This is a genomic window from Virgibacillus proomii (genome assembly GCF_900162615.1).
Lineage (GTDB): Bacteria > Bacillota > Bacilli > Bacillales > Amphibacillaceae > Virgibacillus > Virgibacillus proomii.
Map to the genome: position 1 here is coordinate 2,467,233 of NZ_FUFN01000010.1, position 57,671 is coordinate 2,524,903.

Sequence of the window (57,671 nt, forward strand, 5' to 3'; positions counted from 1 at the left end):
AACCTATATTTTTTCGCCAAAAATATCAATGAAAATTAAATTAATTAGATTTTATAACAAAATCTTCACAAAAATATCATTGTAATTTCTTCTATTTTCTGTATACTTAAAAGCGAAATATTACCAACTTTATACAATAAGTTAATCATTTTCCAAAGTATATGTTGGTAATTATATGAATAGAAGGGAGAGATCAATTTTGGCGTTTAGAGTTTCACTTTCAAAATCGTTGTTTCTTTTGAGTAGTATTTTTATCGCAATTATTATTATGTTGGCATTTTCAAATGAGGTATCTGCTCATGGCTATGTCGATTCCCCTAAAAGTAGAGCATTACTCTGTAAAGAAGGGGTTAATAAAGGTTGTGGAGCTGTGACTTATGAACCGCAAAGTGTGGAGGGACTAGGTAATTTCCCTAGTGAAGGGGTGCCTGATGGGAAAATCGCAAGTGCCGGTGGCAAATTTCCTGAACTTGATGAACAATCATCTATTCGTTGGGCAAAAAACCCGATAAAAAGTGGGATGAATACATTTACTTGGACTTTAACCGCCCCTCATGCTACAGAAAAATGGGAATATTATATTACAAAAGAGGGTTGGGATCCTAATCAGCCATTAAAGCGTTCCGATCTAGAATTATTCTGTACAGTGAATGATGGCGGAAAAGTTCCAGGATCTAAAGTAAGTCATAACTGTTCTGTACCAAAACGTACTGGGTATCATGTAATCCTTGCTTATTGGGAAGTCTATGATACTGCTAATGCTTTTTATAGTATAATTGATGTTGATTTCGGCGGTGGTTCGAATACCCCTACTGAACCCCCATCTGATTCAGATGAAATTGCTGCTTGGGAACCGACCAAAGTATATGTAAATGGAGATAAAGTTTCTTATAATGGTGCCATTTACCAAGCTAAATGGTGGGTACAAAATGAAAAACCTGATCAATCTCTAGCTTGGAAATTAATAAGCAGAAGTGATTCTGATAATTCCGCTGAGGATAGCCGCATCCTTCCGTGGGATCCGGACAAAGTATATCTTTCCGGTGATAAAGTAATCTATAATAACGTTGTTTATCGAGCTAAATGGTGGACGCTAGGTGATACTCCTGATTCCAACATCGTTTGGGAAGTTTCAGATTAATATGTTCTGAATATAATCAGCACATTATTGATGAAGAGACTCAGAATAATGTGCTGATTTGTTTATCTAAGTAAAATTTATTAGAGGCAGGATTTTTACAAATTCATTTATTCCGTAGAGGCTTATTCATCACTTCACTGTTAAAGTTGTTATTGGAACGAATTAAAAGGTAGAAGAAAACCATTCTAGCTATTGATATAAATACTCTTTACTTTAGACATCTAACTTAAGTTGTAAACTCCTAAAGTAGGATACTGGATGCAAACTTTTTAATAAAAAAACGTTGAATAAAGAAATCACTTTGCTCAACGTTTTTTAGAAATAAAGTATATAACCTTGTATTATTTATATCATGCCATTTATCAACTCTCGTATTGATTTCGTATACAAATAGTAATGATAAATCATTCATCCATAAGAAATTCTAAGTTATCTAGATCTAAGTCCAAACGTTGTAATTGTTTCAGTAAGATTTCTTTTTTTACATTTCCGTTTTCTTGAAATTTTTTTGGATAATATTCTGGATGAGCAACGATTGCTCCATTTTCAATCCATTTTTTTCGATATAATTGAAAAGCAGCATCTAACATCTCTTTAGGTGTTACAATGTAGCCTAAGCCCACTTCATGATCTTCACTAAAACCATATTCAAACCCACAGCAATCGCAAGAATCATATGAGCCTACACCATTTTCATCAAACGCTTCTTCTTCTAACCCATCATGACCACACACGGGGCAAAGGTATTTTTCATTCATTTTTTCATCTCCTTGAGCATTATTGATTATCAAAATATTATTTGCAGCTTTTTTATTAGCATATTTAGGTTTGAAAAATGTAATAATTTTATCATCTTTAGTTAAAATTAACTATTTACTTGACAGGGGGCTATTTGACACTTACGGAGATTGACTTACAGCTTGCCAAAAATATTACACTTAGACAAACTGTCTTTACAATAAACTGTTTGAATAGAATAGCTCCCTTACTGACAAGGGAACTATTCATTATAAAAAATAAAACTTTTCTATTGGTAGGTTAAGACGTTTTAGCTGCTTTATAATTATTTCTCGCTTTACCTGTCCGTTATCTTGATATTCTTTAGGGTACTCCTCTGTATTCGCTACAAAAGCGCCTTCTCCAATCCATTGTTTACGATATAACTGAAAAGCAGCTTCCCTCATTTCTTTTGGAATAACAGTATAACCTAAATCCACATCATTATCTTCACTCACTCCAAACTCAAAACCACAACAACTACAATCTACAAAACTGCCATAATCGTGCTCATTATAAGGTGCTTTTTCTAAACCGTCACACCCACATACTGGACAAATGTATGATTTGCTCATTATATCAAATCCTTCCTATTGATCTTTATAGTATTTAATTCCTCGTTTAGGTTTAAAAAATGTTTGTATAACATCATTCTTATCTATAAATAATATTTCGTTTGTTTTCTTGTTATATTTTATTGTCATTCCATAAACAAGAAAGTTTAAGTGGTACTTCTTTTGCAGCTACGCATGCCACAGGTGTCATTGCTAAACTATTAAAAGCTAAAAAAATTAACAAAAACGATTATTACGAAAAATTAATAGAGTTTGCTGACTTACCAGGAGGAAAAAGGGACTCTTCTTATAGGTATGGACAACTTAAAGATAGCAATTAAGTAAGATTATGGTTTATTTGATTTTATGTAAAAATGGGTTATTATATAGCAAAGCAAAGGGGCATAATAATGAAAAAGATATTTATAAAAATATTACTATTTACATTTATATTTAGCAACATAGTACCGCATATTACAGAAGCGCAATCATTAGAAAATAATATTAAAGATAAATTTAATCACGGGAGATAAAAAAGTAACTCTTACAGAAGAATTGGAAGATAAAGTAGAAATCAAAAGCTATATTTCCAGTAAAGATGAAATAGTGGTCAACAATAATGTAGATACTAGCGATGTGAAAGTTGATAGTAAAATTAATTTAGGGATAGGGGAAAATTCAACTGTTTTAACAACCATTGAAGAAACAGATACGGGAGAAATAATAGATTATAACTTTTGATGTGGAAATAACAAGTATTAATAGAGATGATTTTACTGCTGATTTTACTGCTGATTTTACTGCTATTATTACTGATCTTGATACTGGCGAGAAGTATGATGTTAAACTGCGGAAGTACAAGCTTCATGGTATCCTTTAGTAGTCATAGCAATTCATGTAGCTAGGCATGGTATTAAATGAGCTATAAAAAAGTATGAGAAGAAGGCTAGCGGTAAACATTATCTAAGTTAAAGTTTCCTAATTTTAAATGTTAAATAGAATAAACATAAACGGGAATTTACAAAAGGTCTAACAAAAGATGGTTACAAACGAAGAGCTTAAAGTTTAGCTGGATCAAGAGTAAAAATGTATTGTCTAAAAAAAGAAAAAATATGAAAACGTGTTATCAATATCGGCAGTAGATCAAAATATGACAATCTTTAAATATGCAGCTTCTTTTTTCCCATTCCACTGTAACAGCCGATGTTTTCAGTCATTCAAAAAAAAGAGCTAACTCATGGAAAACTACGAGTACATAAAGAACAAGAACGGAAAAAAGAAATGGGGGAAAATATAAAAAGTGTTGTGAGAACGTTAAGTAAAACATATTCATATGAATGTCCATATTGAATCATTATATTTATTGAAAGCTTGTTCAGTAAACGATTCATTACTTTTGAACCATGTACACATTCCGATTGAAAATTAATTGATTTACGTCGATTCTCGGCTACACTTTTTTAAGAATATAAGTAGCAATTAGGTTACTCATTTTAAACATTTCTAGGGAGATTCCTGTTACTCTTGACAAATGTACGCACCGTTTATTTGCTTCATCATAAGCTATTATTGACTAAATAATTTCCCTTCATTATGCAGCTCTATTGACAGCAAGGAGGGGTTACCATTTGAAGGACAACGAGTATAAACCGAAGCAATTACTAACTAAACGGGAAAAAGAAGTATTCGAACTATTAGTACAAGATAAGACAACTAAAGAAATTGCCCAGGAATTATTCATATCAGAAAAAACAGTTCGAAATCATATTTCAAATGCTATGCAGAAGTTAGGAGTTAAGGGGCGTTCACAGGCTGTTGTAGAGCTCCTTCGCATGGGGGAATTAAAGCTCTAAATCAACACGGCTTTCCGCTATGGAAAGCCGTGTCTGCTATAGTCATAAATACACCACTAATATATATTTAAAGAAGTTATTCGTTAAATCTTTACATCAAACATACACTAAAATGTAGTTTTGCGTTCTGCATAATTTTTTATCTTTATTTTTTCAAAAAATTTAATGGGCATTCATCTTATCTGTGCTTTGCGCTTGCATTCTAAGAAGCAACTTTCTCCCAATTCAATAAAACCCCTATCTTATGCAATCACTCCATTCACTTATTCAATTATTGTCTATTACAAAAGACATAAACGAATCGATACAATTCTAGTTTTTACTGTTCCAAACAAAGCTAGTATCATTGCTTTACTAGCTTGCCTATTTTTGCATGAATATCGACAAGTCTTCCTCGTCCTGTTAAAGCTATTTCTTGTTTGTCGCCCAAAACCATATATTGAATGTCAACAGATGATCTGCCGACATAATACGCTTTTACATATACATGGATAGTTTGATCAAAGCACAATTGCTTTAATAAATCACATTGTAGATCTTTTTAAGTCACCTTTAAAAGTGCTTATTAAGCAGTCTTCGGTAACTTCTGTAATTTTGACTGTAATTTCAATTGAATTAGATTTATCGAAACATTATAATCATACTTTCAAGTAACTCTAAATTTTTTTTGCTTAGACTCCTATCAAACAGAATTCTTAACGCGTAAATTAAATTGGTTTTACCAACATCATTAGACCTATAATTAACGTTTGATTAGCAAATTTTATTGTTTCATCTTAGAAGTTTCTAAATCCTCTTATTATAATCTATTCAATTTTGATAAAATACCTCTCCTTTATTTTTACGTACTATTTCTTTTGTAATAAGAAACTTATCCTTATATCTTTTATACTAATATGTCATTAATCACAAAAATAAAAATCGTCTAATGCAAATTTTATCCAAATAGACAAAATATCACGATATATAACTTAAAATATTAGATATACAACAGAACTGAACTGTACCTAATTGGTGAAATAAAAAACATTCATTCAAAAACAATAATTCTTATTAAATTGATTTTTTAGCTGTGCTAACTCTTCAACGATCTGAACCGATTGTTCTGATTAAAAAAACTTATCATATAATCTTCCATTTGAATTCTATCAAATCAGAATTAGCACCATGAGACTCAGAATCAATATTAATAAAGGCTAGTAGCGCAAATTTCCCCATTCTATTTACTATAACCGCTAAATCACTTGTCTCGTATCTCCTTAACCTATCTGTGAAATCCAATTTTTCAAAAGCTATTTCTTGGTATCTATCAAATAAATAGCCTTTATTTTTAATTCGAGATACTTGTATGCCGTAATCATTATATACTCTTGCAACTCCATTATTTGCTACATCAAATTTGATTTTAAATTCAAACAACCCTTCTCCTATCGTAAATTTCCCATTATTGTTAGAGGGATCTATTTTTTCTTTTCCTTCACTATCCTTATTTTTATATATTACTTCTGACTTTAAAGCATTTTTATCTAAGATATTCTGATATATTTCATTAACGTTCGATTTTTTAATGAATTTTTTTAATATTAACTTCTCTCTTGTTTCATTGTTTAAGGAAATGTTTATACTTCCTTTCCTTATAAATGAAGTTCCCCTACAATACTTTTCATTATCTTTAGCTATGGTATACGGTCTTTTAGCGTTAATCTTATCTATAAAAATATACCCTATGGTTTTGTTTTCTATAAATACTTGTCCCGTCTCAATTTTGGGTCTAGGTTCTATAAATTCAAATAAGTGCTGATATTCATTATCGTCTCGCATATTTCGTTCTAATCCTTTAACATAAAATTCTTTCTCAGCTATTCCTAATATTATAAACTTATGTTCACCAAAAGCTTCTTCACTATTTAACATTGCTATAATGTCTTTGATCATTTCCCATTTACTTTTTGTACCAAGATCATACTCTTTTACTTTATAATCAAGAATACATTTTTCATTAGTTTTATCGCTTACAATTTTTTTAATTTTATCTTCTATACTATATGACATTAATATCACCTGTATATTTATTTTAAATATTGATTCCTCAACAGTCTGGCTGTTTTTGCCGCAATTATATTACCTTTTAAGTTTACTTCATTTGCTTCTTTATCTTCGTTCCATTCAATTGGGTTATCTTTAATCATAATTTCTATACTCGTTTTGCGTTACCAGAGCAACTTTCACTAACAAATTATTAAATAGTAACTACAGAATAAATCATTTTACAACTAAATGTTGAAGAACCTATTTACCCCCATTTCTAGAACAAATAAAGGCTGATCACTTAATTATATGGTCATCCGATTCATGAGAGCATGCTTCAAAACATTAAATACCCTTTACTAAAGAATGAACTTTAAAAACTTCAATATTTCTTGCAATGGTTTTATAATATTCTTTTTTTGAAAGACGTTTATAATCTCCTACCATGTAAAATTCTCTTTTCGCTCTTGTCACAGCCACGTTAATTAGATTAGGCTTAGAGCATGACCAGTCGGCAGCACTATCGCTATCTTCATCTGTTCCAGCTACAAAATAAACAATATCTGCCTCCCTGCCCTGGAATGTATGAACAGTTCCGATTGATTTAATGATCCAGCTACTTATATCTCGATTCGGAATACCTTCTTGCTTTAAGCGTGCTCTTACAATGTTCTTTATACCGTCTTTTACAGCAGTAAAAGGGGTGATTACATATATATCAGGAGGCTCTATACCATTTTTCCATTGTAAAGCGATCTTTTCCGCAACAAAGTATGCTTGTTCTTCTACAAATTGCCGATTAGTTGCACTACCTATACAATGGAACCATGCACTTTCCCCAACCTTTTCCTTTTTAGCTAAAACCATTTTATTATCATAAGCAATTTCATTAGAAATGGTAAACATTGGACTTGAACACCTTCTATGAACCCATAAAGGAATTCCAATCCACTGCCCATACTTATTATATACTCCAAATCTATTTGCATTATCTGCAATAGATTGTACTGAGGAGCCTTTATCAATATAAATAGAATCCACATCATAGTATTTTTTTATGTCTCCTAAAACCGTTTGATCAATAGTTACGACTGGTTCTATTTGAAGTGGATCTCCAACTACAATAGCATTTTTGGAACGCCACAATGCTCCTGCTGCCTGCTGTGGACTAGCTTGTCCGGCTTCGTCGATAAACAAATAATCAATAAAATCTTTGCTTACTCCTTTGTACATTGAACTAAAACTTGCAAAAGTTGTACTTATTAATGGAGTTATCAAATGAACAGCTTGCCAAGCATATTCCAAGTATCTTCTATGTTCACTCTGGTTTAAATCTAACTGAGTTCGAAAATTTAATAAACGGAGGTTAGATCTTATCGCTTTGTAGTTGAATATTAAAACCAACTTATGAATTTTCATTGCTTTTAAAAATAACAATCCTCTTTCATAGTTTAATTCATCAGTGACCCAAATTGCTTTTTCTTGCCTATAATCATATGCAGAATCACTCCAATATTCTTCATCAGGTAGCACTAAATTTTGATCTGCATATTTTTCCATTACACGATAATAGTAATCTATTTTATTTTTTTCATCCTGAATATTTTCTTGTGCTACATACTTTTTTAAGTTCAATTGACGTAAACTATCTACTTCTTTCTCGATTTTTGAATTAATCTCTATTAAGTCAGCTTCTAACTGTAATATTTGCGCATTCTTTTTACGAAGCACTTTACTAATTACTCTCTTTAAAAGCCCTTGTCCTGAAGCTGTTTCAAACTCTTCTTCTAATAATGTTTTTCTTTCTTGATAATGTTCTAGTTTTTCTTCTACTTTCTTCTCTTCCTCTTCTATATTTAATAAAGTTTTCTTCATTCTATCTAATTCGCTTGTTAAATTATTAATAAATTTACTCTGATCACATATAAATTGAAGTTCTTTTTTCTTTGCTTTAATAGACCTTAGTGTTACTTGAAATTCATTAACAGCTTTTTTCCAATCAGACTTGCTAATGTTTTTACTATCTTGTTCTAATTGATTTATGAAACTATTCTCATCTTTATTATAAAGTTTATTATAATAGCTCGATATATTCTCCTTTTTTCCCATTGCAGCAGAAAACAGCCCCCACACATTTTCGCCATTTCCCATTAACTCTTTTGCAGCAATTGGATACATATTTAACTGTTTTGCTTCATCAGCATAGAGTTCTTCAAATGCTTTAAACTTATCCTTTTCGTCAACTTTACGAATAACTTCCCCTTCTTTTGGAAGGTCTTTAGAAATATTTTCTACTGCACCATTATTACTTGAAGCTACAACCATTGAATAATTTCTAATTGATTTTTCCATCTCATAGATTGGATAATTGAAGCCATCTAAATGAAGGGTTTTCAACTTTTGAAACGCTTTTGTTGGATCTTCTAAATTAATCATGGCTTCCGCTCTTTCAACCATGATATGAGCAAAAATATCTTTTAATAGAGTTGTTTTTCCTGTTCCTGGAGGCCCATTGACTGAATGCACCTTTTCATTCATATTTATAATTTGGTTAACTGCAACCTGTTGCATCAAAGACAACCTATGTTCAACTTTTGAAGGCCACCTACCATTCGGTAAATATTTAGGCTGTAATATTTCTTCTATAACCTCCCTATTTTCATCGATGATAATTCTATTATTAGAATCTACCCCTTCGATGAACTTATATAAAGTCTCATTAGTTCCTTTTCGAATAATATTTTCTAAATCATTTAAAAAGAAGCTGTTGAAACTAATTTGACCACTACTGCCTTCTTTTATAATCTCTTTCTCCACATAATGTAGCGATTGGTTTTCTAGTAGAAAAAAATACTGCCGATATGTATCTAAAGCTTTATTGAGCGAATATTCATCTACTCCTCCTTTAAAAATAGCATCTACTTTGTCTTCAAACAATTGTAATTTATCATCAAATGTTGTCTTAATCTCATCGTATACTATATGAGCTTTTTTACTCATTATCTTAGTTGCATACATTAAAATTGGAACAAAAATTGAGCCCTTTATGTACTCGCCATTTTGATCAACCAAAAAGGAAAAGCTAAAAAGAATTGTTTTGTCTTTGTTGATAAGTTCTTCATTATTTTGCAGTAAATTACGTAAATACTCAACTAGTTTATATTGTTGAAAGCATCCCAAATAATATCGAAATTGTAGTTTTTCTTTACTAGCCTCTTTTAATTTCACCTGCTCCCACGGTTTATCTGACAAACTAATTTGTTCAGTTTTACGATGCTTTTTCTCGTCTGCAAAATGATTTTTGCTGATCACTTTTCCAATACTATTCACCTTACTTGGAGACAAAGATTCAACTAGTTTCCAAGCCTCTAAAACAGATTTCACATCTTCTTTCCGCATTGTTTCACTCCTAAATATTCTTCCTTCCCAATTGAAAGAATTGTCTACTTAATAACTTAAATGCATTATATCAAATTTCCAGTTGCAGGAATATAGCTAGGTATATTTATCTATTGAAAAACCTTTACCTTAGAAAAGAATATGTCATCCTCTTATCTTGATGATGTCACTTTTTTAATCATAAATGAACTTCTGTTTACTTACTTGTAAATCTTAATGATGGCATGAGAAATAGTGGTATCAAGCCTTTATTTTAAAAAACTGTCGCTATGTCGATGTATTAAAAAAGGTTTAACTATAATGGAGGGTGGATCGGTTGAGTTGGATAAAGCAGATAGTAAATCAATTAATTTTCAATCGGAATGTGTACATGGTTTAAAAGTAATGAATCGTTTATTGAACAAGCTCTCAATAAATATAATGATTCAATATGGACATTCATATGAATATGTTTTATTTAACGTTCTCGCAAGGGGTGGGTAATTAAAAACTCACTCCTATTTATGTTACTCCTGTATTAATATATTTGCATGGATGATGTAGTAACACTACTTTCATTCGAAGCGATCGAAGCGTTGAATCCAAATATATTACGGATTTAATCACTTTGGTCTGATTGTTAAACCCTTCAACATAACTGTTGTTTAGTTCAAATACTAAGCTATTGAGGATTTCTTTATGCAGTTATCACTAGCATTACATAAATAAATAATAATATTCAGTTAATTTATTTCTATAATTTGGATCCAAAATTCAAACCCTGAATAATGACGCACTTTCCATTTTAAAAATATACAATTAACATAAGATAACAAACGGCAACATCTTCAAACTGCCTAATCCAGACGTCTAGGATGGTTTCCACGCTAATTTTTAACCAGTGAGTGATTCGCAGTAGTGATTTTTTGCTTTTCATCTCCAGTTGGATAAGAACACGTAAGCAGTAGTATGTAATGAGCGCTAAAAATACTTGATTCAGTACAGCATTTAGTATATGCTATAAAAATGCTTTATTTCTAAATGTTGCTTCATCATTTAAAAAAGAGTTGTCGGGTAAAGGACTGTCGCAGCTTCCATTATGGATCATTCTCCAGCCCTTCCCCATAAAAACTGCTAGCGAGGTTTTCCCTCAAGCTATTAACTTAAGAAGGCCTCATCATTATATACACCCCGGATTTGTGCTATTTCCAATCGCCAGAAAACTCCATACCTTTGTAAACTACACACCAGATAATCAAGCCGGCAAAAATAGTAAATGTAAGCGTTAGGAGTAAGCTAGTAACACAACAAAGCGATGCGATTTTCTTGCATTGATTGCCCTAAATAGATTTGGAAAAACAACACTTTCATATAAATAAATGATTAAAGATGGTGATTAAAATGACACTAAAGCCAATTAAAAATCTAGTACATGTTGTATAGCACTTTTTTTCGCAAAATATTAAATTTCGGTATATTGAAAAATCCACTCATTATAACTTTAATATGAGCTGCTTCTTCTTATTGATGTAGAAGAGCTTCCTTCATTGATTCTTCTAGCGGCACTGGCTTACCTGTCTGGACATGAATGTATACTAGTCTGCCGCGTCCAGTAAGTGCGATTTCCTGTTTGTCATCTAAAACCATGTAGTGAATATCTGCTGATGTATTTCCTACATGCTGAGCTTTTACATAAACATGAAGTGTTTGATCAAAATATACCTGTTTTAAATAGTTACATTGTAAATCAGAAACTACCGGAATAGCTTCTATTTCACCTGAACTATTAAATAAGCCTAGTGACTTTAAATATTCGATTCGTGCTTGTTCAAAGTAGATAAATGAAGCAGTATTATTCATATGACCAAATAAATCTGTTTCTGAAAAACGAACCTTTATTGGAATGAAAAACGTAAATGTTGAACGCCATTTATCTACATCCTCTATGTATGAAATTCTCATGAGTACCTCCCTCTCCTATTTGACTACTTTGGTAACCTGAACATCTAAACAATTTACTTACCCAAAACTAACTGAACATTCAATCTTCATTATTTATATATTACTTGTTAATAAACAACAAGTCTAACACATACCTAAAGCTAAGCAATTTCCCACCTACATATAATAAACTTTGAAACATGGACTTACTTATAAAACTTTCACCATGTGTAAAAAAACGGCCCCGGCCGCTTTTGGCAGGGGCTCGTTGTATAATGATATTAAAGTGCGCTGTCACTTCCAAAAAAGTTTTTAAACGCTTGAATATTTGTTGCCCGGTTCATGGCTGCAATGGAAGTAGTTAAAGGAATACCTTTCGGACATACTTGCACACAGTTTTGTGAATTACCGCAACCGTCTATACCGCCATCTTCCATTAGACCATTTAACCGTTCGCTGGCATTCATGGTACCGGTTGGATGTGCATTAAATAAACGAGCTTGGGATATAGCAGCCGGACCAATAAAATTAGACTTATCATTGACGTTTGGACAAGCTTCTAAACAAACCCCACACGTCATACATTTGGATAATTCATAAGCCCATTGACGTTTCTTTTCCGGCATACGTGGACCAGGCCCCAAATCATGTGTACCGTCAATCGGAATCCAAGCTTTAACTTGTTTTAATGCATCAAACATGCGCTCCCTGTCAACAATTAAGTCCCGGACTACCGGAAATGTTGACATGGGCTCTAAGCGAACTGGTTGGTCTAGTTTATCTACAAGTGCCGCACACGACTGTCGAGCCACGCCATTGATAACCATAGAACAAGCACCGCAAACTTCTTCTAAACAGTTCATATCCCATTGAACTGGTGTTGTTTTCTCCCCATTTGCATTAACTGGATTTTTACGAATTTCCATTAATGCAGAAATAACATTCATATTTGGCCGATATGGAACTTGAAATGTTTCTTGATAGGGGGCAGAATCTGGACTGTCTTGTCGAGTAATGATAAACGTAACTGTCTTATTCTCAGCCATTTTTACTTACTCCCCCTTCACTTTTCTTCGTATAATCACGCTTACGTGGCTTAATCAGAGAAACATCAACGTCCTCATAGGAAAATTTAGGTGAATTTTTTTCGAGATCAAATTCAGCGATCGTTGTTTTCAACCAGTCTTCGTCATTACGATCTGGAAACTCTGGTTTGTAATGAGCTCCACGACTTTCATCTCGGTGGTAGGCACCTAGTGTTACAACACGGGCTAGCTGAAGCATATTCTTCAGTTGACGGGTAAACATTACTCCTTGGTTGCTCCACCGTGATGTGTCATTAATATTAATATTCTCAAAGCGCTCCATCAATTCTTGGATTTTCTCATCTGTTTCTAATAGTTTTTTGTTTTCACGAACAACGGTTACATTATCAGTCATCCATTCTCCAAGCTCTTTATGAATTTGATAAGCGTTTTCGTCGCCATCCATCTTCATTAATTTTTCAAAGTTATCCTGTTCAACCTTCACATTTTCTTCGAATAAGCTGGATGACAGATCATCTACATGTTTATCTAATCCTTCAATATACTTGATTGCACTTGGTCCGGCAACTGCTCCTCCATATATAGCAGATAATAAAGAGTTAGCACCTAATCGGTTAGCGCCATGCATAGAATAGTCACATTCACCTGCTGCAAATATTCCTGGAACATTTGTCATCTGATTGATGTCTACCCATAGTCCGCCCATGGAATAATGCACTGCAGGGAATATCTTCATCGGTACTTTTCGCGGATCTTCACCAACAAATTTTTCATAAATCTCAATAATTCCGCCGAGCTTAATATCAAGCTCTTTAGGGTCCTTATGTGATAGATCAAGATAAACCATATTCTCTCCATTAATACCTAGCTTTTGGTTTACACAAACATCAAATATTTCTCGTGTAGCAATATCACGTGGTACCAGATTACCGTAAGCTGGGTATTTTTCTTCTAGGAAATACCATGGTTCTCCATCTTTATATGTCCATATTCTGCCGCCTTCTCCACGGGCAGACTCACTCATTAATCGTAACTTATCATCACCTGGTATAGCGGTAGGATGAATTTGAATAAATTCACCATTCGCATATTTTACACCTTGTTGATACAGTTTACTTGCTGCTGAACCAGTATTAATCATGGAGTTCGTAGATTTACCAAAAATTATTCCCGGTCCGCCAGTAGCAAAAATAGTAGCGTCAGAAGGAAATGCTTTTATTTCATGTGTTTTTACATCTTGCGCAACAATTCCTCTTCCAACACCCTCTTCATCAATAATCGCCCGTACGAATTCCCAGTTTTCATATTTTGTAACAAGTCCTTCTACTTCAAAACGACGAACTTGTTCATCAACTGCATAAAGTAATTGCTGCCCTGTAGTCGCTCCTGCATATGCTGTTCGGTGCATTTGGGTTCCACCAAAACGGCGGAAATCAAGTAGACCCTCCGGTGTACGGTTAAACATAACACCCATGCGATCAAACATGTGAATGATCCCAGGTGCTGCATCACACATCGCTTTTACCGGTTGCTGATTCGCTAAGAAGTCACCACCATAAACAGTATCGTCAAAGTGAAGCCAAGGAGAATCACCTTCCCCTTTCGTATTGACTGCACCGTTAATTCCACCTTGAGCACATACTGAGTGAGAGCGCTTTACGGGAACAATAGAAAAAAGATCGACACTAACGCCTGCTTCTGCTGCTTTTATCGTTGCCATTAAGCCAGCCAAACCTCCGCCGACTACAGCAACTTTTCGATTACTCATCACTGTCACTCACTCCCTGTTCCTTTAAATTAAACACCGTATGCAAATGTGATTAATGTCCTTACACCGACATAGCTTAAGGCTAAAAAGACGATCAATGTTGCGTATGTAACAACTTTTTGCGACTTTGGTGTTTGCGTAATCCCCCAAGTAACGCAGAAGCTCCATAGCCCATTTGCAAAATGAAAAATAGTAGATAAAACACCAACAATATAAAACCAAAACATAAACGGATTGGAAAGAATTCCTTCCATGAGACTATAGTCTGCACCCTCAGACCACAATTGTATTCTAGTCTCCCATACATGCCATACAATAAAGACAAACGTAATAATACCCGTTACGCGTTGTAATAAGAACATCCAATTACGGAAAAAACCATAATTTCTCGTATTGTTTCGTGCTACAAAAACAATATAAACTCCTAAAATAGCATGAAACAAGATAGGCAAGAAAATAACTACTATTTCTAAGAGTGTGCGAAATGGTAGATTATGCATAAAATCCGCTGCTTTGTTGAAGTTTTCTTCGCCGTAAACAGCAAAATGATTCACCACTAAGTGTTGAATCAAAAATACCCCAATTGGAAGTACGCCTAACAACGAGTGAAGTCTTCTAGTTAAAAACTCACGATGTTCTGTCAATGTGTTCCCCCCTTTAGTTTGATCTGTAATAAGCATCAAATTGTTGTACGTATTTAGTAGTCAACCCTACGCCTCTCAAAAAAGGAAAGTACAGCGAGTTGACATTAGTACAATTGCGACATGTTTATTGTACTTCTTACAGATGGAAGCGTCAAGAAAACGGTACCTATAGACGTTTATTTCTAAATTTAGTACAAAATTCCCATTAGAGAGTACTTTTCAAATCATTTATACTGTATAAAAATCTTCGGCTAATTACAAGATAAATAGGTGTTAAATAAAGTGAAACTTCATTTCTTGGAATACCTTTCCCAAGAAATGTTAGTTGAACGAATCGGGCATTTAGGTGCCGTTTTCTCCCACTTAGACCTTTTGTACAACTCAAGATTTTGATGGGGGAGGTTTACGGCACCTTACATGCGGGATAAAGCATAACTTTTATTCTATTAGATGCTCTATTTCAATTATTTATTTTCATTTAGTTGGTGAAAGTATGACAACGAATAAAAACATAACTTTTATGTTGGATGATGAGATATATTAAGCAATAGTTTTTAGGAGTGACTAAAAATGTGGGTAAAATCATACTCTTCAGATACGAGAACATACTAGTCCTCAGGTTCAAAAACATAGTTTAGCAGCTTTATTCATATATGGTAAACTAATATGTAGTAAATTAGTTGTTTACTTGCACGTAAAGAAAGGATAAAATTTTGCGTAGAAGTTCTTTGGTATTATAAAAAAATATTGCTTGGCATAGAAGTATAACTAGCAGGTCATCACCTGCGAGGGGCTTGTGCTCGCCCATTTTTCTTTGCAAGAGTATGCGTAATGATAGATAATGTAAGATGAGTTTTTGCCTAACTGAAATGATTTTTTAGAGAATTAGAGAGGATGACATTCATGACTTATAAACAGGATACATCAATATCCGTTAAAGAATTAGAAAATTTACATACAGCAGGTGCTGGCTATGATATTTTACGCTATGTAGGCCTACCAGAGTTACTGGGAAAGGAATCTCATACTCTCTTATATTTTATGGGAAGAAAACTGGCAAGAAAGTTTCACAAAGAAACAACGGAGGATATTGTACATATCTTTGCACATTTAGGATGGGGAAATCTTGAATTAGTGAAACTAAAAAAGAAAGAGATGACGTTCCAATTAATGGCTGATTCTGTTGTACAGCGGTTGAAAGCCCCTTTCCCTGCCGATTTTCGTTTGGAGGCTGGGTTTTTAGCTGAATCTTTACAGCAAATTCAAAAGAGGGAATGTGAATGCATAGAATCCATTCACTCACGAATTCATCAAGTAGAATTTAAAGTAATATTTTCTTAATAGATGCAGCTATATTTCCTACTAACTTATTTTCTTAACGAATAGATGAAGCAGTAGTTTACTAATTGGATTAGAGAACTACTGCTTTTCTAATGGAGTTTGATTTAAATAAGCTTTAATACCTGTTGCTATGTTTTTTGGAATACCAAGTCGAGTAAAATCATCCAAATCGGCTTCTTTGATCTCGTTGATCGTTTTAAAGTGGGTTAATAATAGCTTTCTTCGTTTCGGACCAACACCTGGTATTTTATCCAATTCAGACTGAACTATATTTTTTCCACGTAATTGCCGGTGAAAAGATACTGCAAACCGATGTACTTCATCCTGAATTCTCTGAACTAAATAGAATTCATTCGATTTACGATCTAAATCAACCACTTTAGGTGGAGAGCCATATAATAATTCACTTGTCCTATGCTTATCATCTTTAGCTAGACCGCATAATGGAATATCAAGTCCTAATTCATTTTCCAAAACATCCAAGGCAACACTCATCTGACCCTTACCTCCATCGACAATAATTAAGTCAGGTAAAGGAAGCTTATCTTGCAGCACTCTTGTATACCTTCGTCGAATTACTTCACGCATTGTTTCATAGTCATCGGGACCATCAACATTACGAATCTTATATTTTCGGTATTCTTTTTTATCCGGCTTACCATCAATAAACACCACCATGGCAGAAACTGGGTCAGTCCCTTGAATATTCGAATTATCAAAAGCCTCGATTCGATGGGGGGTTTCAATATTTAATATTTCACCTAACTTCTCGACAGCAACAATTGTTCTTTCTTCATCCCTCTCAATGATAGAAAACTTTTCATGTAATGAGATCCGAGCATTTTCTTTTGCTAGTTCAACCAACTCTTTCTTCCTGCCCCGAAATGGAGTATGAACATCAACTTCTAATAAATCTTTTAATAAATCAACGTTCGTCCCAACCGGAACAAGAATTTGTTTTGGTTTTAGATGATTTTGATGCAGGTAAAATCTCCCAATGTAACTGATAAACGTTTCTTCAGCTTCATCGAAAAAAGGAAAGATAGAAACATCTCTTTCAATCAGCTTTCCTTGTCTAATGAAAAATACTTGAATGCACATCCAGCCCTTATCATAACTATAAGCAAAAATATCGCGATCAGTCCGATCATTTAACGACACTTTTTGCTGTTCCATCACTGATTCAATATGCTGTATTTGATCTCGCAGTTCCTTTGCTCGTTCAAAATTTAATTCTTCACTTGCTTGATGCATTTTCTTTATTAATGCTTTTTTTATAGTTTTGTAGCCACCCTGCAAGAAAGAAGTGACATTCTGTACAATCGCTGCATACTCTTCTTTCGTTGGCGGATGCTCACTGCAAGCATAACATTGTTTCATATGATAATAAAGACACGGTCTACCTGGGGGATTATTACATTTTCTCAATGGATAAAGGCGATCCAGAAGTTTTTTCGTTTCTCTGGCAGCAATAACATTGGGATAAGGTCCAAAATATTTTCCTTTATCCTTTTTCACCCTTCTTGTAATTAATAATCTCGGATGCCGTTCAGATGTAATTTTTAAATATGGATATGATTTATCATCTTTCAGCATGACATTATATTTAGGGTCATATTTTTTAATTAAATTCATTTCTAAAATAAGCGCCTCAATTTCAGAAGACGTTACAATATACTCAAAACTGTCAATTTCTTGTACTAAACGTTGTGTTTTACGATCATGGGCACCGGTAAAATAAGAACGAACACGATTTTTTAAAACCTTCGACTTCCCTACATAGATTACTGTTTCATGTTTGTCTTTCATAATATAACATCCAGGCTTAGCAGGAAGTACTGCTAGCTTATCTTTTATTTTCTGATTCATTACTTCCCCATTCCTTTAGCATGTACTTCGATTCTACACCTTTAGAAAATCCCTTGTTACATGAAGCAACAAGGGATTTTAAATCATACTTCTAGTATAGCATTTTTTTAAGCATGTTTGTTAATTAGATCAACTAGTGCTTCTTTTGGCTGAAAACCAATAACTTGATCAACTACTTGACCGTCTTTAAATAATAGCAGTGTTGGAATACTCATAACTCCAAACTTTCCGGCTGTTTCTTGATTTTCATCAACATCCAACTTCACAATTTGCACTTTATCTGACATTTCACCATCAATTTCTTCTAAAACAGGTGCAATCATTTTACAAGGTCCACACCAGGGTGCCCAAAAATCTACTAATACCAAGCCTTCTGCTGTTTCTTTAGCAAAAGTTTGATCCGTTGCATTTATAATTGCCATTGATTATTCCTCCTCTTAAAAGCTATCATGCTTATTGATGAGTATATCATCGTTTTCCTATGCTTCCTAATATTTTGCTCTACTATATCATCTCACAAATAAAAAAATCAATTCATTAGCATTTGCTCCCATAATAACACCCTTATATGTAATAAACGGAGAGGGAATGTGACCGCTCTCCATCATTTAAAACAGGACGCTTTTTTACACCGTTACCTTTTTAAACTCTTCGATTAATAATGGAATTATTTCGAATAAATCGCCTACAATACCATAGTCGGCAATATTAAAAATCGTTGCCTCCGGATCTTTATTGATCGCTACAATAATTTTTGAGTTCGACATACCGGCAAGATGCTGAATAGCTCCAGATATACCTACTGCTATATATAAGTCAGGTGTAACCACTTTTCCAGTCTGACCAATTTGTAAAGAATAATCACAATATTCAGCGTCACATGCCCCACGAGATGCGCCGACAGCTCCGCCTAACACTTCTGCCAACTCATACAATGGTTTAAAACCATCTGCGCTTTTTACTCCTCTTCCACCAGCAACAATCACATTAGCTTCTGAAAGATCAACGCCCTCGGAAGCTTTCCGTACGACATCTTTAATAATGGTACGGATATCGGTAATATCTACACTTTTAGCTGTTACATCACCAGATCTTGATTCATCTTTTTCTAAAGCCGGTATATTATTTGGACGAATCGTAAAAAAGGTTAGACCTTCAGTAATAACCTTGCGTTCAAACGCTTTCCCTGAATAAATCGGCCGAATAAACCGAGGACGATCCTCATTTGCTTCTATGTCTACTGCATCTGAGATTAAACCTGTTTCGAGCTTAGCAGCCAGCTTTGGTGTAAGGTCTTTACCAATTGCAGTGTGACCCATGACAATACCATTCGGCGATTCTTCCTTAATAACTGCCATAACTGCTTGCCCATAGCCTTCGGAGGTATAATTTTTTAAATTTTCATGTGCTACCGTAATCACACGATCTGCACCGTAGTGAACCATTTCCTCTCCTAAAGAACTAAGTTCACCGTCCCCGCAAATAACTCCTACTATCTCAGCATCCGGATTAACCTTTTTCGCAGCTGCAATCGCTTCAAAAGATACATTCCGTAATGCTCCGTCTTTCATTTCCCCAATTACTAAATATTTATCGTTCACGTCGATTACTCCTCCCTGTCAAAAATATTACAGTACCTTTGCTTCATTTTTTAATAAAGAAACAAGTTCTTGCACCTGTTGTTGTGGATCCCCCTCAAGCATTTTACCCGCTTCTTTTTCAGGCGGTAAAAAGACGTCAACCGTTTTTGTCTTTGCTTCCACATCATCTTCATCTAAATCAAGATCATCTATTTCCAATTCCTCTAATGGTTTCTTTTTCGCTTTCATAATCCCCGGTAATGAAGGATAGCGTGGCTCATTTAAGCCTTGTTGACACGTTACTAAAAGCGGAAGTGAAGTTTCTACAATCTCCACATCCCCTTCTACATCCTTTTCAATGGTCACAGTTTCTCCAGCAATCTTTAAATTTGTAATCGTTGTCACATAAGGGATACGTAAAGCCTCTGCAAGCCGAGGTCCTACCTGTCCACTTGCTTCATCAATTGCTACATTTCCAGCAAGAATTAAATCCACTTTCTTATCAGCAAAGAAAGCTTCCAAAATCTTAGCAGTTGTATATTGATCTCCTTCTTCTAAATCGTCTTCCGTATTGATAAGTACTGCTTTATCTGCCCCCATTGCTAAAGCAGTGCGCAATTGTTTCTCGGAATCTTCATCACCAACTGTGACAACAGTAACCTCCCCTCCATGTTCATCACGCTGCTTAATAGCTTCTTCAACAGCATATTCATCATATGGGTTAATAATGAACTCGGCACCGTCATCTTCAATATGACCCTGGGATATATTTATTTTTTCTTCTGTATCAAACGTCTTTTTTAGTAATACATAAATATCCATCATTGTTCCTCCTTAAGTTTACTTATCCTGGAAGTTTGGTTTGCGTTTTTCTATAAATGCTTGGACGCCTTCCTTCGCATCATCTGAACCAAATATTTGCCCAAAGGCCTCTCTTTCCTTCGCTACTCCCTCTATAAATTGACTGGTCTTTGCATAAGGAATTAGTTGCATTACTTGATTAATCGTCCATTTACTTTTTTCCACAATTTTCTGTGCTAAGCGTTTAGCTTCTTCCTCTAACTCCCCCTCTTCAACTACTTTATTAGCTAAACCATAAGTATATGCTTTCTCTCCACTAATTGGCTCACCTGTCAAGATCATTTCATATGCTTTTGCTGATCCAACATAATGTGGCAGCCGCTGTGTTCCTGCGAAACCAGGGATAATTCCTAACGTGATTTCAGGTAATCCTAATTTTGCTGATGCTGTTACAATTCGCATGTGGCAAGCCATTGCCAGTTCCAATCCCCCGCCTAACGCAGCCCCGTGAATTGCAGCAATAACAGGAATAGAAAATTGCTCGATACGATCGAACAAATCTTGTCCTCGCTTCGCTAACGTTTCATAGTCAGAAGCCTGCTGAAGGGAGGTAAACTCTTTTATATCTGCTCCTGCAGAAAAAAACTTTCCTTCCCCTTTTAAAACAATTGCCTTTATACTGGAATCTGCCTCCATCTCGTCTAGTTTTTTTGCCAAGTCATTTAATAGAGTACTAGATAGAGCATTGGCGGGTGGGCTTTGAATCGTTAAATAAGCTATCGACTCTTCTCGTTTCAAGGCTAAGGTTGACACAAATTTCATCCTCCTCTTGTTAATTTTTCTCTGAAGTAATTCCCTCGGTTAATAAGGTGTGAACTTCTAGAGCCTGCTGTACTAAATTATACTTGCGCTCCTTCATCACCCAATTTGTAACCGTTTCATCTAGTGTACCAAAAATCATCTGTCGTACAAGGGTAATATTCAATTTATTGCGAAAAATCTTTTCTTCTATCCCTTCTTGAATGATGGAATCAATGACAGCTAAATATGGTTTCAACACTTTATTGATTTGAATGCGTAAGGCAGGGTTAGATTGTCTTAGCTCCAATTGGGTAACGACTGCCAAATGCGGATCTTCACTAAGCTGACGAAAATGCATTTGAATAAGCACATAAAGCTTGTCATTTGCATTATCCTTCTTCTTAATTTCATCACTGATGCGATTGATAAATTGTCCCATTTTTTCTTCAAAAACAGAAATCAAGATATCTTCCTTATTTTTAAAATATAGATAGATTGTACCATCCGCTACACCAGCTTTTTTTGCTATTTTTGATACTTGTGATGCATGATAGCCATTTTCTGCGATAACTTGTACAGCTGCTTCGATAATTTGGTTGTATTTAGGCTTATTTTTTTTCATCGTTCTCTCCTATATACTTAATAATGAATGATTGTTCATTCATTATTTTATCTTCTTTTATTTGTTCTGTCAATATACCTTGTATCATTATAGCAAAAAAGAGGGCTAACTTAATTGGTATTCACTTTATCGTTTATTTTTTCTCTTTCTTCTTCTACTAATTTTCTGCGTAAAATTTTTCCGACAGCCGTTTTTGGTAGTTCATCACGGAATTCATAAATACGCGGTACTTTATACGCAGCTAAATGTTTACGACAATATGTGTTTAAATCGGACTCTGTTACGGAATGACCATCTTTTAGCACAATATATGCTTTTACCGTCTCTCCGCGATATGGATCAGGAACGCCGGCAACTACTGCCTCTTGAACAGCCTCATGCTCATATAACACTTCTTCTACTTCACGTGGGTAGATATTATATCCACCAGCAATAATCATATCCTTTTTACGATCAACTACATAAAAGTAGCCGTCTTCTGTCTGATACCCAAGATCGCCTGTCAATAACCAGCCATCACGTAATACTTGATCGGTTTCTTCTGGATTATTCCAGTAACCTTTCATGACTTGCGGTCCTTTGACAGCAATTTCTCCAACTTCACCAATCGGCACTTCTTCCATTGTCTCCGCCTGAACAATTTTAGCATCCGTATCCGGCCATGGTACTCCAATACTCCCATTTCTTCGTTCGTGCCAAACAAAATTAGCATGGGTTACTGGCGAAGTTTCTGTTAAACCGTAACCTTCTACTAATTTACCCCCTGTGACCTTTTCAAATTGTTCTTGAACCTCAACCGGAAGTGGAGCAGAACCGCTAATACAAGCCTCAATGGAGGATAGGTCATAATTAGCTAATTTAGGGTGGTTTAATAATGCGACATAAATAGTCGGAGCCCCCGGAAACAATGTGGGTTTTAGCTTATCTATCGTCTTTAAAACCTCTGTTGCATCAAATTTCGGGAGTAAGATCATCATGGCGCCAATCATAATCGAGTTATTCATAACAGCTGTCATGCCGTAAACGTGGAAAAATGGTAAAACTCCGAGTATAATTTCCTCTCCACGTTTTGTTTTATAAATCCAAGCATTGCACATTTGTACATTGGAAACTAAATTATAATGTGTGAGCATCACACCTTTTGGATTCCCTGTCGTTCCACCAGTATATTGAAGTAAAGCTAGATCTTCTTTCGGATCAATCGCTACTTTTTCATAAGCTGCTTGAGCGGTATCCATGATATAGTCCCATACATGGGTAGTTTCTTCTTGTTCTACTTTTACAACCATATTGTACTGTTTCTTTTGAATATATGGGTAAATAAGGTTTTTTGGAAATGGTAAATAGTCCTTTATACTTGCTACAATGATATGCTTAAGATCGGTATTATTTTTTACATTTGTAACTCTCGGTAATAAAATATCTAAACATACGATGAACGCGGTACCGGAATCATTCAGCTGATATTCCAGCTCTCTTTCTTTATATAGCGGATTCGTTTGGATAACAATTCCACCCGCCATTAGTGCACCATAATAGGCGATAACAGCCTGTGGGCAATTAGGAAGCATAATCGCAATGCGGTCTCCTTTTTCCAAGCCCATCTGCTGTAAATAATTTGCCATCTTCGCCGCTTGTGTATAGATTTCTCCATAGGTTAACTCTTTGCCCATAAAATGAAGCGCTTTCTTTTTTGGGAACTTTTCAGCGCTTTCTAATAAAAATGCGTGAAGTGGCTTTTCGTCATAAGCGATTGACGTCTTTATCTCTGGTGGATAATGCTGGTGCCAACTTCTTTTACCTTCCATCCTTTTTCCTCCCTTTTGGTATAGTTATTACCATTATACCGATTAATCACTATTTTTTGAAATATTATATAACTTTTTTTAGAAAAACTTGGCTTGTCGCTAAGAATTTATAGCGAAAGCTATTGTTTCTTTATACGATAAAGTGAAACTTCATTCAGTAGGAGTTTTCTTCCCTCTCCTACTGAATGTTAGTACCACAAGGGTATGACCTAAAGCCCTTGAACCAATCGGGCATTTAGGTGCCGTTTTTTGCCACTTAGACTCTTTTGTATCAACTAAAGGCTCTTGAAGCAGGAGTCTTACGGCACCTTACATGCGGGATAAAGACTAAAGTTTCATACTTTCCTATAGTGTTAAAAAACTTGGCAAAACATGCAAATTTAAAAGGAAGATAAGATGAATGAATAATTTCATAAAAGAAACTTCACCACGACTCTTATCTGACTTTTAAAATCACCCGCCAAGTTTTTAAGATCAATTTATCATCTACCAAATAAGCCAAGCTACACCTACTACAAAGAAGATAATAGCAACAACCGTTAAGATCTTTGCCAGTCGTTCTAAAACCACTAAATCTCCTCCCCTATAAAATGCTCGCACCAATGACGAAAGCTAAACCAATAGAAATAATCATGGAAATAAAACCAACCGCCTTATTTCCATTTCCAATTTCTTCATCGACTTTAATAACCGGAGTTAAAAACTCAAAAATGAAATAGCCAATAAGCAACAATACAAAACCAAAGACCCCCCAGCCAATACTTTGCAATAAGGTATCATTATGTTCAATGGAATAACGAAAAATAATGGCGATACCAAAAATTTTTCCTCCTGTTGCCATTGCGACAGCAAAATTACCTTTTTTAATTTCTTCCCAATTTCGATAGGATGTAACAATTTCTAAAATAGCAAGAAACACCAACGTACATAGAATGACTACACTATATCTAGCTGTTGTTTCAACAACTATATTTTCCCAAAAACTCGTTCCTATTACCATTACATTCACCTCTTAGCTATATCTATTTCAAGCGAATGACAGTTACACCACTGCCGCCTTCTCCAGATTCTCCCGGTCGTGAATCTGCAATTCTTGGGTGCTGCTTTACATATTCCTGCACTCCTTTTCGTAAAGCGCCTGTACCTTTACCATGGATAATAGAAACGCGAGAGTAACCAGCTAGTAGTACATCATCAATATATTTTTCTAACTTTAATAACGCATCTTCTACTCGCTCTCCACGTAAATCAATCTCTGTTTTCACGTGATAGTTTGCACCTTTAATCGTTGTAATTGGCTGGTGATACGTTTCTTGTTGTTTTCCTATATACTGTAAATCTTTACGGTTTACTTTTACTTTCATAATTCCAACTTGTACCAAATACTCTTTATCATTTATCTTTTCCAGCACAGACCCCTGCTGATTGGCTGTTAGTAACTTAACTTCATCCCCAGGGTGAAGCTCTTGTTGTCGCTGTTTTTTATCACGTTGATTTCCTGTTTGTTGAGCAGTCAGTTTAGGTTCGGCAGCATCAAGCATTTTTTTCGCTTCAATCCACTCATGTTCCTTCCATTTTGTGTCTGTTTTCATGTTACGAAGCTCTCCTACAATTATCTCTGCTTCTTCTCGAGCTTTTTCAATCGCTTTAGCTGCTTTTTCTTCTGCTCTTTTATATAGTAATTCTCGTTTATTTTCCCATTGATCCCATGCTGCCTGTAAATCACGATGGATTTTTTCTGCCTCTATTAAAAGCTCATGTGCTTTTTTATACTCTTTTTCTGCATTGATTTGCGATTTTTCCAAAGAAGTGATCATATTTTCTACACTTTTTGAATCCATTCCGATATATGATGTAGCTTGCTCGATTAATCGGTCGGGCAAACCTAATCGTTTCGAAATTTCAAACGCATTACTTCGTCCAGGAACACCTAACAATAGGCGATAAGTTGGCCTTAGTGTTTGTACATCAAATTCTACGGAAGCATTCACCACTTGCTTTCGATTATACCCATATGCTTTTAATTCAGGATAATGCGTTGTCGCAATGACACGTGCTTGACGATGAATGACCTCATCTAGAATGGCCATCGCAAGCGCAGCCCCTTCTTGCGGATCAGTCCCAGAACCTAATTCATCAAACAATACGAGCGTGTCTTCATCTATATGCCTTAAAATTTCTACAATCGTGGTCATATGTGAGGAAAACGTACTTAAATTTTGTTCAATGGATTGCTCATCTCCGATATCTGCATAGACATGTTTAAAGACAGCTAATTCACATCCGTCTTGTGCGGGTACTTGCAAGCCGGCTTGTGCCATCAGCGTACAAAGTCCCACCATCTTTAATGTAACGGTTTTCCCACCTGTATTTGGACCGGTAATCACAATTGCTGTAAATTCTTTACCAATCTCAATATCATTTGCCACAACCTGATTTGGATCAATCAATGGATGACGCGCTTGTTTCATATTGATTATTCCGTTATTATTTATCTTTGGCATAGACGCTTTCATGGACTGACCCAGTTTGGCACGTGCAAACATACCATCTAGCTTGGCGAGAACTTGTACATTCTGTTCTAAATGTATTTCTTCATTGGCGATTTGTGCACTCAGGTCTCTTAATATTCGGTTCATTTCTTGTTTTTCTTTTGCTGTTGCTTCTTGGAGTTGGTTATTTAAATCCACAACTGCTTTCGGTTCCATAAATAACGTCTGCCCAGAAGCTGATTGGTCATGAACAATCCCGCCAATGGCACCTCGATATTCTTGTTTTACCGGAAGAACATAACGATCATTACGGATTGTAATAATTGCATCGGATAGTTTATTTGCTTGTGTCTTAATAAAACTGTCTAACCTGTCTCTTACTCTGCTTTCAAGCATCCGAATGGAGGAACGAATTCCACGTAACTTTTCGGAAGCACTATCCATAATATGACCATGATCATCAATACAACTATTAATTTGCTGTTCTAATTCTCGTAATGGGGCGATCTGCTCTACGAAGGAACGGATTATTGGTAAATCCTCCTCTAAATTCTCTATAAATACTTTTGCTCTTCTCCCACCGTAAATCGTACTGGAAACATCCATACATTCTGTCGTTGAAAGTACACCGCCAATGGCAGCTCGTTTTATGCTAGTACGAATATCAACAATTCCGCCTAAGGGTAGTGTTTTATTCAGACGTTGAACGTGTACCGCTTCATCTGTTTCCTTTTGCAGCTGCTTAACTTCCTCTATATTTATCGATGGCTTAACCTGTTTGGTTAGCTCTTTACCGATTGTTGTTTCCGCATAGCTTGTCAAACGCTCAATAATTTTATCAAACTCAAGTACGCGAAGCATACGTTCGTTCATGTAAATGACTCCTTTAAAATGCTTTCCATCACTCTATTATTTATTACGATTAAAATAATCTTTTAATGCTTGCACAGACCACGTATTCATCACCGTTTCTTTTTTTATCCAACCTTTTCTGGCAATGCCAACACCATACTTCATATGTTCTAACATCTGATAATTATGAGCATCTGTATTAATGGCTAATGTAACACCTGCAGCTTGTGCTTTTTTCGCCCATTCATACGATAAGTCCAACCGATTTGGGTTTGCATTGATTTCCAAAGCTGTATTCGTTGCTTTTGCTTTTTCAATTAGTTTATCTACGTTAACTTGATAACCAGGGCGTCTGCCAATTAACCTTCCTGTTGGATGAGCAATTAACGAAACATAAGGATTTTCTAATGCTGCTTCTAAACGATACATAATTTGCTCTTCGGTTTGATTAAAACTGGAATGAATCGAAGCAATGACAAAGTCAAGTTCCTTAAGAAATGTATCCGAAAAGTCGAGCTTTCCATCAGGAAGTATATCCATCTCTACTCCTGTAAAAATATGAATATCCGGGTATTTTTCATTTAAATTAGCAATTTCTTCACATTGTTTCCGCAGTCTGGTTTCATTAAGTCCATTCGCTACTCTTAAAAACTTAGAATGATCCGTAATGGCGATAAAATCATATGATTTGTTTCTCGCCTGCACAACCATTTCCTCTAATGATTGCGCGCCATCACTCCATGTGGTATGCATATGGAAATCGCCTTTTATATCTTGGAGCTCAATTAGCCGATAAGGTTTTTTAAATATTTCTGTTTCTCCTGTATTTTCTCTTACTTCAGGCGGAATGTAATGTAAGTCAAAATGGTTAAAGAATTCCTCTTCTGTCATAAAGGTGATTACTTCACCCGTCTCTTCGTTTTCAACACCATACTCATTAATCTTTTCTCCTTGTGCTTTAGCTAATTGACGCATCGCTACATTATGCTCTTTAGAGCCAGTAAAGTGATGTAAGGTTGTCGCAAACTCTTCCTTCTTCACAATCCGAAAGTCTACATTGATATCGTAAACATCTTCTATAACAATGGATATCTTTGTTTCGCCTTTAGCAATAACCTCTTTGCTATTTTCTATTGATAATAACGCATCTCGTACAGCTTCAGGTTCATCTGTGGCAATAATAAAATCAAGATCTTTTATCGTTTCTTTCATTCTTCGCAAGCTTCCTGCTCGGGAAAAACGATCAATTTCTTCTATTTTTTTCAAATAGCTCTCAAGTCTTTCAGCGATTGGTAGCATCATAGCAATAGGTAAACGTGCGGGACGCTTTCCTGCTTCATTCAAAGCAGCTAAGATGTTTTCCACTGTTTTTTTCCCAAACCCCGGCAGTTCCTCAACCTTTCCTTGCTCACAAGCATGCTTTAAGGTTTCAGCATCCGTTACTCCGAGCTCTTGGTAAAGTTTTGCTAATTTCTTTCCACCTAGTCCAGGGAGCTCTAATAATGGAATTAAACCATTTGGTACTTGTTTTTCAAGTTCTGATAACGTTTGTGATTCCCCTGTTTGTATATATTCTTGAATAACAGCATTTGTTCCTTTTCCTATTCCTTTTATTTTCGTAAAATCATGAATATCATCGAGAGAACGGTTATCCCTTTCTAAAGCTTGTGCAGCTTTACGGTAAGCGCTGATCTTAAATGGATTTTCTCCTTGTAATTCAAGATATATTGCTATTTTCTCCATTAACCGAATGACATCTTTTTTATTAATCCCCATATACTCTCACCCTATTTGTATATCATTGATAAAGTTCTACACAACTACATCATACCTATAGTATATCAATAAATCTTAGCAGCATCTGTAAACAAACCTCCTGCGTTATTTTACAAGTCTCTAAGTTTTTATCCCGCCTGTAAGGTGCCGTAAGTCTCACACTTTTAAGCCTAAGCTGATACAAAAGTATTTAAGTGGGAGAAAACGGCACCTAAAGGCCCGATTCGTTCATCTAACATTTCTTGTAAAAGCTCCAAGAAATGAAGTTTCACTTTATCCCGCCTGTAAGGTAACCGTAAGTCTCACACTTTTAAGCCTAAGCTGGTACAAAAGAATCTAAGTGGGAGAAAACGGCACCTAAAGGCCCGATTCGTTCATCTAACATTTCTTGTAAAAGCTCCAAGAAATGAAGTATCACTTTATACAGTTGAGCCGCTTACTTACTTTGTCCTTAGAAAAACATGGCTTATGGCCAAGTCCTTGGCGAAAGCCGTAGTTTTTCTTATACTATAAACCATAGAAATTTATACTTTCCTATAGTGTAAAAAAGACTGATCCGATTCAGTTAATAATTGTATGCTTCATACAATACACCTGATAATACGAATCAGCCCTTTGTTCAAGTTTGTAAATTTTGGAATACACCTGCCATATTTGTTAGCCAAAGCTCTTTGATTTTTTCCGATAGAAAAGGTGTATGTTCAATGATGAATAAAGCAACTGTTGAATCATTAACCCATGATTGGACTTGCGCAACCGGAATTAACGCGGCAATGTAAAGCACGATAAAAAGCAGCAAATATATTTCAAGAAAGCCCAATATAGCTCCAAGCAGCTTATTAATGGAGTTTAAAACAGGCAATGATGCTACAAAGTCAAGCATGGATGCAATAATTTGCAATACAATTTTAACAGCTAAAAAAATGAGGAAAAACGCAATCGCATTATAGAAGCCCTTCTCAAGCGGCAAGTTTTGTAAAAAATCAGCCCACTTCCCACTCTCCCCCAAATCTGGATAAGGAATCCATAATGACAGTTGTGGACCCAGCTCATCGTAGTAGAGTGCTGCAACTACAAATGCAGCAATAAAACCGATGAGATGGAATAATTGCAAGATAAATCCTCTTTTTAGTCCTCTTAAAAAACCGAACAACAATATAAGTAACAATAATATACTAATCATAGACGGTGTTCCTCTTTCTAGTTAGTCTTTCTCTTTCCTCTTCATGGAACCCAATAAAGAGGCATAGTCTTCTTTTAACTTCAAATAATCATTCATTGTATTTATAGCGGTTAAAACAGCCAACCTCGTTGTATCTAACTGTCGATTTGCTTCATGAATTTCAGTCATTTTCTGATCGACTAAACTGGCTACTAATTTAATATGACTTTGTGGTTCTGTGCCGATAATCGTATAGGTTCGATTGTGTATTTCTACAGTTGTACGTGTTTTTTCATCCTGGGTCACGTGTTAATCCTCCCCAAATAAGAAAAATTGTTCACCTTATCTTAACATGAAGTGAGACATTTAGGAAACTATCCATTACTGTCATGAATGATTCCCAATTTTCTGTTAGCTATTTGCTCTACTGACTGATTTACTATAGTATAAAGGAATGTGACAGTTTGTAAACAACGAATTTATTCAACCGGGCAAAAGTTAATGGTTACCGTGAAATTGAACAGTAAAGATTGGAGAGAAATAGGATGTCTCAGCTTGTTTATAAATTTTCTGCAAATAAGATACAGCAGATGAAAGAATTTTATACTTCTTTCTCTTTGGCTCCACCACCAGGAGCAATATTCCGGGCAAAGACGAAAGATGCAGTGATTACTGCCTACAAATCAGGAAAAGTGTTATTCCAGGGCAGCTCACCTGAAAAGGAAGCAGCAAATTGGCTTGATGAAGCGCAAAGAGTGGAATCAAAAGCTAAAACAATAAAGCAAAAACCAAATCATTCCTACGTTCCAAGCCCTGACTTATTCAACCAAAACCATATTGGAACAGATGAAGCCGGTACAGGCGATTATTTCGGCCCTATTACGGTAGCTGGTGTGTATCTTACAGAAACAAATATGGTTCAACTGAAATCGGAGGGTGTAACAGATTCAAAAGCATTAACTGATAAAAAAATTCGTGAATTGGCCAATACCATTTTAACAAGGAAAATTCCTTATGCTTCAGCCATTCTGCATAATAAAAAATACAATGCATTGCAAAAGCAAGGGTGGTCACAAGGAAAAATGAAAGCAATGCTTCATCACCACGTGATTCGTCAGTTATTAAATAAAATTGGCGATACACCTAACCAAGGTATCATTATTGATCAATTTTGTGAACCGGCTGTTTATCAAAAATATTTAATGTCTGAAAAACAAACGTTGGCTCCTTCAACCTTTTTTTTAACAAAAGCTGAAAGTTATTCAACAGCCGTTGCAGCAGCATCTATTTTAGCTCGTGCCAGTTTTTTAAACCAAATGGATAAACTCTCCAAACAATTAGGGTTAGAACTGCCAAAAGGTGCTGCTCCAAAGGTAGACCGTATCATTGCAAAAATTATAATCGAGTATGGTGCAGACATATTGGATTCTTATGCAAAGGTTCATTTTAAAAATACAAAAAAAGCTTACGCATATTTGTAACTATAGTATTAACTTAGTTAAGTGGCGTTTATATGGTTATACTTATTTCCTTGAAAAGACAGCAAATCACAATTGTTGAATTGCTGTCTTTGTTATTGGGATGATCACAAACTAAAGCCACTAGATGCAGGTTGCTCGTTAGTCGAAAGCTTCGTCTTTAAGAACGAATATACGCTTGATATTTTTCTTTTACAGCGTCAATGATGTGATCATAGGAAGCTTGGATTTCATCATCCGTTAATGTTTTTTCAGGATGTTGATAAACAATATGATAGGCAACCGACTTCTTCCCTACTTCTAAATTTTCACCTTCATATACATCAAAGACAGAAACATCTTTTACCAGTGGTTTTCCAACTTCTTCAATTACTTTTTTAATATCATCTGCCAAAATGCTTTGATCAATTACAAAAGCAATATCCCGACCAATCGAAGGATATTTTGGAACTTCTTGATAAGATGTTACAGGTTTATAGGCAGCCAACAGTCCTTCTAAGTTGATATCAAAAACATACGTTTCTTTTAAATCCCATTGGTTTTGGATGCGCGGATGTACTTGCCCTAAAAACCCAATCGTTTTACCTTGTAAATGAAGGGATGCTGTTCTGCCTGGATGCATATCTTTATGCTTGAATGGCTTATACTCCACAGAAAAGCCAAGATAATCAAATAATCTCTCTAAAATTCCTTTTACCACATAAAAATCCACCTGTTTTTTCTCTTGCTGCCACGGATGATGAAGCCAATTTCCAGTAAGTGCTCCAGCCAGACGCAAGCGCTCATCCGGTTGCTTCGTTAAGACGCTCTCTTGTGTAAGAAAAGTTTTACCAATTTCATAATATCCTAAGTCTAGTTGGTTTCTTGCTTTATTATAGGCAAGCACTCGTAAGATTTCTGGTAAAAGACTTAATCGTAAATATTTATGATCTTCGCTCATCGGTAAGGCTAATTGAATTGGCATATAGTTTGCTTCACTAACCTCAGGACTGATTAATTGATCCTTTGTTTCTTCACTGATTAGAGAATACGTACGACTTTCCATCAGTCCCGCACCTTCTAATAATTTTTTAATATTACGAATCAATTGCTGTCTTTCTGTTAATCCGCCTGCTTGACCAACACCATCTGGAAGGGTATAAGGAAGATTATCATACCCATATATTCTTGCCACTTCTTCCAGCATATCCTCGAATATAGCAATGTCACCTCTACGTGTTGGTACATATACAATAAACATAGAATTCTTTTGTTCATAGTTAAACTTTAAGCGTTTCAACACATCTTTTACATCGTCAGTTTGTAAATTTGTTCCTAAACGTCTATTCATCTCATGCATATCCATTTCAACTTGTTTCTCAGAGCGATCAAGCTGATCGAATTCAACAATACCTGATAAAATAGTTGCGCCTGCATATTTTTCCAATAACTCACAAGCACGAATTCCTGCTTCCTTTACTCGATCCGGATCAACTCCTTTTGTGAATCGGGTACTGGATTCGCTGCGTAACCCTGTTGCCTTTACAGCATTGGTCACCACATCACCTGTAAAATATGCAGCTTCTAATAAAACATTTTTCGTAGAATCAGTCACTTCTGTAGACAGTCCACCCATAACTCCAGCTAATGCAATGGGCTCTGTTCCATTCGTGATAACTAAATGATCATGAGACAAAATGCGTTCTTGTTCATCTAAGGTTACCAATACTTCTTTATCCTTTGCACGACGAACAGTGATTTGATCCGAATTCAATTTATCATAATCAAACGCATGTAATGGTTGACCATATTCTAATAATACATAATTCGTTATATCTACAACATTATTAATCGGACGAATTCCTGCAGCAATCAAATAATTACTCATCCATAATGGGGAAGGTTTAATCGTCACATCACGAATAATAAACGCTCCGTAATATGGATTATCTTCGGGTGCTTCCACTCGGACGGAAATAAAATCCTGTGCAGCTTCTTCCGCCATTGTTGGCGCAGGGTTTGGCAACTGTACCGGCTGATCTAAAATAGCAGCAACTTCATAAGCGACACCCAGCATGGATAAACAGTCAGCTCGGTTTGGTGTTAAATCAAATTCTAAAATAGCATCATTCAAGTTTAATAACGATTCTACCGGCTCACCAACCGTCACATCTTCCGGAAATACATAAATTCCATCTGCTGTATCCTTTGGTACATATTTTTCTTCTATTCCTAATTCCTTCAACGAGCAAATCATTCCATTCGATTCAACACCACGCAATTTGGCTTTTTTTATTTTAAAATTTCCTGGAAGTACTGCTCCCGGCTTCGCAACGGCTACTTTTTGTCCTTGAGCTACATTAGGTGCACCACATATAATTTGTAACGTTTCATCTCCAACATCTACTTGACATAAATGAAGCTTATCTGCATTTGGATGTTTTTCACAAGATTCCACATAGCCAACAACTACGTTCTCACTCTTTTCAGCAACATACTCAATACCATCTACTTCAATTCCTGTTTTGGTTATTTTTTCTGCCAATACTTTTGGATCCATATCTTTAATATCCACATAATTTTTTAGCCAATTTAATGATACGAACATATTGATTTTCCTCCCTACGCATTATGATACTGTTTTAAAAAGCGAATATCATTTGTATAAAATTGACGAATGTCTTTTACGCCATATTTAAGCATTGCAATTCGTTCTGGGCCCATACCAAATGCAAAACCACTATAAATATTCGGATCATAGCCGGCCCTAGAAAGCACATTTGGATGCACCATTCCAGCTCCTAGAATTTCAATCCAACCAGACCCTTTACAAATAGAGCAGCCTTTTCCTTGACAAATCTTACAAGAAATATCCATTTCTACCGACGGCTCTGTAAATGGGAAAAAGCTTGGACGTAAGCGAATGTCCCGGTCATTTCCAAACATTTTCTTAGCAAAGATATCTAATACTCCTTTTAAATCACTCATTCGAACATGTTTATCTACATATAAACCTTCAATTTGCGTAAATTGATGGGAGTGAGTTGCATCATCTGTATCCCGACGATACACTTTACCTGGCGAGATCATTTTTACCGGTCTATTTCCTCCATACGCTTCCATTGTTCTTGCTTGTACAGGAGATGTTTGTGTTCGCATTAGCAAATCTTTCGTAATAAAAAATGTGTCCTGCATTTCTCTGGCGGGATGATTTTTCGGTAAATTTAAGGCTTCAAAATTATAGTAATCCGTCTCTACTTCTGGACCTTCCCTTACTTCAAAGCCCATTCCAATAAACAAATCTTCAATCTCTTCCATAATTTTCGTTAATAAATGCGGTCCACCTAATTTTATTGGCCGACCAGGAAGCGTTACATCGATTGCTTCTTGTTCTAATTGTTTTTCTAATGCTATTTGCTCCAATTTTTCTATTTTTTCTTCTAAACTTGCGGTAATTTGTTGACGAACCGCATTAGCTAACTCACCTACAACAGGTCTTTCTTCTTTGGACAATTTGCCCATTCCACGGAGCACACTAGTTAAGGAACCCTTTTTCCCTAAATATGCTACTTTAATATCTTGCAGTTTTTTAATATCTTCTGTTTTATTAATTTTTTCTAATGCTTCTATTTCAATTGCTTTCAATTGATCTTTCATTTTAGACTCCTCCTTCTTATTTTGAAATAATCATAGAATACATCAAGTATTAGAAAAACTTGGCTTGTCGCCTAGTCTCTACACAGATTACTCAGGTATTCATGAAGTATGTGTTTCAAAAAGAGGATAACCAATTTTAAAATATCCTCTTTTACTTAAATGGTTACAACATTAAAGCACCTCTATCTACTTTTTACCCCATAGCAAAGGCTAGAAGCGCTCAGTTAACGACGTACAAACGGCAGATTTTCTGACGTGATTAAAGAAACTTCATTCAAGGAGACTTTTCTCCTTGAAAAAGAAGAACGCTTTTTCTGCGTGCGATGTATCGCTGTCGTGGTTTTTTTGTCCTTGAAAAATCGTGATGCTTAATCAAGAAGTCTTACTTCTCCCTGAAAAGAAAAACACTTTTCTTCGTGCGGTGTATCGCTTCCGAAGCTTTTCTTGTCCTGTTGCCCAAACGAAATGGGGATTTAGGAGCCTTGTTCACTTATCATGGGAAGGAGATCGAAGTTTGCTCGTCATTCGAGCACTTAAGCTAAACAAAGATACTTTTCCAAAAAAATTATCACCATGTACAAACGGATATTGTTTTATAAACAATAAAAAACCTCCTCCCAACAAGGGACGAGGTCTATCATCGCGGTACCACCCTAGTTAACACAAGTATTTACATGTGTTCACCTTTGTAACTGATAACGGAACTATCCGGAATACCTTTACTCATGACTAGAGGTCCAAGTATCTGCTCCAGAGTGAAAGGATAACACCGCTACGATAAAATGCTCTCAGTCTAAGGCATTCTTCCCTGTTAACGTATAATTTGGTAAGTTATCCGGCTCTTTCAACGCTTTACATATAAAGTTACATATATTATAAAGAATTACCCTACAGTTTGCAACATTATGCTTGAAGATAATACATTAAAACCCCTGCTGCTACACTAACATTTAATGATTCTGCCTTGCCGTAAATGGGAATAGTAACGCGTTTATCCGCTAAAGACATTAATTCCTTTTGCACCCCATTTGCTTCATTGCCTAGAATAAGAGCTGTTTTCCGCTCCGGTTTTAGACTTGTATAAACTTCCGCCTTCTCTAATGCAGAAGCCCAAACCGTAAATCCAGCCTCCTGCAATAGCTTTATTTCATCCGGTAAGCTAGCTTGTCGAATTGGAATATGAAATAAAGAGCCTTGTGTGGCTCGAATTGCTTTATCATTAAAAACATCGACTGTTCCATCCCCTAAAATCACTTCAGAAAACCCTGCCGCATCTGCTGTACGAATTATCGTTCCCAAATTGCCCGGATCCTGAATAGCATCAATTAATAAAACAGCACTAGACCAAGTACTAACTAGTTGCTTCATCGCAACAACAGCAGCAACTCCTTGTGGTGTATCCGTTTGTGATAATGCTTGAAATACATTACTTTTTACTGTAATGATTGGTATATCTTTATCCAATAAAGGCGGCTCAACCCCTTCTTGGATTATCATTTCTATTATTGTCCAATTACTTTTAAGTGCCTCTTCCACTAAATGGAAGCCTTCAATTAAAAAAGTTTTTGTTTTCATTCGTTCTTTGCGTTTATGTAATTTCTTCCACATTTTTACTTTATCATTTTTTATTGAAGTAATCATATTTATCATCCTTTACTTCCTTGAAGCTTATCCTAAATAGTATACATATTTCTGCTTAACAAGGTCAAACTAAATTTAAATTACTGGAAAGTTTTATAAAAAGGAGGAGTTCCCTTGGATTTAAATTTACGAAAAGCTATCTTAAGTAACATTGCATCCAATGATCAAGAACAATTAGAGGCAACGATTGTCGACGCAGTAGAAAATGGTGAGGAAAAAATGCTTCCTGGTCTTGGTGTTTTATTTGAATTAATATGGAAACATACCAATGAAGAAGAAAAACAGCTAATGGTTGAAGCACTGGAGCAAGGTGTAAAAGAAGCTACTAATCAATAAAGTCAATCTTCAAATCCCTAGTGGGGGTTTTCTTTTATCCCCCACTGTTGTTAGAATTTAGAAAACTTGGCTTATCGCCAAGTCTTTATGGCAGCTATTTCTCTTATGCTATAGCCTGAAGTTTTATACTTTCCTTTCCTATAGTGGAACTGAATCAAGCATTTGACTTTAGATTTCGTCCCGTACCTTGGGTAGGTCTTACTACCAGTTACATACGGGATAAAGAAAAGGAATAGCCACCGGTCCATCCGGTTTTTAATTACAGGAAACAAGCTTTTGAGCAAAAATCTAGTTAATTCTTAATCACTCTTTCTATGTACATCCCACTATTTAATAATAAGTTACATTTAACCAAACATAACTATTGCCTTTTTAGGATTAACAATGGAGAAACAGCTTAATTTGTAAACGCAGCGGCACGGTCAACTTAAAAAATTCACGACATCATGAACCATAACTAATTTGTAAATACGTTGTAAAGAAAAAACGAACTTAAAAACAGTATTATTGACCTAGCTTAAATAATACAAGAGTCTATAGGTGTAAAAACAATGAATTTTCTTATCCTTCTCTATTGATTTAATAGTCCTTCCTTCCCTTGTTTATTTTAACTTCAAGATAATTAATACATCTTTTAGCTTCCCCTTGTTTGGACAAGATCTGGCACAATTTGACTATATTTTTTCGAAGTGTTATAAACTAAAGAGGTACTTCAATGTAATCCTTTTACTTATTAAATAATACAAATAAGTATGTAGTAACAAAGAGAGAGGGGAAAATGTTTATGGAAGAAACGCAATCTCAGAAAAAAAAGCTGTCGCCAAAAGCACTAATTAGTATTATTATTGCGGCGATACTACTAATCGGTGGTGGTGTGGCAGCATACATTTTTGCAAATGTATCAGATAAACAGAAATATTTCTTAGCAGAAAAAAATACGATGGAATTTATGACTGAACAAATAGAAAAGCGATATGAGCCTGAACTAGATTGGTTAGAGCAATCAAAGGAAAAACCTGTTGAAACAAATTACGAACTGTCAGCAGAATCGAATATGGCGACAGAAGATCTTGGTATGGGAGAAATGGATTTATCCCAATATATTAACAACTCAACTATTTCATTAAAACATGCAGCAGATATGAAAAATAAACAAATGGCTGGGAGATTTCAAGCAGATATTGGCGGCATTAAAGTTGATGGCGTTGAATATTATTTAACTGCAGAACAATTCATGCTTGGCTTACCATTTCTTGATGAATTGCTTTCTGTTAAAGGAAAAAATGTGGGTAATCTACTGTATCAATTAGATCCGACGACATATACAGGTGAAGAAAACATTGATTTTGGTACTTTTTTTGAAGGCTCACTCTCTGAAGAAGATGTCGAATATATAAAAAAAGAATATGGCGAAATGATTTATGACCAACTTTCTGATGAGGCATTTAAATCAGAAGACGAAACAATTAAAGTTCATGATCAATCTTTAGATACAGAAAAAATCACGATGAAATTAAGTGAAAAAAAGCTGAAAGAAATGCTTAAGGAAACTGTCGAAAAATTACAATCAGATGATAAGCTAAAAGATCTTATCCGCAAACAATTAGAACTACAAGCAATGGGTAGTTCAGCACTTGATAGTGACATCGATCAAGTACTGAAGGAATTTGATACATCCTTAAAAGAAGCAAAGGATGGAATAGATAATCTACACATTCCAAATGGTTTAACATCAACGATTTGGGTACATGACGACGTTATTGCCCAGCGTGATTTTAGTGTAAAACTAGGGCCTGATAAAGATCAGCTTGTTACGTTTAGTATAAAGGGAACACATCTCCTAAAAGAGGAAAAGCAACAATTTAACCTTGACTTTGGTTTTGAAGATTCAAATAACCAAGATAAAATGAATGTAACAGGAGATCTATCTTGGAAAGATGAGAAAGCTAAAGATTCTATTAAACTAACAATTGAAGATCTTACCCTCTCCTATGATGGTAAAGAATCATTAAAAGATGGGAAACGAGATTTTGAAAGGACGTTCAGTTTAAAAGACCCTGATGGTGAAAGTGGTAGTATTATTTGGAGTGGTTCATCTACTTATAAAGATGATAAAATGAATGCTGATCACAGCTTTGCATTTGCACCCGCTGTGGATAGCCAGCATCTATTTTCGCTACACGCTGCTGTTGATGGAAAAACTATGGATAGCGTGAAAATCCCGAAAGATGATCAAACAAAAGATCTAGGAGCAATGCAGGCGGAAGAGTTAATGCAATACTTTGAAACAGAGGTTGGACCTAAGTTTGAAGGTTGGTTAGTTGAGTTGCTGTCAGCTAGTGGCAATCTGGCATCTTAGGCAAACAGCTAAATAATTCGATGGAATGGAAGTGCCCCCCTTTATGCATTTCGCAAGAATAACTTTACTATTAATTAAAAATAATGTATTGCAGCTCAGGAGGAAGTGGCTAACACTTCCTCTTGTTTTGCTATTTCCCTTTATCATTATTGGCTTATTAGCTACGATTATCGTAACATTCGTTACTCCAAACGAACGGTCTCCGATTCAAGTAGGTCTCGTTAATTTGGATCAATCAAAGGAAACAAAGCTTCTGGTTGATATGATGGATGAGGCTTCTCAACTTGGAACTTACATTCAATTAAGTGCCATGGATGAAACAGTAGCAATTGAGAAGTTAGAAACAGATGAACTCAGTACATATATCGTATTTCCAGAAGGCTTTACAGCGAATCTTTACCAGGGAATTCCCGTAACCTTACCGATTATTGGTAACCCCAATCAACCGATTCAAAGTCAAATGGTAAAAACACTAATCGAAAGTGTAACCAGACATATTCGAGCTTCTCAAGCAAATGTATTAACCATTAACAACTATGCGAAACAACTTCCTATTAATGATCAAGAGCGAAATGATCTGGTATTTGAACAATTTAAGGAGTTTGTTTTTTATACGATCGGCAGGAAACAACTTTTCCAGGAAGAGAAAATTATTAATCAAGCTACAGCGAATCCAATTTCATACTATAGTTTAGCAAGTTGGTTTATCATTTTTACGATCTGGCTGTTAATCATTTATAATTTCCTATATCAAGATTTGTCACCACGACTAAAACAACGTCTAACTTTATATGGCGTTCATCCTTTACAGCAAATCCTTGCCAAGTTATTGGTTACCCTTGGCTTTGTTACGATAATAAGCTACTTTTTCTTATTCTTGGTCATTGAATTATTCCATTGGGATATTCATCTGATGGATTCAATAAGGATAATTATCGTTACAATCTTATATAGTACTTGCTTTCTATTTAGTATTGCAATGGTTGAAGTGCTTATTGCTTCTCATCGATTACGTTTACTAACACAAATTGGCTTTACGATGATGGTTCTATTATTAAGTGGTGCGCTTTTCCCGACGATTTATCTACCTTTGAATGTACAGAATCTATTAAGCTACATCTTTTCATCTGAAGCGCTGTACTGGCTCCAAGAAGTAGTATTAAACGATCGCTTATTTGTTGACTACATTCCTTTACTTACAATGACCGGGGGAGGATTTTTTCTTCTTTTAAGCATGGCACTAGGAAAGGAGCGCATCTGTCAATGAAAGCTATTATCCAAACTCGCTTCTTACATTGGAAACATCAATTTCCTGCTTTGCTATTTTGGCTGGTCTTACCCATAGGGGTTATACTTGGTTTTAACTATGCTGTAACAGCTATTCAAGCAGACAGCAAAGTTCCTGTGGGAATTGTAATAGAGGACAAGTCAACTACAGCTAGAGAACTGGTGGATAAAATGAACGAAGCTCCATTTATCCGTGTTAAGCAATTGGATAAAGAGCAAGCATTGCAGCAATTGGAAAAACATGAATTAGATAGTGTATTTATTATTAAGGAAGGCTATGAGAAACAAGTTAACAGCGGTAGTCGTAATCGTTTACTAACAAGCTATCAATCGGATTTATCTTTTGCCTATACACCTGTATCGGAAATGATTGCTTCCTTTGTACAAAAAGATACTGGTCGTGCTAAAACCGCTTATACTATTCTACAATTAGAAGAGCAATTGACGACGAATACGCATTGGAATATAGAAGAAATCATTACAACAAGCAAAGAAATAGAAGCAGAGCAAGATTTATTAAAAGCTAGTTTTCAATTTAAAGGCCAAGCAAAAACCAATGAAACGAATTTAAAATTATGGGATCATTGGGGATTATGGGCATTATTTTCCACCTTGGCAACTTTTTTCTTATTTGACTGGCTAGTAAAGGAAACTCGTTCTTCCGTGCGGACCCGTTTTGCATTTATTCGTTTTTCTTATAAAACATATGCTTTATTAAATCTTCTAGTATATACAGTCTTGTTGTTCGTTATCGATTTAGCAGCTGCTTTTATCTTTTCTTATGTCTTTGGAGAAGCCATTAATCTTTCACGAATTGCTGCAATCGTTTCATTCCGACTCATGATTAACGGATTCGCTTTTTTGCTTGCAATAAGCATGAAACAAATTGTTGCGTATTATAGCTTATCACTCGTAATTACATTGTTGCTTGCATTAACGAGTGGAGCCATTATTCCAATAGATGGATTGCCATTTTTAAGTGTGCTTCATCCCCTTGTACCATTTCTAAATGGAATATTTCACAATATTTGGCTATACATGGTCGTACTAATTATTTGTTTATGGTATGGAAGAAAGGAGAACCAATATGCTTAAAGTGGACAATATTACAAAGGCTTATCATAAAAAGCCAATTATTACAAACCTTTCTTTTACCGTTCAACCAGGTGAAATCATTGGCTTAGTAGGAGAAAATGGTGCGGGAAAATCTACTTTATTACAAATGCTCGCTACGTTACAGCCGCCGACTGTAGGAAATATTTGTTTATACGATTGGACTTATAAAAAAAATCGGAAGCAAGTACGACGTCATATCGGTTTTGTCCCACAGGATATCGCGATTTGGGAAAACTTCACGGTAAGAGAAAATATGTTGTTTTTTGAGAAATTATCTTGGAAAAAGAAGTCAGAAAAACAATTGGAACAGCTATGCCTTGATATGAATTTAGACAGGTGGAATGACAAGGTACAAACATTGTCAGGAGGAATGAAACGAAAGTTGAATTTAGCAATCAGTCTTATTCATGATCCGGACCTTCTTCTATTAGATGAGCCGACTGTAGGAATTGATTTAAAATCTAAAAAAGAGATTAGCTTCTACTTGCAAAAATTAGCTATAGATAACCAAAAAATGATCGTCTATACTTCCCATGATATGGATGAAATAAAGGGATTATGTACACGTGTGCTCTGTATTGGCAAAGATCCATTCTATAAAGATCTGTTACAACAGGCTGGGAAAGAGATTGCAAGTTTTTAAAAACATGATTGCGAAAAAACGAGAATATAGTAAAATAGTAGGAGATAAGATAGGAAGGAGGATGCTGATATGGAGATTAGAAATTTGCAGCAAATGATGCAATACGAAGCAATGTCTGTGCTTTCATCTGGTTCGAGCGGATTTTCCAGTCACTCTCCAATGATCGATCTCGCATTCCGACAGTTGCTCCAAGAGCAAATAAACAAAGCAAATGAACTACAGGCATATTCACCATTAACTCCACAAAAGCATACATATACACCTGTTCGTTCAATAGCTGCAACTGAATCAGACAGTAACATTGATTCCTTAATCCGTAATGCTGCAGTAAAATATCAAATCGACGAAAAATTAATACGTTCTGTCATCCAAGCAGAATCTAACTTCAATCCATATGCTAAGAGCAGCGCTGGTGCTCAAGGATTGATGCAATTGATGCCTGCAACTGCCAGAGCCTTAGGTGTCTCTAATCCATTGGACCCTGCGCAAAATATCAATGGTGGTGTTAGTTACTTAAGTCAAATGATTCGTCGTTACAACGGAAATACGGAGCTTGCTTTAGCTGCCTATAATGCAGGTCCAGGAAATGTCGATAAATATCAAGGTGTTCCACCGTTTAGAGAAACGCAAAATTATGTTAAAAAAGTAATGACCAATTATTTAGCGTAAATGAGTGAAAATTTTATTCACTCATTTTCTTTTTTATCCTCTAGGAAATTATATCCGCATCTATATGGCGGATAACTTTTTTGAAAAGTGGCATCATCTAGCATATGTGCTCAAGCTGGTGCAATTTCGATCTGCTTCTACGATGAGTCAACATCGGCTCGAATCTAAAAGAAGAGGCTTATGTCCAATTATAAGCCTCTTCTTATTTCATCCACTAGTCAAATTTAATTGAATCTACAGTATCCTGATCCAATTTTTTAATTGTCTCGACAATCAATTTCACAGCATTATCAAAATCATCACGATGCAATATTCCAGCATGTGTGTGAATGTAGCGTGTTGCGATCGTAATGGATAAAGAAGGAACACCATTTGCAGTAAGATGGATGGAGCCTGAATCTGTTCCGCCACCCGCCATTGTTGCATATTGGAATGGAATCTCATTTTCTTCTGCTGTTTTAACCACTAGATCACGCAGACCTTTATGAGAAACCATAGAAGCATCATAAAGTACAATTTGCGGACCCTTTCCTATTTTGCTGTCAGCTTCATGTTCAGAAATTCCAGGAGTATCACCAGCGATACCAACATCAACAGCAAATCCAATATCCGGTTTGATCGTATGAGCTGCCGTTTTAGCACCTCGAAGTCCCACTTCTTCCTGAACTGTGCCGACTCCATAAACGATATTTGGATGCTCACTGTCTTGTAACTGTTTTAATACTTCAATAGCGATCGCACACCCAATTCGGTTGTCCCATGCTTTTGCCAATAACATCTTTTCATTTTTTAAGGGTGTAAATTCAAAATAAGGGACGACAGAATCTCCTGGTTTTACCCCAAATGACTTAGCTTCTTCTTTGCTTGAAGCACCAATATCAATAAACATATCTTTAATCTGGACTGGTTTTTTCCGAGCTTCTGGAGATAGAATATGTGGTGGCTTTGAACCAATAACGCCTGTTACATCTCCCTTGCTTCCCATAATTGTCACACGTTGTGCAAGCATCACCTGGCTCCACCAGCCGCCAGTTGTTTGAAAATAGATAAAACCATTTTCATCAATTTTTGTTACCATAAAGCCGATTTCATCTAAATGACCGGCTACCATTATCTTCGGGCCGTGCATACCGGTCTTTTTTGCAATTAGGCTGCCTAAATTATCGTAAACCACTTCGTCTGCATAAGGTGTGATGTATTTCTTCATGACATTTCGTGGCTCTTTTTCATTACCTGGAATACCTTTTGCATCTGTTAACTCTTTGAACATTTTTAACGTATCATCTATCTTTCCCAAATGTGGTCACCTCTTATCTTTTCTCTATTCCATATTATACCGCTAATTTTTAAGGTTTCAAAACAGTAAGTTGAGTCGCCCAGTTTTATAAGATATGTTTCCCTACATAAAGACAATTATTAATAAATAGAGAGTTTCTGCGCATCTTCAATTCTAAACTCTACTATATTTCACCACAGTCTATGGTAAATAGTTGGTTCATATTCATCCTCCAACTTATCCCTGCAAATTCACTTTTACTTTCACAATATGCTGTACTGTACTCTATTGGTTTAAATCCACCTTTTCACATGCTCTATAGTTTATACATAATGCAATTGATTTTACTATGCTTGGATTGAATCTCTTTAATTACGACGCCCCTTTAATTTTCTACTGCAAAATTCTAAAGGATGTTAATTGTTTCCATCTGAACATACTTACTTATTATTTTCCAGATGAACCAAACCCGCCTTTATCTCTTTTAGTATTGGACAAAACTTCTGTTTGTTCAAGATTAACTGGTAATACTGGAGCTATGATCATCTGAGCAATTCTCATATGTTTTTCTACCTTGAAATCCTTCTTTCCATGATTAATTAAAATGATCTTAATTTCGCCTCTGTAACCCTCATCAATGGTTCCCGGGCTATTTAACACCGTAATTGAATGCTTTAAAGCTAAACCGCTTCTCGGTCTTATCTGTGCCTCTGTTCCCTTGGGTAATTCGATTTGTATTCCTGTTCTTACTAATTCAGCTTCCCCTGTGTGGATAATCTTCTCTTCAATAGAAAATAAATCCATCCCAGCATCACCCTCATTGGCACGATACGGTAATTTTGCCTCATCATGTATCAAATTAACTTTCAAGTTATATTCCATTCAATATCCCCCATTTTTAGTAAATTTTTGTGCTGCTTCATTATGTATGAAAAACTATTTAATCCTTTCATAACTGTCTGTCGGTTTTTGCAATTATGACCTATCATTACTTCTTTTTTATGATTGTAACATGAAGATTGAAAAAAAGTGAAACCTTCGAATACGCTATTACGTATTATATACGTATTATTGGAGAATAACTAGCAGGGAGACGGTAGTATGATAGTTATTTTGTTTCGCATACTAATTGTTATTGCTTTAGCACTACTTGTATATACTTGGATTCAATATTATCGTAATCCTCTACGAAAGCTAAGGATCGCTAAAGCAGAAGGTGATTTTTACTTTTTAGACGATCCAAATAATAGTAAAAAAAATGTTCTGTTTGTTTATAAGGGGTGCTTATTTGAAGGGGAAAAGTATGTCGGAACAACGGAGGATTCATTTGAAGTTGTTGATATACAAGTAACAGTAAAGGATCCTTTGGAATTAAGTGGTCTTAGAAGAGATGACTTATATTTTCTTGAAGAGGAAATTTTAATTCGCTATCCCTTTGCAAAAATTGAATGGAAACACCCTATAAATAAGTTATTGATTTAGCTGTTTTAAAAATTTTCACTCGGAAGTAGCGCAAAATATCGCTATTTTTGTTTTTTAAAATTGCCAGTAGATCAACTGTAAAAAGTATTAGTGTTCAATGGTTGTAAGTTGCTATTATCGTATAATTACATTTATATTTTTAATAATGGCAAGAACGATGAAACTCGCTTCCCCTTCTTGGCAGTTTTGATAAAAGGGTATGATTAAGAGTAAAACGGTTCTGTATTAATTTTTAATATTGTTATAAAAGGTTGTTCAAAAGTCCTTCAAAAATGACACATCGAATTTCTTCGCACATGAGAGCGGATAAAATATTTGCGTTGAAGTTCATTTGACCGTAGTTAAAAATTTTTACGTTCTAAGTATAAGTACAACTAAGTTATCTTCTACGCTTCGCTTGTCGCACCCAAGTTTTCTTTATTGGCTTGTTTCTCTGTTCTTGGAAGTTAAAAAACTTTCCTGCATGTGTAGTATCTCGAAGAAGTTTACTAATAATCATGTATCTACTACATACACTCAAGCTACTCGATGCGACGCTGCCAATACACAGGGCGCGCTAGTATCGGTATTACCACAGGCATCGAAAGCTTCTTGCATCGCGATTTTTCAAGGACAGGAAAAGCTACGACAGTGAGACAACATGTTTTTTTAAGGACAGAGTATGCTTCGGTAGCAGCACATCTATTTTTTTAAGACATTACGATTTTTACCGAACTCAATTCTTTTCAACTCCTCTTTGAACACGCACTATAAGAATTAAGATAACAAATGTAAGCTATATATACCTTCTTTACCATGAGATTCGTTTTTCATTTTAAAGAAACGTTACTTAACAGTGAATATTTTTAAACAATAAAGAAGCTTTGAATACATTTAACTGAACGGAATCACAGATATTTTTTATGTTAAAAAAAATTAAACGAATGCCAAATTCGACATCCGTTGTTCATTTAAGAATGATAATATCTTGTCCCCTTGTCTTTGTATTATAAAAGTATAGTGTACCCTTATACCCTCTCTTCTGACCGTATATGGAAAAATTCCTGCCATTTAATATGTACTTCTTTCCTGCGTAACATATACACGCAGGGAAAAAGCAACAAGAAGAACAGACTAAGGTGCAAAGGAGTTAAATTCGTGATCCATTGGCCAATAGAAGTATAAATAAAAGCTAGTGGAATATTAGAAAAGAAGGAAGATTTTGTATAATCTTTAAGCCCTGCAGATATTTCTAACAAACATAGTGATAATAAATGGAAATGAATAAATGGAATTAAGCGAAGCAGTGCTATTTGTGATGTTGTTAATGACTTTTGTTTGCCAATAATCCTTTCTTTCAATTTTTGAAACCGATTCATTGACTTTGGCATTTTATGAACAAAAAAATAAAAAAAAATGCTAGATAATGTAATGCCAATAAGCGAATAAACAGTTCCAGCAATAGTCCCGAATAGGATACCACCTGATATACAGATAAACATAACAGGGAGAAAAAATAACGGTCGTATTAAATGAAAACTAATAAATAATAATGGAGCAAACAATCCCCCGGCTTCAATAAAAGTGATGATTTGATTTCCGAAAACTTCCATAACCCGCCTCCTTATGCTAGTTCTCTGCAGCGAATATATTGGACGCGCATTATTACATGTATATGACAGGAGACGAGCCTTTATGACAAGAATATAGGTTAATTGGATAGTGCAACTTCATTCTTTGTTTTTAATCCATGGAGAAAGTAGATCAAAGGCTAAGTTCGCTATCTCCTTGAAAAACCGCGATGTATTTCTGCTGAAGCTTCTCTGTCCTTGAAAAATTACAATGCTTATGCAAGAAGCTTTCCTTGTCCTGTCGACCTAAATCATCAAACATATAGAAGTCATTGCTTTTCGCTTTTACTTTATTTTGTTACTACTCGTCTTGAGAGGTTCACATATCCCTTACATGTTTGGGAACTTTATTTACTTATACTTATTGGTTACTGTACAAAAAAATACCAAGTAATAATACCAATTTGAACAATTAATAATACAGGTGCTCCTATGTTAAAAGTGATGTGCTTTGTTTTATGATGAAAAACCTTCATTCCGAGCCAAACCCCGAGAACCCCACCAACTACTGCCAGAAGCCAAAATGTCCGTTCAGGTATTCGATACTGCTGTTTTTTAGCTTTTTGTTTATCGATTCCCATCAATAAAAAGGTAATACTATTTACACCAATTAAATATGGTAAAAGACTATTCCAAATTTCCATCTATTATTAGGTCCTTTCCATTGATATAAAATTAGAATTGTAATACTTCCATTCATGAAGTCCTCCTTAGCAGAAGACTTCATGATTTTCAAATTATTTCAAGCAATAAATTATGATAAAAGAGAAAAAAGGCTATGTCCTGCTTCAACGCAAGCATTTAGCCTTTTTTAATTATTTCTATTTTAATGCTTCTTTTGCTTTTGTTACTAGTTGTGTAAAAGCCTTTTCATCATGAATAGCCAGATCAGATAGCATTTTGCGGTTAATATCAATTCCCGCTACTTTTAAACCGTGCATTAACTTACTATATGACATATCGTTTAAACGAGCTGCTGCATTAATACGAGAAATCCACAGTTTACGAAAATCACGTTTTTTCTGTTTGCGGTCACGATATGCATATTGACCTGATTTCATAACTTGTTGCTTTGCAGTTTTAAATAACGTTCTCTTTGAACCATAATAACCTTTTGCTAATTTAAGCACGCGTTTACGACGTTTACGCGTTACTGTTCCACCTTTTACTCGTGGCATATTAATTCCCTCCTAATACAAATCAAAAAGTAGTCTGTGCTTCCAAATGCTTTTAGGATAACTTATTTATAAGGAAGCATTGTTTTAATTCTTCTGTAATCTCCAGCTGATACTGTAGTAGTTTTACGCAGTTTACGTTTTTGTTTTTGTGATTTATGTGCAAACAAGTGGCTCGTATAAGCATGCCCGCGTTTTAATTTCCCGGTACCTGTTTTTTTAAAGCGTTTTTGTGAGCCTTTATGAGTTTTCATTTTTGGCATAATTGATTTCCTCCTTATTACAAATGCCTAAGTCATTATGCTGATGTTGCTGCCGTTAATCATTGTTTTTCATTTAAAGGTGCAAGCATCATAAACATATTACGACCTTCCATTTTCGGTTTTGTTTCAACGGTCGCAATATCTTTTACTTCTTCAGCAAATCGATCCAGAACTTCTCGTCCTAATTCTTTGTGAGTAATCGCACGTCCACGAAAGCGGACTGCAGCTTTTACTTTATCACCTTTTTGTAAAAATTTCCGTGCATTTTTTAATTTTGTTTCAAAATCATGATCGCCAATTCCAGGGGTAAACCGCACTTCTTTCACATTAATAACTTTTTGTTTTTTCCGTGCTTCTTTTTCTTTCTTCTGTTGTTCAAACCGGTATTTTCCATAATCCATTATCCGGCATACTGGGGGCTTGGCATTTGGTGCAACAAGGACCAGATCAAGATTTCTTTTTTGGGCAATTTCTAAAGCCTCTTGACGAGATTTCACGCCAAGTTGATCTCCATTGGCGTCAATTAATCGTACTTCCCGGGCACGAATTTTCTCATTAACATTCATGTCTTTGCTAATTATCATCCACCTCCAAAATTTTTCCATGCGTGATCATTTTTGACAAGTTATTATTTCATTCGCATCATTAAAAAAGCGTGGGCATCAGGACGCACCCACACTTCTCCAATTGTCTATTTCAATCGTTAGAACCAGTCAACTACCAGATGGCGTCGAGCAGGTGAGAAGCGGGTGCTTCTACTTGTCTCAGATCATTTAATTATCAACTACATAAGAATAGCATATGTATCGGATAATGTCAAAAAAAGAATCAATAAAGATAAAAAGAAATACAGTGCCACTTCATTTGGCGAAGTTTTTCAATTCATCTCTCACCCTTATATATAATATTCAAAAGTCTTTCTTCATCTTCTAATCTTGGTTACATCAAGTACTTTTGGACATGAAAACCATATGAATAGACATGAGACTGTTTATTTGCCTAACGGACAGCTTCATTAGGAGAAACTCTTTCATAGTAGCTTTACAATCATATTATTCCACAAGTATATATCAGCCGTATTTCCACTTGCTATCGGTTTTCCTAAATCCACGCATACCGCCTCCCTCTCTATTCTATTTCGCTACTTTTTTTGTAAATCCCTGATTACTGCAAAACATTCTATAGATTTCCATAAAGTGAAACTTCCATACGTTGGGGTTGTCTTTCATCTGTCATGGATTGAAAAGTAAAACAAAGGCTAAACCGCAGGCATCCTTGAAAAAGAGAAACTATTTTTTCTACGTGTCACACTTCCCAAGATCGACGTCTTACAGGTCCAACGAATCGGAAATATAGCTGCCGTTGTCCCCCACTTAGACTTCTTTGGTATTTACAATTGGGGATCTTACGTCACCTTACATTCGGGATAAAAAAACAGCTTCTTGTTGATCAACGAAGCTGTTTTTTTGATTTAATTCTTTTTTTCATATGTCCGTTTTATTTCGAAGCTTTATTTAACACTTTATTGTCGATTTCCTGTTTAATCATAGCGGCAAATGCATCAAGAGAAATCGTTTCTGTTTCCTTCTCTCCATAACGGCGAATATTCACTGCTTGGTCGTTCATTTCATGATCACCAAGGACTAATGCAAAAGGTATTTTTTGTGTTTGTGCTTCGCGGATTTTATAGCCGATCTTTTCATCCCGTTCATCTACCGAAACTCTTATGCCTTCCAGCCTTAACTTTTCTGCAACCTGTTTCGCATAATCAAGATGAGCTTTTGGCGAAACAGGGATTACTCTGACTTGTTCTGGTGCAAGCCAAGTCGGAAATGCTCCTTTATATTCTTCAATTAAGAATGCTACAAAACGCTCCATTGTAGAAACCACACCACGGTGAATAACGACTGGACGATGAGGTTGTCCATCTTCGCCAATGTAGGTTAAGTCAAAACGTTCTGGAAGATGGAAATCAAGTTGAACTGTGGACAATGTTTCATCTTTTCCAAGTGCTGTTTTCACTTGTACATCAAGCTTCGGTCCATAAAACGCTGCTTCACCTTCAGCTTCCACATAATCCACCTTTAAATCTTCCATTGTTTCTTTTAACATCGCTTGTGCTTTTTCCCACATGGCATCATTATCCACATACTTTTCTTTATCCTCAGGATCACGATACGAAAGTCGGAAATAATAATCCGTAATACCGAAATCTTCATACACCTTTTGTACCAATTCTACAACTCGGATAAACTCATCCTTTAATTGATCAGGACGTGCAAAAATATGCGCATCATTTAAAGTCATTGCCCGTACGCGCTGCAGGCCAGCAAGTGCGCCAGACATTTCATAACGATGCATCATTCCCAATTCAGCAATACGGACAGGCAGATTACGATAACTATACAACTGATTTTTATAAATCATCATATGATGTGGGCAATTCATCGGACGAAGAACAAGTTCTTCATTATCCATTTTCATTTCAGGAAACATATCTTCTTTATAATGATCCCAATGACCACTTGTTTTATACAACTCGACACTACCTAATACGGGTGTATATACATGGTCGTAACCAAGTCGTTCTTCTAAATCAACAATGTAGCGCTCAATGATCCGACGAATGGTTGCACCTTTAGGCAGCCATAATGGCAATCCTTGCCCCACTTTTTGTGACACTGTAAAAATACCTAACTCTTTTCCAAGTTTACGATGATCTCGTTCCTTTCGTTCTTCGAGGATCTTTAAATACGCTTCAACTTCGCTTTGCTTTTGAAATGCTGTCCCGTAAATTCGTTGTAACTGTTTATTATTGCTGTCCCCTCGCCAGTAAGCTCCGGAAATACTTAACAACTTAAAGGCTTTAATCTTATTCGTTGAAGGAACATGAACCCCCCGACACAAGTCAAAAAACTCACCCTGCTTGTAAATAGTGACTTGTTCACCTTCAGGAATAGCATCAATCAACTCTAGTTTTAGTTGATCATCTTGGAACATTTTTTTGGCTTCTTCTCGTGACACTTCGACCCGCTCAATTTCTAGAGCTTCATCTACAATCCGCTTCATTTCCTTTTCAATTTTAGCAAGATCCTCTGGTGTGACAGAATGTTCCATATCAAAATCATAATAGAATCCTTCCTCAATAACTGGACCTACGCCAAAGTTGACGTCTTTATAAAGCCTTTTTATTGCCTGTGCCATTAGGTGGGCGGTCGAATGACGCATTATTTCAATACCTTCATCATCTTTATAAGTAATAATCTCGATACGACCACCATGATCTAATTCTCTTCTTAGATCAAATAGCTTGTCGTCCAATTTAATAGCTAATGCCTGCTTTTTCAATCCCGAAGAAATAGAAGCTGCAATCTCTTCTCCGGTAGTTCCTGTAGGAAATGCTTTTTCCGCACCATCTGGAAAAATAAATGTTAATTGTTCAGTCACTGCTCTCACTCCTTCTTCAATTAAAAAACGCTCGTTCCTCTGCTAAAAAGCAAAGGGACGAGCGTTGTTAGTAACGTCGTGGTTCCACCCTAATTCCCGTAAAAATATACGGCTTCATGCATCTTTAACGCAGATGATACGCTGCTATATACTTTCCTTCCATAGCAGGGCTCCAAGGTGGTAAATCATTATTGTATGTGGAAGCTTCCAGCCAAAGACTCCCTTCTCTTGCCATACATCTCATAATGATTCATGTCCTTTTCCTAACCTGTAATTCACATATATATATAGTATAATCTGTATTATAGCGCTCGTTCCATGAAAAAGCAAGACTTAGAATTACCCTTTCTTTGTAAAATAAACAAATGGAAACTGATGGAGCGGTTCAAAGATAACTCTTTCTTGAAAAACATTAATAACGGTTAATGTTTTTGGATCAGACGGATCATCCCCGTATATATAAATCTTTTTGGGCGCCATTGCTATTAATGGTGATAAATTTAATTCACTCTCGTCTAACCCAACAAGATACAGTGGCTCTTTTTGCATTAAAGTACGCAGTTCCGTATTCGAAAATGGTTTACCATTCTCTTTAAAAAAGGAAAATGTATCTCCCTGCAAAAGATAAACCGCGGATACAGAAGGTTCTCGCCGTGCAATATATCCCCTGAGCATATTGATAAATTCCTGATGTTCTTCTTCTCGTTTATATTCGTCAATAGCAAGTCCAACATAATGAATAATGTAGTCTCTAAACACTTTCAAACGAAATTTAACTAGCGAATCATAGTGAATGGTGACAGTATCCTTTATGTTAGCGATAAACAAGGATTCAAGCAATTGATAGGGATCTTCTTTTTTATGAACGAGCAGATCATTCTTATCCCTACCTGCCATCACCCAATTCGTTAATTCAAGAATTTTCTCCTTTTCATCTGCATCCGTATAGTAATAAAAATCTTCAATTACGGATGTAATTAGCTTACTTAAACGATGTGTCATATAAACATCTGTCAACGATTTAGCAATTGCTCCAGTAAGTACTTGACCAGGTATATGTTCTTCAAATTGTAAAAGATTCCCCCATTCTTTATGAGTTTTCCAGTGCAAATTAATGTGTTTGTTATGCTGTCGCATCCTTTCACAGAACCGAATAACTTCTTTATCTGACTCAATAAATAATTCCACCAATAAACATCACCCTCATCCAACCAAACTGTTACATTATATGGACAAAGAGTTAAAATAATGAGTAATCCATAAAAACTAGTAAATTACAATGAAAGTAGAATTTTTTATAAAAAACATGATTCAAAATGCTAGAGTGATTTTCCAAAAAAACTAGCAGATAGAGTCAGAGGATTGACATCTGCTAGTTACAACTAAAAGGTATGATTGGGTAATCTATTTTATACTATAATGCTATCTAACCAACCAAAAGGATATTAAAACCGTACGAGAAACGTCTTTTTTTAGGATATGTGTCATCTACTCAGAAAATCAATTGTCTTCGATAATTCATTTACCAGATACTTAGATGCAATCCTGCACAAGTCTGTCATTAAACCATCCCTTTTACTAGAGCTGGTTTGTATATAAGTAAAAAATTACGTACGCCGATTCTCGGAAAATACAGGAATTGGCTGACTAACTTGTTTGATACGTTCAATCACTCGTCCAGCTTTTACTTTTTCAACACCGGTTTTTGTAAGCGCCAAATGTGATTCTAATTCCTCCATACTGTAATTGGAGGTAAAAAAGACTGGTAAACCTTCCATCATACGAAATTGCAACAGAGATCCTAAAATTTCATCCCGAAACCATGATGACTGCATTTCTGCACCAATATCATCGAGCATTAATACATCTGCCTTTTTAAAATAGTCCAGCTTTGTATTTAACGAATCGTCTTTCATGGAAGCTTTCATCTCTCGTACAAATTCAGGCATATAAATAAGTGATGAGGAGATATACATTTCCTTTAACTTATTTGCCAATGCGCCTAGAAAATATGTTTTTCCAACGCCAAACGGGCCATATAAATATAGTCCCTTTTGTGGTATATTTTGCTTACAACCTTCAATGAATTTCAAAATTTCCCGTACTGCTTTACTCCGCTTTGGATCAGCATCAATATAATCAATCTTAGCTTCTAATATTTGTTTTGGCATATATAAACTTTGAACTAACCGCTGCTGTTCTAACTGCTTTTCATAATCAATGCGTTGAAAGCACTTTTTATAAGATAAACGGATTTCTTTCCCTTCAACATGTAAAACTGGTGAATAGCCCGGGATCATATTCATGCATTTATCTAAGCTCGTGCATTTATCGCATTGCTTTACTTGCGATTTAAATTCATATAATTTGATTATATTTTTATCAATTTCTTTTTTGGTCAGTTGTGGATGTTTAGCCAAAAAAGCTTTAATCTCCGGATCATTCAGGATTTCCTGTTTGATTTTCGTATAATGTTCCTGAAAGTTTTTATTTTCTCTCATCCACTTTTGCAATGTCGATCGTACCGGTTTCATATCCATCATCCTTGAAATTGCTATTATTTATCATTACTAGAATACTGCTTTAAGAGCGCTGCTATTTCTTTTTGCTCTTGTACTTCATCCACCTGTTCTTCATATGTAGCTACTGCTTCTTGTTTTTGCCGTTGCTTCTGTTCTTTGAACCAGTCTGGTATTACCTCTTTTGATTGTCTGCTACTATAGTTATTTCTAGTATTCTTTGCTTTTTGATTATTTTTTACTTCTTGTTTAGCAAAGTCCATTGCTTCTTTTGCTGTTTTTAAATTCGCTCTTGACCAATGACTTGCAATTTTTGAAAGATAGTTTTTAGTTAGCTTCATATTTGTTTGCAATAAAACATAGTGAATTAATACATTCATAACCGGGGTTGGCAGTCCTTGAGATGTCATAACCTCACCCACTAAGCGTAAGTCTTGTTCCGAAGCTTGATGACCGCCTGATAAATCTTCCAGTAGCTGTTTTGGAGAAATCGTTTCAAAATGTTGAATAAGCTTTTCTTCTTTTGTTTTTGGCGTTTTCTGTTCCGTAGATGTTGGGCTAACTTTTTCTGTCTTATCAATCAGTCGAACATGACTTCCTTTATATTTGGATTGAAATAAATCATAGCAAGCTGCTTTAAACTCTTCTATATTTAAGCTATTATCTTCTGTTAACGCCCAAATAACTGCTTTCTCTACTTCGTATGTAGCTAAATCATATAAAAACATCATCTGGGAAATCAGTTTACGGTTATAGCCCGTTAGCACTTTTTTCTCTGGGATCATGCGCTGTTTTAAACTTTGCTCGATTGGTGCAAAATCTATACCTTTTATATCAGGCGTTCGATCCAATGATTGCTCTTTTACATTCGGTTGAAAATCAGAAGTAATTGTTTCAAACACATCCTGAAAGGAAGCAGTTATATTTATACCGTATTTCTCATCTGCCACTGGTAAAAAATGTTGCTTTAATCGATCATATTTATCAGGACCAATATGATGATATAAAAGCTGAGATAACATTGGATCTTGAAAAAATCGTTCCGGCGAATAGACAGGCAGTAATACATAAGTAAAAACCCGGTTTGCTTCGTTATCCATTTGATAAGTTTTAAGCAAACCTATTCCTTCGAGTTTTAGTCTGGCAGTATATATCTCGTCTAAAGGAAGATTCAAATAATTCATAAGCGTATGATGAGTTTGAGGAGTTGGTTTATCACCCAGGATGTCTCGTTCATGCAGTAATGTTTGATATAGGATGGTCGCATTTAAACCAATTAATGGTTGGTACAGATGCGTTAACGACTTTGCATAATCCATTGGTAACGATTCCTGGACTACTACAAAATAGCCTTCGACAGGTAATATCTTGCCGATCCTATTCATGTTGAATCTATTCCTTTCCATCTGATTCATTCTTTTTATCACTATCAATGATCTCTTTTAATTCATCGAGAAAAACATTGATATCTTTAAATTGACGATAAACAGAAGCAAACCTTACGTAGGCAACTTCATCAACTTCTGACAGACGATCCATCACCCGTTCGCCTACCTCTTTACTATTCACTTCTGAAATTCCTTCATTTCGCAGATCCTTCTCTACATTTAAAGCTATTTCTTCAATGGTTTCTAATGGAACCGGACGCTTTTCACAAGCCTTTATTAATCCACGTATTAACTTGTCACGACTAAATTCCTGTCTCGCTCCATCTTTTTTTACAACGATTAAAGGAACAGCTTCAATCCGCTCAAAAGTCGTAAATCGAAAGCCACAATGCTCACATTCTCTGCGTCTGCGAATTGCTTGTCCTTCTTCAATTGGTCTCGAGTCCAATACTTTTGTACTTTTGTTATGGCAATTTGAACATCTCATCGTTCTGCCCACTCCTCATTTTTACCGTTACCTAGCTTGTTTCGTAATTAATGGTAATACATGATTAATTTCTTTGTAAAGCCGTTGAATAATTTTTGTGCTATAACCAAAATCAAACGGAAGTGCAGTCTCTGTTGTAACCGAAAAGTCCACTGCAGTTTGAAAAGGTCTCACCATAATGATCGTTACGATGATAAACGCTTGTCTTCTTTTTTTAACTTTTACACTTATTTCTCCATGCTCTTCAGAAATGGAATGTAATTCGTATGTTTCTGATCGACCAAGAATCCCCTCAATTGCACGCATTGCTTTTTCTTTTGTTGTTTTATAATAATGGGTACGTAACGTTGAATCCCAATGATTATCCTGAGTTTCAGCATGATTATTAAGATATTTGGAAATCATATTGCGAAATTCCATTTTTTGCCACCTCGGTGCAAGTTTATTCCTGTGTATAGTATTCCTATTTTAACATGTTTTACAGAAAACCTCTATGATTCTATCTTTATTGAAATCTTAGCTGACAACAAGACTTTGATGCAGATAGCTAGACGAATAAAGTGAAACTTCATTCAGTAGGAGTTTTCTTCCATCTCCTACTGAATGTTAGTTGAACGAATCGGGC

At 35.5% G+C, this 57,671-nt stretch carries 51 protein-coding genes and 1 other annotated feature; of the genes, 15 read left to right on the forward strand and 36 right to left on the reverse strand.

What is annotated here, in order from left to right:
* The first annotated feature begins 199 nt into the window (after nucleotides 1-199).
* Nucleotides 200-1,141 carry a lytic polysaccharide monooxygenase gene (locus BN1066_RS18950; protein ID WP_245799828.1) on the forward strand — a complete coding sequence of 314 codons (942 nt, stop codon included), beginning with the start codon at nucleotides 200-202 and terminating at the stop codon, nucleotides 1,139-1,141.
* 404 nt (nucleotides 1,142-1,545) lie between these two features.
* On the opposite strand, the gene BN1066_RS18955 is transcribed toward BN1066_RS18950, so the two are convergent.
* Together BN1066_RS18955 and BN1066_RS18960 are read right to left on the reverse strand one after the other, a co-directional pair.
* Nucleotides 1,546-1,899: a hypothetical protein gene (locus BN1066_RS18955; protein WP_077321286.1), complete on the reverse strand. Its 354-nt coding sequence runs from the start codon at nucleotides 1,897-1,899 to the stop codon at nucleotides 1,546-1,548.
* Between the two features lie 249 nt (nucleotides 1,900-2,148).
* On the reverse strand, nucleotides 2,149-2,493 hold the full coding sequence (locus BN1066_RS18960) for a hypothetical protein (protein WP_077321287.1): 345 nt from the start codon (nucleotides 2,491-2,493) through the stop codon (nucleotides 2,149-2,151).
* 122 nt (nucleotides 2,494-2,615) lie between these two features.
* Between BN1066_RS18960 and BN1066_RS21375 the strand changes: the two genes are divergently transcribed.
* The 4 genes from BN1066_RS21375 (at nucleotide 2,616) to BN1066_RS18970 (ending at nucleotide 4,325) form a co-directional block, all read left to right on the forward strand.
* Complete coding sequence (locus BN1066_RS21375) at nucleotides 2,616-2,813, forward strand: S8 family serine peptidase (protein WP_425445290.1); 198 nt, start codon at nucleotides 2,616-2,618, stop codon at nucleotides 2,811-2,813.
* Between the two features lie 214 nt (nucleotides 2,814-3,027).
* Complete coding sequence (locus BN1066_RS18965) at nucleotides 3,028-3,213, forward strand: hypothetical protein (protein ID WP_077321288.1); 186 nt, start codon at nucleotides 3,028-3,030, stop codon at nucleotides 3,211-3,213.
* A 1-nt stretch (nucleotide 3,214) separates the two neighbouring features.
* On the forward strand, nucleotides 3,215-3,352 hold the full coding sequence (locus BN1066_RS21380) for a hypothetical protein (protein WP_179104437.1): 138 nt from the start codon (nucleotides 3,215-3,217) through the stop codon (nucleotides 3,350-3,352).
* A 748-nt stretch (nucleotides 3,353-4,100) separates the two neighbouring features.
* On the forward strand, nucleotides 4,101-4,325 hold the full coding sequence (locus BN1066_RS18970; protein ID WP_010651078.1) for a helix-turn-helix domain-containing protein: 225 nt from the start codon (nucleotides 4,101-4,103) through the stop codon (nucleotides 4,323-4,325).
* Between the two features lie 1,122 nt (nucleotides 4,326-5,447).
* Here the strand turns inward: BN1066_RS18970 and BN1066_RS18975 are convergent.
* Both BN1066_RS18975 and BN1066_RS18980 read right to left on the reverse strand, forming a co-directional pair.
* Nucleotides 5,448-6,377: an ATP-binding protein gene (locus BN1066_RS18975; RefSeq protein ID WP_077321289.1), complete on the reverse strand. Its 930-nt coding sequence runs from the start codon at nucleotides 6,375-6,377 to the stop codon at nucleotides 5,448-5,450.
* A 321-nt stretch (nucleotides 6,378-6,698) separates the two neighbouring features.
* A complete protein-coding gene (locus tag BN1066_RS18980; protein ID WP_077321290.1) occupies nucleotides 6,699-9,752 on the reverse strand; it encodes a DEAD/DEAH box helicase in 3,054 nt (1,017 codons plus the stop codon).
* A 300-nt stretch (nucleotides 9,753-10,052) separates the two neighbouring features.
* On the opposite strand from BN1066_RS18980, the gene BN1066_RS18985 reads away from it, so the two are divergent.
* Complete coding sequence (locus BN1066_RS18985; protein WP_077321291.1) at nucleotides 10,053-10,235, forward strand: hypothetical protein; 183 nt, start codon at nucleotides 10,053-10,055, stop codon at nucleotides 10,233-10,235.
* A 1,017-nt stretch (nucleotides 10,236-11,252) separates the two neighbouring features.
* Here the strand turns inward: BN1066_RS18985 and BN1066_RS18990 are convergent.
* From BN1066_RS18990 to BN1066_RS19005, 4 genes are all read right to left on the reverse strand, one after another.
* Nucleotides 11,253-11,693 carry an acyl-CoA thioesterase gene (locus tag BN1066_RS18990; protein ID WP_077321292.1) on the reverse strand — a complete coding sequence of 147 codons (441 nt, stop codon included), beginning with the start codon at nucleotides 11,691-11,693 and terminating at the stop codon, nucleotides 11,253-11,255.
* 260 nt (nucleotides 11,694-11,953) lie between these two features.
* Entirely contained in the window at nucleotides 11,954-12,718 is a 765-nt protein-coding gene (sdhB, locus tag BN1066_RS18995) for a succinate dehydrogenase iron-sulfur subunit (RefSeq protein ID WP_077321293.1), read from the reverse strand.
* Entirely contained in the window at nucleotides 12,711-14,486 is a 1,776-nt protein-coding gene (gene sdhA / locus BN1066_RS19000; protein ID WP_077321553.1) for a succinate dehydrogenase flavoprotein subunit, read from the reverse strand. The genes sdhB and sdhA overlap by 8 nt, the downstream gene beginning before the upstream one ends.
* Before the next feature lie 29 nt (nucleotides 14,487-14,515).
* Nucleotides 14,516-15,130, reverse strand: a complete 615-nt coding sequence (locus BN1066_RS19005; protein ID WP_216482329.1) for a succinate dehydrogenase cytochrome b558 subunit — start codon at nucleotides 15,128-15,130, stop codon at nucleotides 14,516-14,518.
* A gap of 903 nt (nucleotides 15,131-16,033) precedes the next feature.
* Here BN1066_RS19005 and BN1066_RS19010 point away from each other — a divergent pair.
* A complete protein-coding gene (locus BN1066_RS19010; RefSeq protein WP_077321295.1) occupies nucleotides 16,034-16,471 on the forward strand; it encodes a DUF2507 domain-containing protein in 438 nt (145 codons plus the stop codon).
* A 78-nt stretch (nucleotides 16,472-16,549) separates the two neighbouring features.
* Here the strand turns inward: BN1066_RS19010 and uvrC are convergent, their stop codons facing one another.
* From uvrC to zapA, 12 genes are all read right to left on the reverse strand, one after another.
* Entirely contained in the window at nucleotides 16,550-18,340 is a 1,791-nt protein-coding gene (uvrC, locus tag BN1066_RS19015; protein WP_077321296.1) for an excinuclease ABC subunit UvrC, read from the reverse strand.
* Between the two features lie 107 nt (nucleotides 18,341-18,447).
* Entirely contained in the window at nucleotides 18,448-18,762 is a 315-nt protein-coding gene (gene trxA / locus BN1066_RS19020) for a thioredoxin (protein WP_077321297.1), read from the reverse strand.
* A gap of 204 nt (nucleotides 18,763-18,966) precedes the next feature.
* Nucleotides 18,967-19,941, reverse strand: coding sequence for an electron transfer flavoprotein subunit alpha/FixB family protein (locus tag BN1066_RS19025; protein ID WP_077321298.1), 975 nt, complete (start codon nucleotides 19,939-19,941; stop codon nucleotides 18,967-18,969).
* A gap of 27 nt (nucleotides 19,942-19,968) precedes the next feature.
* Nucleotides 19,969-20,742, reverse strand: coding sequence for an electron transfer flavoprotein subunit beta/FixA family protein (locus tag BN1066_RS19030; protein WP_077321299.1), 774 nt, complete (start codon nucleotides 20,740-20,742; stop codon nucleotides 19,969-19,971).
* Between the two features lie 18 nt (nucleotides 20,743-20,760).
* Nucleotides 20,761-21,534, reverse strand: a complete 774-nt coding sequence (locus BN1066_RS19035) for an enoyl-CoA hydratase (protein ID WP_245799829.1) — start codon at nucleotides 21,532-21,534, stop codon at nucleotides 20,761-20,763.
* A gap of 19 nt (nucleotides 21,535-21,553) precedes the next feature.
* On the reverse strand, nucleotides 21,554-22,144 hold the full coding sequence (locus tag BN1066_RS19040; protein WP_077321301.1) for a fatty acid metabolism transcriptional regulator FadR: 591 nt from the start codon (nucleotides 22,142-22,144) through the stop codon (nucleotides 21,554-21,556).
* 110 nt (nucleotides 22,145-22,254) lie between these two features.
* Complete coding sequence (locus tag BN1066_RS19045; RefSeq protein ID WP_077321302.1) at nucleotides 22,255-23,952, reverse strand: long-chain-fatty-acid--CoA ligase; 1,698 nt, start codon at nucleotides 23,950-23,952, stop codon at nucleotides 22,255-22,257.
* Nucleotides 23,953-24,535: 583 nt separating this feature from the next.
* Entirely contained in the window at nucleotides 24,536-24,952 is a 417-nt protein-coding gene (locus BN1066_RS19050) for a DUF350 domain-containing protein (protein WP_077321303.1), read from the reverse strand.
* A gap of 22 nt (nucleotides 24,953-24,974) precedes the next feature.
* Entirely contained in the window at nucleotides 24,975-27,317 is a 2,343-nt protein-coding gene (locus BN1066_RS19055; protein WP_077321304.1) for an endonuclease MutS2, read from the reverse strand.
* Between the two features lie 36 nt (nucleotides 27,318-27,353).
* Nucleotides 27,354-29,072 (reverse strand): DNA polymerase/3'-5' exonuclease PolX, encoded by a 1,719-nt coding sequence (polX, locus tag BN1066_RS19060; RefSeq protein WP_077321305.1) that lies wholly within the window; start codon nucleotides 29,070-29,072, stop codon nucleotides 27,354-27,356.
* 619 nt (nucleotides 29,073-29,691) lie between these two features.
* Nucleotides 29,692-30,255, reverse strand: a complete 564-nt coding sequence (locus BN1066_RS19065) for a CvpA family protein (protein ID WP_077321306.1) — start codon at nucleotides 30,253-30,255, stop codon at nucleotides 29,692-29,694.
* Between the two features lie 21 nt (nucleotides 30,256-30,276).
* Entirely contained in the window at nucleotides 30,277-30,540 is a 264-nt protein-coding gene (gene zapA / locus BN1066_RS19070) for a cell division protein ZapA (RefSeq protein ID WP_077321307.1), read from the reverse strand.
* A 239-nt stretch (nucleotides 30,541-30,779) separates the two neighbouring features.
* Between zapA and rnhC the strand changes: the two genes are divergently transcribed.
* Nucleotides 30,780-31,715 carry a ribonuclease HIII gene (rnhC, locus tag BN1066_RS19075; protein WP_077321308.1) on the forward strand — a complete coding sequence of 312 codons (936 nt, stop codon included), beginning with the start codon at nucleotides 30,780-30,782 and terminating at the stop codon, nucleotides 31,713-31,715.
* Nucleotides 31,716-31,872: 157 nt separating this feature from the next.
* On the opposite strand, the gene pheT is transcribed toward rnhC, so the two are convergent.
* The 3 genes from pheT to BN1066_RS19090 form a co-directional block, all read right to left on the reverse strand.
* On the reverse strand, nucleotides 31,873-34,299 hold the full coding sequence (gene pheT / locus BN1066_RS19080; protein WP_077321309.1) for a phenylalanine--tRNA ligase subunit beta: 2,427 nt from the start codon (nucleotides 34,297-34,299) through the stop codon (nucleotides 31,873-31,875).
* 14 nt (nucleotides 34,300-34,313) lie between these two features.
* Nucleotides 34,314-35,348, reverse strand: a complete 1,035-nt coding sequence (pheS, locus tag BN1066_RS19085; protein ID WP_077321310.1) for a phenylalanine--tRNA ligase subunit alpha — start codon at nucleotides 35,346-35,348, stop codon at nucleotides 34,314-34,316.
* Between the two features lie 903 nt (nucleotides 35,349-36,251).
* Nucleotides 36,252-36,989, reverse strand: a complete 738-nt coding sequence (locus tag BN1066_RS19090) for a TrmH family RNA methyltransferase (RefSeq protein ID WP_077321554.1) — start codon at nucleotides 36,987-36,989, stop codon at nucleotides 36,252-36,254.
* Nucleotides 36,990-37,103: 114 nt separating this feature from the next.
* Between BN1066_RS19090 and sspI the strand changes: the two genes are divergently transcribed.
* The 6 genes from sspI (at nucleotide 37,104) to BN1066_RS19120 (ending at nucleotide 43,399) form a co-directional block, all read left to right on the forward strand.
* Nucleotides 37,104-37,325: a small acid-soluble spore protein SspI gene (gene sspI / locus BN1066_RS19095; RefSeq protein ID WP_077321311.1), complete on the forward strand. Its 222-nt coding sequence runs from the start codon at nucleotides 37,104-37,106 to the stop codon at nucleotides 37,323-37,325.
* Nucleotides 37,326-38,109: 784 nt separating this feature from the next.
* On the forward strand, nucleotides 38,110-39,684 hold the full coding sequence (locus BN1066_RS19100) for a DUF6583 family protein (protein WP_077321312.1): 1,575 nt from the start codon (nucleotides 38,110-38,112) through the stop codon (nucleotides 39,682-39,684).
* Nucleotides 39,685-39,727: 43 nt separating this feature from the next.
* Nucleotides 39,728-40,951, forward strand: a complete 1,224-nt coding sequence (locus BN1066_RS19105; protein WP_077321313.1) for an ABC transporter permease — start codon at nucleotides 39,728-39,730, stop codon at nucleotides 40,949-40,951.
* A complete protein-coding gene (locus BN1066_RS19110) occupies nucleotides 40,948-42,066 on the forward strand; it encodes an ABC transporter permease (RefSeq protein ID WP_077321314.1) in 1,119 nt (372 codons plus the stop codon). The genes BN1066_RS19105 and BN1066_RS19110 overlap by 4 nt, the downstream gene beginning before the upstream one ends.
* On the forward strand, nucleotides 42,059-42,730 hold the full coding sequence (locus tag BN1066_RS19115) for an ABC transporter ATP-binding protein (RefSeq protein ID WP_077321315.1): 672 nt from the start codon (nucleotides 42,059-42,061) through the stop codon (nucleotides 42,728-42,730). The genes BN1066_RS19110 and BN1066_RS19115 overlap by 8 nt, the downstream gene beginning before the upstream one ends.
* A gap of 69 nt (nucleotides 42,731-42,799) precedes the next feature.
* Entirely contained in the window at nucleotides 42,800-43,399 is a 600-nt protein-coding gene (locus BN1066_RS19120) for a lytic transglycosylase domain-containing protein (RefSeq protein ID WP_077321316.1), read from the forward strand.
* Nucleotides 43,400-43,613: 214 nt separating this feature from the next.
* Here BN1066_RS19120 and BN1066_RS19125 read toward each other — a convergent pair whose 3' ends face one another.
* Nucleotides 43,614-44,696, reverse strand: a complete 1,083-nt coding sequence (locus tag BN1066_RS19125; RefSeq protein WP_179104438.1) for a M42 family metallopeptidase — start codon at nucleotides 44,694-44,696, stop codon at nucleotides 43,614-43,616.
* Between the two features lie 426 nt (nucleotides 44,697-45,122).
* Entirely contained in the window at nucleotides 45,123-45,557 is a 435-nt protein-coding gene (dut, locus tag BN1066_RS19130) for a dUTP diphosphatase (protein ID WP_077321317.1), read from the reverse strand.
* 219 nt (nucleotides 45,558-45,776) lie between these two features.
* Between dut and BN1066_RS19135 the strand changes: the two genes are divergently transcribed.
* Nucleotides 45,777-46,157: a sigma-w pathway protein ysdB gene (locus tag BN1066_RS19135; protein WP_077321318.1), complete on the forward strand. Its 381-nt coding sequence runs from the start codon at nucleotides 45,777-45,779 to the stop codon at nucleotides 46,155-46,157.
* A 1,007-nt stretch (nucleotides 46,158-47,164) separates the two neighbouring features.
* On the opposite strand, the gene BN1066_RS19140 is transcribed toward BN1066_RS19135, so the two are convergent.
* The 11 genes from BN1066_RS19140 to BN1066_RS19190 form a co-directional block, all read right to left on the reverse strand.
* Nucleotides 47,165-47,749 (reverse strand): TVP38/TMEM64 family protein, encoded by a 585-nt coding sequence (locus BN1066_RS19140; protein WP_077321319.1) that lies wholly within the window; start codon nucleotides 47,747-47,749, stop codon nucleotides 47,165-47,167.
* 386 nt (nucleotides 47,750-48,135) lie between these two features.
* Nucleotides 48,136-48,411 carry a DUF1294 domain-containing protein gene (locus tag BN1066_RS19145; RefSeq protein ID WP_077321320.1) on the reverse strand — a complete coding sequence of 92 codons (276 nt, stop codon included), beginning with the start codon at nucleotides 48,409-48,411 and terminating at the stop codon, nucleotides 48,136-48,138.
* 177 nt (nucleotides 48,412-48,588) lie between these two features.
* Entirely contained in the window at nucleotides 48,589-48,945 is a 357-nt protein-coding gene (rplT, locus tag BN1066_RS19150; protein ID WP_077321321.1) for a 50S ribosomal protein L20, read from the reverse strand.
* Nucleotides 48,946-49,007: 62 nt separating this feature from the next.
* The gene (gene rpmI, locus BN1066_RS19155) at nucleotides 49,008-49,205 is read right to left on the reverse strand and encodes a 50S ribosomal protein L35 (protein WP_077321322.1); all 198 of its coding nucleotides are present in this window, start codon (nucleotides 49,203-49,205) and stop codon (nucleotides 49,008-49,010) included.
* Between the two features lie 59 nt (nucleotides 49,206-49,264).
* The gene (gene infC, locus BN1066_RS19160; RefSeq protein WP_143695935.1) at nucleotides 49,265-49,771 is read right to left on the reverse strand and encodes a translation initiation factor IF-3; all 507 of its coding nucleotides are present in this window, start codon (nucleotides 49,769-49,771) and stop codon (nucleotides 49,265-49,267) included.
* A 75-nt stretch (nucleotides 49,772-49,846) separates the two neighbouring features.
* Nucleotides 49,847-49,972, reverse strand: a sequence feature (ribosomal protein L20 leader region).
* Between the two features lie 730 nt (nucleotides 49,973-50,702).
* The gene (gene thrS, locus BN1066_RS19165) at nucleotides 50,703-52,652 is read right to left on the reverse strand and encodes a threonine--tRNA ligase (protein ID WP_077321324.1); all 1,950 of its coding nucleotides are present in this window, start codon (nucleotides 52,650-52,652) and stop codon (nucleotides 50,703-50,705) included.
* A 339-nt stretch (nucleotides 52,653-52,991) separates the two neighbouring features.
* The gene (gene ytxC / locus BN1066_RS19170; protein ID WP_245799858.1) at nucleotides 52,992-53,840 is read right to left on the reverse strand and encodes a sporulation protein YtxC; all 849 of its coding nucleotides are present in this window, start codon (nucleotides 53,838-53,840) and stop codon (nucleotides 52,992-52,994) included.
* Between the two features lie 419 nt (nucleotides 53,841-54,259).
* Entirely contained in the window at nucleotides 54,260-55,186 is a 927-nt protein-coding gene (dnaI, locus tag BN1066_RS19175; protein ID WP_077321326.1) for a primosomal protein DnaI, read from the reverse strand.
* Nucleotides 55,187-55,209: 23 nt separating this feature from the next.
* Nucleotides 55,210-56,556, reverse strand: a complete 1,347-nt coding sequence (locus BN1066_RS19180; protein WP_077321327.1) for a replication initiation and membrane attachment family protein — start codon at nucleotides 56,554-56,556, stop codon at nucleotides 55,210-55,212.
* A gap of 7 nt (nucleotides 56,557-56,563) precedes the next feature.
* Nucleotides 56,564-57,046 (reverse strand): transcriptional regulator NrdR, encoded by a 483-nt coding sequence (nrdR, locus tag BN1066_RS19185; protein WP_077321328.1) that lies wholly within the window; start codon nucleotides 57,044-57,046, stop codon nucleotides 56,564-56,566.
* Nucleotides 57,047-57,073: 27 nt separating this feature from the next.
* Nucleotides 57,074-57,466, reverse strand: coding sequence for a cytosolic protein (locus BN1066_RS19190; RefSeq protein ID WP_077321329.1), 393 nt, complete (start codon nucleotides 57,464-57,466; stop codon nucleotides 57,074-57,076).
* Nucleotides 57,467-57,671 lie beyond the last annotated feature (205 nt).

Coding starts and splice junctions, on each gene's coding strand:
- BN1066_RS19135 (WP_077321318.1), top strand. CDS start 45,777: ATGATAGTTATTTTGTTTCGCATACTAATTGTTATTGCTTTAGCACTA.
- sdhB (WP_077321293.1), bottom strand. CDS start 12,718: ATGGCTGAGAATAAGACAGTTACGTTTATCATTACTCGACAAGACAGT.
- BN1066_RS19055 (WP_077321304.1), bottom strand. CDS start 27,317: ATGAACGAACGTATGCTTCGCGTACTTGAGTTTGATAAAATTATTGAG.
- BN1066_RS19050 (WP_077321303.1), bottom strand. CDS start 24,952: ATGGTAATAGGAACGAGTTTTTGGGAAAATATAGTTGTTGAAACAACA.
- trxA (WP_077321297.1), bottom strand. CDS start 18,762: ATGGCAATTATAAATGCAACGGATCAAACTTTTGCTAAAGAAACAGCA.
- rpmI (WP_077321322.1), bottom strand. CDS start 49,205: ATGCCAAAAATGAAAACTCATAAAGGCTCACAAAAACGCTTTAAAAAA.
- BN1066_RS18985 (WP_077321291.1), top strand. CDS start 10,053: ATGGAGGGTGGATCGGTTGAGTTGGATAAAGCAGATAGTAAATCAATT.
- BN1066_RS18980 (WP_077321290.1), bottom strand. CDS start 9,752: ATGCGGAAAGAAGATGTGAAATCTGTTTTAGAGGCTTGGAAACTAGTT.
- rplT (WP_077321321.1), bottom strand. CDS start 48,945: ATGCCACGAGTAAAAGGTGGAACAGTAACGCGTAAACGTCGTAAACGC.
- BN1066_RS19180 (WP_077321327.1), bottom strand. CDS start 56,556: ATGAATAGGATCGGCAAGATATTACCTGTCGAAGGCTATTTTGTAGTA.
- BN1066_RS19040 (WP_077321301.1), bottom strand. CDS start 22,144: ATGAAAAAAAATAAGCCTAAATACAACCAAATTATCGAAGCAGCTGTA.
- BN1066_RS19045 (WP_077321302.1), bottom strand. CDS start 23,952: ATGGAAGGTAAAAGAAGTTGGCACCAGCATTATCCACCAGAGATAAAG.
- rnhC (WP_077321308.1), top strand. CDS start 30,780: ATGTCTCAGCTTGTTTATAAATTTTCTGCAAATAAGATACAGCAGATG.
- BN1066_RS19190 (WP_077321329.1), bottom strand. CDS start 57,466: ATGGAATTTCGCAATATGATTTCCAAATATCTTAATAATCATGCTGAA.
- pheT (WP_077321309.1), bottom strand. CDS start 34,299: ATGTTCGTATCATTAAATTGGCTAAAAAATTATGTGGATATTAAAGAT.
- BN1066_RS19140 (WP_077321319.1), bottom strand. CDS start 47,749: ATGGAAGTTTTCGGAAATCAAATCATCACTTTTATTGAAGCCGGGGGA.
- BN1066_RS19145 (WP_077321320.1), bottom strand. CDS start 48,411: ATGGAAATTTGGAATAGTCTTTTACCATATTTAATTGGTGTAAATAGT.
- nrdR (WP_077321328.1), bottom strand. CDS start 57,046: ATGAGATGTTCAAATTGCCATAACAAAAGTACAAAAGTATTGGACTCG.
- uvrC (WP_077321296.1), bottom strand. CDS start 18,340: ATGAATCAGAAAATAAAAGATAAGCTAGCAGTACTTCCTGCTAAGCCT.
- sdhA (WP_077321553.1), bottom strand. CDS start 14,486: ATGAGTAATCGAAAAGTTGCTGTAGTCGGCGGAGGTTTGGCTGGCTTA.
- BN1066_RS18955 (WP_077321286.1), bottom strand. CDS start 1,899: ATGAATGAAAAATACCTTTGCCCCGTGTGTGGTCATGATGGGTTAGAA.
- BN1066_RS19120 (WP_077321316.1), top strand. CDS start 42,800: ATGGAGATTAGAAATTTGCAGCAAATGATGCAATACGAAGCAATGTCT.
- pheS (WP_077321310.1), bottom strand. CDS start 35,348: ATGAAAGATCAATTGAAAGCAATTGAAATAGAAGCATTAGAAAAAATT.
- polX (WP_077321305.1), bottom strand. CDS start 29,072: ATGGGGATTAATAAAAAAGATGTCATTCGGTTAATGGAGAAAATAGCA.
- dut (WP_077321317.1), bottom strand. CDS start 45,557: ATGGAATATAACTTGAAAGTTAATTTGATACATGATGAGGCAAAATTA.
- BN1066_RS19110 (WP_077321314.1), top strand. CDS start 40,948: ATGAAAGCTATTATCCAAACTCGCTTCTTACATTGGAAACATCAATTT.
- BN1066_RS18990 (WP_077321292.1), bottom strand. CDS start 11,693: ATGAGAATTTCATACATAGAGGATGTAGATAAATGGCGTTCAACATTT.
- BN1066_RS18960 (WP_077321287.1), bottom strand. CDS start 2,493: ATGAGCAAATCATACATTTGTCCAGTATGTGGGTGTGACGGTTTAGAA.
- BN1066_RS18975 (WP_077321289.1), bottom strand. CDS start 6,377: ATGTCATATAGTATAGAAGATAAAATTAAAAAAATTGTAAGCGATAAA.
- BN1066_RS19090 (WP_077321554.1), bottom strand. CDS start 36,989: ATGATTACTTCAATAAAAAATGATAAAGTAAAAATGTGGAAGAAATTA.
- BN1066_RS19105 (WP_077321313.1), top strand. CDS start 39,728: ATGCATTTCGCAAGAATAACTTTACTATTAATTAAAAATAATGTATTG.
- BN1066_RS19065 (WP_077321306.1), bottom strand. CDS start 30,255: ATGATTAGTATATTATTGTTACTTATATTGTTGTTCGGTTTTTTAAGA.
- dnaI (WP_077321326.1), bottom strand. CDS start 55,186: ATGAAACCGGTACGATCGACATTGCAAAAGTGGATGAGAGAAAATAAA.
- BN1066_RS19030 (WP_077321299.1), bottom strand. CDS start 20,742: ATGGATATTTATGTATTACTAAAAAAGACGTTTGATACAGAAGAAAAA.
- BN1066_RS19115 (WP_077321315.1), top strand. CDS start 42,059: ATGCTTAAAGTGGACAATATTACAAAGGCTTATCATAAAAAGCCAATT.
- BN1066_RS19010 (WP_077321295.1), top strand. CDS start 16,034: ATGACTTATAAACAGGATACATCAATATCCGTTAAAGAATTAGAAAAT.
- BN1066_RS19100 (WP_077321312.1), top strand. CDS start 38,110: ATGGAAGAAACGCAATCTCAGAAAAAAAAGCTGTCGCCAAAAGCACTA.
- infC (WP_143695935.1), bottom strand. CDS start 49,771: ATGAATGTTAATGAGAAAATTCGTGCCCGGGAAGTACGATTAATTGAC.